Consider the following 50,370-nt stretch of genomic DNA (forward strand, 5'->3'; position numbering starts at 1 on the left):
GATCCGGCCGAGCAGGTCGACAGGCGATCGTTGCGGGCGCGGGGCTTCAGCGACGACGCCAGGGCGCTGCTGGAGCACGTGTGGGCGTTGATGGGCATGCCGTGCGGCAAGTACCTGGTGGTCATGCGTGATCTGTGGCTGCCGTTGCTGGAGAAGGCCGGTGATCTGGACAAGCCGTTCGCCACCGAGGCGGCCATGGCCGGGGTGAAGGCGATGAGCGCGGCCACCGTGGACCGCTACCTCAAACCCGCCCGGGATGCGATGCGCATTAAGGGCATCTCGACAACGAAACCCTCACCGCTGCTGCGGAATTCGATCGCCATCCGCACCTGCGCCGATGAGGCGCCCAAGGTCCCGGGGGTGATCGAGGCCGACACCGTGGCGCACTGCGGCCCGACGCTGATCGGCGAGTTCGCCCGCACCCTGACGATGACCGACGTGGTCATCGGCTGGACCGAGAACGCTTCGATCCGCAACAACGCCTCCAAGTGGATCACCGCTGGCATCGAGGAGTTACAGCGGCGGTTCCCGTTCCCGATGGTGATCTTCGATTCGGACTCGGGGTCTGAGTTCATCAACCACGAGGTCGCTAACTGGCTGCAGGCCCGCGACATCGAACAGACCCGCTCGCGGCCCTACCAGAAAAACGACCAGGCCCATGTGGAATCCAAGAACAACCATGTGGTGCGCAAACACGCCTTCTACTGGCGCTATGACACCCCCGAGGAGCTGGAGCTGCTCAACGAGCTGTGGCCGGTGGTGTCGCTACGGTGCAACTTTTTCACCCCGACCAAAAAGCCCGTCGGCTACACCACCACAACCAACGGTCGCCGCAAGCGCGTCTACGACAAGCCGGCCACCCCGTGGCAGCGCCTACAGGAATCGGGTGTCCTTGATGCGCAACAGCTTTCAAACGTGGCCACCCGAATTGAGGGCATCAACCCCGCCGATCTGACCCGCCAGATCACCACCATCCAGATGCAGCTGCTGGACCTGGCCAAAGCCAAGACCGAGGCCCTCGCCGCCGCCCGCCACATCGACCTGCAAGCATTACAACCGTCAATCAACCGATTGGCCAAGGCGAAGTAATGCAAGCCCCCCACGCGCTCACTATGCGTGAGGCACCAGCCACCGCTTCGCGCTCACTTTTACGTGAGGCACCTCGTTCGGCGAAACGGCTGCTGGAAGGCGTCGCCGCGCGGTGCACGACCGGGGCGGGCCGGCGCGGGTTTGCCGGCACCGGCGCCGCACCGACCGGCGACACCCGGGGCCGCCGCTCGGGCGCGGCGGCCGAGTTTGCACGCCACCGGCGCAAGCCCGGCGGCGGCAGGTGGCCGATACTGGATCGATACTGGTCCGCACCGGCATCCGAGGAGCCCATGAACCAGCGCGACGAATTCCTGCGGGACCGTCTGCAGCCCAAGGCGCCCGGTGATCGCCCCTCGAGTCGGCAGGCGGCTCCGCCCCCTTATGCCCCGCCCGCGCGGCGACGCGCCCCCACGCCCCCCGCCGCCCGGGCGCCCGGGCGCCCGGCGCCTCCCTCACCGCCGCCCGCGCGCGACACAGTCCCGCCGCCGGAGGCTCCGGCCCCTCCCGCCGACGCGCCCGAGCCCGCGCCGCCCGCGGCGCTCCCCGACCGTGGTTGGCGGCGGATGGTCCGGCTGGTCACCTTCGACCGGGTCAGGCCGGGCCCCTCGGCCGCGCAACTCCAGGAGGCCCGGTTCGAGGCGGCGATCCGCGCACCCCTGCGCGGCATCTACAAGGTCGGCGTCCTGGGCAAGGGCGGCGTGGGCAAGACGTCGGTGGCCGCCAGCGTCGGATCGTTGCTGGCCGAATACCGCCAGGACCACGTCGTGGCGATCGACGCCGACACCGCCTTCGGCCGGCTGAGCAGCAGGATCGATCCGAGGACGAGCGGCTCGTTCTGGGAACTCACCGCCGACACCAACCTGCGGTCCTTCGACGACGTGGTCGCCCGCCTCGGCCACAACCCGGTCGGGCTGCACGTCCTGCGCGGCGAACCGGCGTCCGGCCCGCGCCGGGTGCTCGACCCCGCCATCTACCGGGAGGCCGCGCTGCGCCTGGACCGCCATTTCGCGATCTCGGTCATCGACTGCGGTTCGACGATGGACGCGCCGCTCACCCAGGAAGTGCTGCGGGATCTCGACGCGCTGATCGTGGTTTCCTCGCCGTGGGCCGACGGCGCCTCCGCCGCCGCCCGGACCATGGAGTGGCTGTCCGACCAGGGCCTGACCCGGCTGCTGCAGAACAGCGTCGTGGCGCTCAACGACTCCGACGGTCACGCCGACAAACGCACCCGGGCGGCGCTGGCCCGCGAGTTCGTCGAGCACGGCCGTCCCGTCGTGGAAGTTCCCTTCGACCCGCATCTGCGGCCCGGCGGCGTCATCGACGTGCGGGGCGAAATGGCCCCGGCGACCCGGCGCAGGTTCCTGCAGATCACCGCGACGATCACGGAATACTTCGCGGCGCGTCCCGACCGTGCGCGCAACCGGGTGCCCACCGACGGCGACGGCTGACCGTCAGGAGGACCGTCGAGCGGCAGGCGATCGGGCGCGGCCCGTGCTGCGGGCCATGCCCGGCCGCTGACCCCTCAAGCAGCGGCCCGGGCGGGCACGTCAAGGCCGATCTCACCGGTTGACGCGCGGGATACCCGTTTTGTTCGGCCAATGAACGCAATTGCTGCAACGCAAATGTCCGGGGCCGGCCCGATTCGGGGATCACGACCCCCGCCCACAGCCCTTCCGCACCCGGGGACTCTCCACGGCGTCGCGGGCGCACCCCCACCGGCGCGGGCAGGCCCGGCACAGGGCTTTGGCCTCGCCGTCCGGCGTCGTGGTCCAACGGTCGGGATCCAGCCTGTCGGGCAGTCGATTACGGCACCGTCGCAGATCGAGGTCTGACCCGCATTGCTATGCGTTCTGACCGGCTCCGGCCGCCGCATCCCGGGCGAGCCGCCCCATCTCGGCCCCGACCGACTGCCGGAGCGCGTCCTCCGGGTAGTCCTGCAGCCCGGTCGCCGAGCGCAGAAACGGCTCGAACAGCTGCCAGCCGAACAGCAGGGCGAGGGAGTGAGCGGCGGCCAGCCGCGCCTCCTCGTCGCTGTGGTGCCGGGCCCGGACTTCCTCGACGAGCTTGGCCGCGCCGGGGAAGCTGGTCTGCAGCCGCCCCACCGGATACCCGTCCAGTAGCGCCCGGGCGATCACTCGCAGCTGCCGGCTGCCGGCCGCCTCGATCTCGGCCGCCGGGGCGCCGGCGTCCATGAGCTTTGCCAGGTGGGCGGCCAGGTGATCGAGCACGGCCGAGACCAGCCGCTCCTTGCTGCCGAAATGCCGGAAAACCAGGCCGTGGTTCACCCGCGCCCGAGCGGCGATATCGCGGATCGACGCCGCCGCGGGCCCGCGGTCGGCGAACAGCTGCCCCGCGCTGTCCAGGATCGCCGCAATCACCTCGTCGCGGCCCGTCGGCACGAACTCGTCAGGACCCGCGGAACCCGCATCGGGTGTAGTCATGCGTCTACACTACCTACCGCCCCGGGTGCGGCGCCCGCTCAGGAGGCGTCGGTCAAGGCGGCGTCGAGCACACCGGCAAGATGCCACCAGTACAGCCAGTCGGCGACCGCCGCGCGCTGGATGGCGGGATCGACCGCGGTGTGGGCCTGCCGGGCCAGCACCTCCTGAGCGTGGGTCGCATAGGTGTGGAACGCCCGCAGATGTGCACCCTGGCGGCCGGTGGCGCTGCTGGACATGGGCTTCATCACCTCGAACCAGAGCATCGGACGCTGATCGGCCGGCGCATTGCTCGCCGCCGCGACGCCGACGAATCCGTCGGTCAGCGCGGGCCGCCCGGCGATGAGGGAGGCGATCAGCGTGCCGTGGGCGTCGCAGTCGGTCAGCCCGTCGCCGTCGGTGACGACGAAGTCGCCGCCCGGTTCGGCCGGCACCCGCGGCGAGACGTCCACCCCGGTGTCGATCAGGGCCACCGTCACGCCGGCCCCGGTTGCGAACTTGTGTGCCTGCCCGACGCCCATGAACGTGTTGGCCCACGGCGGGTCGTGGAAGTTGGTGCCCGGCAACGTCAGCGGCGCCTTGCACATGCGCTTCTGCTCGACGGGCTGGTCGGGCCCCGTCTCGTCGGGGGGCAACGCGGCCGGGTCGATCGAGGGCGGGGCCACCGCCAGCGCGGGGGGCGCGGCGAGGAACGCGAGCGCGACCGTGATCAGACGGATACGGCGCACCCCGCACCCTCCGTTCACTCGCTATTCACTTGGCCGCACGGCGAATTGGCCGGCTACCAGGAATCTTTCCGCATCGCGGGCGCGCGCGCAGCACCAATTTTTCGGCGCGGCGGCCCGGGGCCGCCGGACCGCCACGGGATCCCTACCAGATGATGGCGGCCATGTCGCGGTTGTCGGAGCACACGCTGCGCACCGCTGCCTCGATGTCGGGGGCGGTGATGATCTGCAGGTCCTGCACCGTCACCGGACGGCCCGCGCGTTTCTGGGCGACGACCCGGGTGTCGCGGAAACCCTCGGCGCGTTCGATGACGTTGCGGGCGAACCGGCCGTTCTGCATGGCGTCGATGCCGTGGCGCCCGCCGGGAGTGGTGTAGTTGCGGATCGTGGTCGCCGCATCCAGGAACGTCTCCCGCGCGGCGTCGTCGAGCAGGCTGGCGCGCGGCTCGGCGTAGCGGCGCCCGATCTCGACGATCTCGGACGGGGAGTAGGACTCGAACCGCAGCTTGCGGTTGAAACGGCCGGCCAGCCCCGGGTTCACGGTCAGGAACGCGTCCACCTGGTCCTCGTAGCCGGCCCCGATGAAACAGAAGTCGAACCGGTGGGCCTCCAGGGCGACCAGCAGTTGGTTGATGGCCTCCATGCCGATCATGTCCGGCGTCCCGTCGTGGTGGCGTTCGACCAGCGAGTAGAATTCATCCATGAAAATGATTCTGCCCAAAGACTTTTCGATCAGGGCGTTGGTCTTGGGCCCGGACTCGCCGATGTAGTGCCCGCAGAAGTCCGACCGGCGGACCTCGCGGATCTCGGGGTGCCGCACGATCCCCATCCCGGCGTAGATCTTGCCCAGCGCCTCGGCGGTGGTCGTCTTGCCCGTGCCGGGCGGGCCGACCAGCAGCATGTGATTGGTCTGCCCCTCGACCGGCAGGCCATGCTCGAGGCGCATCATGCGCACCTCGAGCTGGTCCTCCAAGGCGGTCACCGCCGCCTTGACCGCCGCCAGGCCCACCTGCTTGGCCAGCAGCGCACGGCCTTCGGCCAGCAACTCGGCCCGGCGCCCCGCCGCGTCGTCGTCGTCGAGTTGCTCGCGGCTCTTGGCGGTCGCGGCGTCCCACTTGTCGGTGCGGCTGGCGATGGTCTGCTCGTCGGTCACGACCAGGTGCAGATTCGGGTCGGCCAACGCTTCCTTGGCCACCTCGGTCAGCACCCCGTTGATGGTGGCCTTCGACAGCCAGACCTGGGCCTTGTCCTCCTCGCGCAGCTGGCGGTGCACCATCCCCCGCACGTACGCCAGGTCGGCGACGAGCAGTGGGATGTCGGCCGGGCCGATGGACGCCGTCAGCACGTCGGCATCGAAGCGTGACGAGGACGAGTTGTGTCCGACGACCTCGACACGGTCCAGCCAGTCCAGCGCCACCCGGCCCTGCCCGAGATGGGCGGCGGCGTGGGCGGCCAGCGCGCAGATCGACGCGGTCACCGCCGACATGACGATCGCCTGCGGCGGCAGCTCCTCGGCGGCCGTCGACAACACTTCGGGCCAGCGCTGTGTGGCGTACCTGAGGAATGCCCGCGCCAGCTGGTGCCATTGATAGTTGGCCCACGAATCCAGCAGGTCGCGGTTGGCCAAGAGCCGGTCGGCCTCGGCGTACTCCCCCGCGATGGTCAGCGCCGACGACAGCGCCAGCCCCACCTGGGACGCGTCGGTGACGGTGATCCCGATGTAGGGGCCCAGCTGGATCTCGGCGGCGAGGGTCTGGCCGATCCGGGTGGTCTCGCGGTGCAGCCACTCACTGGTGGCGTTGAGTTGTTTGAGCGAGGCCAGCGTGTGGTCGCCGCAGGCGATGCGTCCCAGCCACGCATCGGCCATCGACGGGTCGGCGTCGGTGGCGGCGACGAATTCCGGCAGGGCCGCCGCCGGCCCCTGTTGCCTCCGGAGCGCCATCGCCCGGTCGAAAAGCCTACGGGCGGTGTGCAAGTCGGATGCGCTCATCGAATCGTGCCTCGAACTCGTGTTGTCGACGTCTCTAGGTGGAGACCGACATGGTGACCGGTTCCAGGCTCACATAGCGGTTCTCCGCGCGGAACATGTCCATCTCGACCAGCCAATTCTGCCCTGCCGCACTGAGGTTCACCGTCGCGGGGCCGACCTGTTCGATGATCACCTCGAAGCCGTGCCTGTCGGCCTCCGGCAGCGCGGTACCCGCCGGGGCGACGGTGATCACGGTCGCCGGCCGTGGCGTCGGTGAGATCGCGGCGCCTCCGGTGTCGGAGTCGGCGCCGCGTGTCCTGCGCCGCGGGGCGTACTCGACGACACTGACGGTGGTGCGCGGCGTGGGCCGGGGCGTGCTGACCACACTCACCTCGGGCATTCTCACGCTGGCCCAGCGGGCCGCGTCGCGGGTGTGCACACACACCCGTTCCCCGGCACCGGCGGTGCGGATCACGATCCGCTTGGCGATCGGGTCGTCGGCGGCCACGAGGACGCGCGACAGTTCCCCCGCATCGGTGACCGGGATCATCAGGCGGTCGCCGTTGCCCAGCTTGCCGACCAGGACACCCGACGGGCCGATCTCGGTGACGAGCTCGGCGGGCAGCGGGCTGCGCCGCAGCCCGCGCAGGTGCGGTCGCGGCCCGCACATGTTCGCCGCCGCCGCGGCGGCCTGCTCGCCGTTGAGACGGCGCAACGTCACGCTGGGCGGGGTGGGGGCCGCCGTCGCGGTGAGCACGCTGATCGTCGCGGTACACGTCGCGTCCGGATACACGGTGACGTTCTGGATGATCTCGTCGGCGCGCAACGTCCAGGCCTGGGCGAGGTCCCGCGACGTGATCGCCGCGGCAGGATAGGCGTAGGTGGTCATCCAACCGGCTTCGCCGCGGATGGCCTTCCAGCGCTGGGTGGGGCCGGCCACCGCGTCCGCGCCGAGCTGGCGGTCAAGTTCGAGCAGATCGGTCGCGGTGGCCACCTTCGCCCGCAGCCCCTGGCAGCGCAGCAGGCCCGCGATGCGCTGGGCAACCGAAACAGCAGCGGCGCCAACCGTTGTGCGCCAGCGCAGGGCCTGGGTGTTGTCGATGACCGGCAGCCGCATGATCAGCCAGGTTTCGCGCCGGCCCGCATACGGCGGGGTGCCGATCTCCGAGTCGTACACCCGCGGGAAATCGCCCGTGCTGCCGTGCCGCGAACCGAACGTGACGACGCTGAGCGACTCGAGTTGCAGGCCGAGCGCCTGCTGCAGCATCGGCACCAGTTCGGCGATGTCGACGACGTTCTCGGTTTCGACGCTCACCGAGCCGGTGATGCGCGTGGCCCGGTGGGCGCGGCCGAGCAGTTGCACGGCGACCACCGCGATTCCGTCGTGCACCCGAATACCGCCCCCGGACCGGTTGTTGGCGACGGTGATCGGCGCCGCCCAGCTGATCGGCCGGCGGCCGCGCAGCCACAACACCGCCCAACTCCACGCCGGCTGACCCAACCACCGCACGAACACCAGCGCGACGCCCACCGCCACGGCGATCGCCGCGCCGAGGTAACCGCCCAAAGCCCAACCCGCCAGCGCGAGCAGGAACACCACACCCACGCCGGCGACCCGCTCGTTGCTGCCCGGGTCGAACCCGGTCAGGACGGGCCTCATCGCGCCCTCCGCAGCCGCGCCGCGACCGCCGCCGCCAGCACCCCCACCGCCACCGCGCCGACGAAACCGATCGCGATGTTGCGGGCCCGGTGATCCGGTGGCGGTGCCGGCGGCGCGGGCCTGATCACCCGGCTCTGCGCACCCGGCGGCAACCGGTCACCGGCGGGGATGTCGAAGGTCAACGCGGCAACCGGGTCCACCAGCCCGTAGCCGACCTTGTTGTCCACCCCGGCGGGCGGGTTGTGCGCCGACTGCACGAGCCTGTTGATCACCTGGTGCGCGCTCAGGTCGGGGAACTTGGCCCGCACCAGCGCGGCGGTCCCGCTGACGTAGGCCGCCGAGAAGCTGGTGCCCCAGAACGGCATGTTCTTCTCGCCCGGCCTGGCCGGCGGGTAGGCGTTGACCGGTCCGCCACCCTGCGGCGAAAGACCCATGATGTGGGTGCCGGGGCCCGCCACGCCGACCCAGGGACCCGACATGCTCTTGTCCAGGGCGGCACCGCCGCCGTCGACGGCGCCCACCGACAACACGTAGTCGGAGAACCAGGACGGCGAGGAGATGACCTTGACCTGATGCCAGTCGCGTGGATCGGACGGGTCCAGCGGGTCGTACATCGGATTGTTCGCGCACCCGGCCTCCCCGACGTTGCCGGCCGCGGCCACGATCACCGCGTCCTTGACCGTCGCCGCGTACCACAGCGCCGCGCCCAGTGCCCGTTGGTCGGCGGGGGCCGCCGCCGGCAGGCACGAGGTCACCGAGATGTTGATGACCTTCGCACCCATGTCCGCGGCGTGAACGACGGCCCGCGCCAACGTGTTCAGCGTTCCGGCTTTGACCCGTTCGTCGGAGTTGGGGTCGGCCGGCGGCGGGTTGACGGGCTCGAACGCCCGCGACGACTGGCGGATCGAGATGACGACGGCGTGCGGGGCCACGCCGACCACCCCGTCGGGCGCTCCCGGCGGGGGCGGCGGCACCGCAGGTTCGTCGTCGGTCTGCGGATCCGGCGGGCCGTTGGAGGGCCCCATGGCACCCGGCTCCTCCGGCGGCGGTGGCGGGGGCGGCGGCGGAACGACCTGGGTGATCGTCACGGGCGGCGGCGGTGGCGGTGGCGCCACCGGGGGCGGGACCTCGACCGGCGGCGGCGCCCCTCCGGTCGCCGGCGGCGGCCCGGCCGGCGCCGGAAACGCCGGTGCCGCCGGCATCGGGCGCGGCATCGGCAAAATCCCTTGGGGCGCAGCGCCGATGATGGAACCGACGATCGTGCCGTGCGCGTCGCAGTCCGAGAGCCCGTCCTCCCCCATGATGTAGTCGCCCCCGGGGACGACCGGCAGCCGAGGATTGGGGGTGATGCCGGTGTCGACCACCGCGACGGCGACACCGTTGCCGGTGCTGTACTGCCATGCCTTCGCGATGTTGAGCAGGTTGAATCCCGGCGCCATCTGCGCCACGTCGGGATTTCGCACGGTGATCGGCGACGAACAACTGTTGGCGCGGCGCATCGGCTGGTCGGGGCGGGGCGGGCCGTCGGGGGGAACCAGCGCCGGATCGACGGCGGGAGGCATAATCGCTTGTGCAGCTGGGACGTTCGAGGAAAGCGCGGCGAGCAGGACGACGCCGGTCACCGCGGCGGCCCGCAGGCACTCCCGCCTCGGTGACCTCAGTGCCGAAGCCACGTGAACAGCCCCCCCAGGGCCGCCGCCGCCGGCAACAAGACGATGAGCGCCAGCACCTCGACCCATTCCACGGTCAGCCTGATGATCGGGCGGAACCTCATCGCCGGCACCAGAAGCGCCGCCGCCAGACCCGAGGCGGCGAAGGCCCCCACCGCCACCGCGGGCCACAACAGCCCGAGCTCGACGTTCCGCACGGCCAACGCGTACTTGACGACGCCGGCGCAGACCGCGGCGCACGCGCCGCACACCAGCGCGATGGCCTGGTACTTGGCCGCGAAGCCGCGGCCCTGGGTGATGAAGATCCCCGCCACCAGGCCGGCCACCAGCACCGCCAGCCACGCCCACGGGCGCCCCGGCGTCAGCACGCCCCACACCGCCGCGGGCAGCACGATCGAAACCCCCACGCACACACCGACTTGCACCGCGTTGACCAGCCGCGCCGAGGCGGCGATCGCGGCACCGCGCGCGGTGATGTCGGTCAGTTCGTTGTCCTCGTCCTCGGTCTCGTCCTCGCTGACCGGGGACACGGTGTCGACGGGCATCCCCTCGCGGCGGGCGAACAAGTCGCGTCCGGTGATCGATCCGAAGTGGGGCGGTCGGACCCGCGCCACCCACAGCGCGATCAGCGGGGCCATTCTGACCAGAATGAGCAGGCCGACCAGCACGCAGATCGCGAGCACCTGAACCGAAGCCGACCGGAACATCCGGACGGCGGCCACGGCGGCCAGGATTCCACAGACCGTGACGACCGCGGTGACCACGGCGGTCTGCCAGCGCTTCTGGGTCAGCACCCCGATGGCGACGGCCCCCAGCAGCGTGATGACGAGCCCGATCAGGCCGTGGGCCGAGCCGAGCGCGCCGGGCGGGGCACAGGCTCCGGCGACCGCCAGCAGCACCACGGTCAGCCAGCCGAATCCGCTGAACAGGTCGCGCCGCTCCCGCCACCCCCGCCACACCACCGTCGTCGCGATCAGCAGCAGCACACCGAATCCGCCGGCCACCGCTGCCGGGGCCACGCTGTCGGTGAAGCTGCGCGCACGCAGGGTCAGGCCCACCACCACGGCGACCGCCATCGCGATGAGCGCGATCGCGGTGTGCGCGGCGGTCAGCGGTGTCACCGGCGCGAACATCCGGTCACCGCCGTCCCGGCCGAGCCACCTGCCCATGGCCGCCAGCCCCGTCGACAGCGATTCGTACTGCGGCTCGAACGAATCCCCGGCGACCCTGGGCACCAGCACCAGGGTGTCGCCGTCCTGGACCCCCAACTCGTCCAAACTCTTGTTGATGTCGAGCCGCACACCGTTGATCTTGTGCAGCTCATAACTGCCGGGCGGAAGCGCGACGCCGTCGAATCCTTTGCGTTTCAAGTCGGCGTCGAACAGCTCCACCATTCCCTCGAAGAAGCCCTCGACCGGAATTGCGGCGGGAAAGACTTGGGAACAAAGGTGTTTGTCGTAGGAAATGTTGACCGCACAACGCGCCGGGAAGGCGACCTTATGCGGCGCAGTCACTGGGGCGCCCGCTCGGCGTCGGGAACGTATTTGTCAGCGAGTCCGGCGGTGATTTCGAAAAGCCGCAGCCGCGATTTCTTCTTCAACTCGTGGACCGTGTCGATGATCCCGCCTTTGGCCAGGTGCGGGTCAAATGGCATCACTTCCACGATTGCGCCCACCTTGGTGAACCGCTCTGTCAGGTAGGACAGCGCTTCCTTGTCGGTGATGGCGTCGGTGTGGTTGATGATGACCGTGCTGCGCGAGACCAGTTCGTGGTAACCCTGGGACCTGAGGTAGTCCACGGCGCGCAGCACCGGACGCGACCGGTCCGCGGTGATGCCCGAGACGAACACCAGGGTGTCGGTGTTCTCCAGCACCGGTTTCATCACCTCGTGCTCGAGGTCGGGCGCGGTGTCGACGATCATGACCGTGTGTGTTCGCCGCAGCCGCGTCAGCACGCCGGAGAACATCGCCGGCACCAGCGGTCTGGGCTGGTCCGATGTGCGATTCCCGGCGAGCACGTCCAGGCCCACCGCGTTTTGCCCCAGGTGTTCCCGGATGTCCGCGTAGCCCTGCACGTCGGTGTCGTTGATGATCGCGGTGTAGTCGCCGGGCGGTGACTCGTCGATGCGGTCGGCCAGGGTGCCGAAACCCGGGTCGGCGTCGATCGCAATCACGTTCTGGGGCCGGCATTCCCGGAACACCCCGCCGATGCACGCCGCCATCGTCGTGACCCCGACGCCGCCCTTGCCGGACACGACGGTGATGACGTACTGGCGCCGGATATGCCGCCGGATCCGATTCTGCAAATCGCGGTAGTGGCGTTCGCCCGGCGATTCGCCGGGATTTATTTTGTGGAAAGTTGCGGTGTAGACGAATTTCCGCCAACCCGAACCCGGGGGAATCTTGCGTGGTGCAGCGAGATCGGTAATGCGCATCGTGTCGGAAACCGAATCACGGAAGTGGCGCCCCGCCGACGGATCCCCCCGTCCGAGCGCACCTTCGTCCGAGATATTCGGCTCATTCCAGGGCGTCGTCACGATCGCGATGCTAACACGTTCTGCGACACCGTGTTTGCGCGATCACAAAACGCTCAAACAGTTAGCAGGAACCCGGGCTTTGCCCCATTCGGTGGCATTTTGTTTCGGCACGGTTGTGGCCATCTGCATCACACGACGCGCCGATACGAATACCACTCCTCGCCGGCGGGAAGGCGGCGGATGAGCCGCTGCACCGCACCGCTGATGTCGGACCGCGATCCGGGCGAGACCACCTGGTACCGACGGAGTCCCGACGTCACGTTCTCGACGCACACGCGGCCCGCGGGGGTGTCGATGAGCGTCACCGCGGTATCGCCGACGTGGGTGCGCGCGTACCGCTCCGGCCCGACGCCGGCCTGTAGCGCCACGATGGACGCGTGCGCGGACTGCGCGGGGTCGGCGGCCATGGTGACGATCTGCAGTTGGTCGACGTCGAGGCGCTGGCTGACCAGGAACGATCGCAGGCCGGCGGCGTCGCGCACCGACTTGAGCAGCTGCTCGGTATCCAGGGTCACCGGCCGAAGCGGCGCCGCCTCGGCGACGCCGCACAATCGCTCGACCTGTCCCACCACCAGGTCGGCGGCGCCGCTCTCGTCGCCGGCGGTGCCGGCAGGGTACAGGCGCACCAGTTCGCCGTGGCGTTCCAGGACCACCCACCAGGTCGCGAATCGGCAGATGGACGCACGTGTCGGCTCGCGACCCGGGACGCCGATGTGCACCAGCAGCGCCAGGTCCCGGCGCAGCAGCACGGTCAGCCATTCGCGGATCATGGAGTCGACGTTGCCGTGCTCGTCGAGCGCGCCGGCGGCCGTCAGGTCGGCGGCCACGGGGTGACGCAACGCGCGCTCGGGGGTGTCCAGCCGCGGCAATAGGGGCCGCAGACCCAGCTCGGGGCAGGTCTGCTCCACGCCCGCCACCGCCTGGAGTACCCACAAACCGTCGAGTGTCGTTGTCAGCATGGGTTTTTCACCTCCACCGTTGAGCCGACGGCGAAGGTGGGGCACACGCGCGCGGGCGCGCCCGCCCCACCTTCGCGTGGGTCCTCGGTGGTGTGTGGCCTCAGAACAGGCCGGCGATGGACTGGTCGGTGCTGATCGCACCGTCCAGCACGTGGGAGGTCGTCTGCCCGTGCTGGCGCACCGTGTCGATGAGCCCCTGCAGCCCCGACAGCATCTGCGCCTGGGCCTCGAAAAATCCCGCGGCACCGTGGCCGGCGAAGAATTCCTGCAGCGCATTGGTCCGGTTCGCGGTGTCGTCGTAAATGGCCTGCAACTGACCGGCGCGGGCACCGACGTCGGAGGCGAAGTCGGCGACAGCTCCCGGGTTGTAAGTGATCGGATTGGTCATGATGAACTCCTTTTTCGAAGAATCGGTTAGTGCGATACGGGTCAGGATCCGGCCTGGCCGAACAGGGCGGTGAATGCGTGGGAGGAGTCCGCTTCGTGCGCTTCCATCAGGGCCGCGGCCTGCGTCAGTCCCTCGGCCAGGCGCGTCCCGCCGGTCAGGACCTTGTTGAGGTCACCCGCGACCTCGGTGGCGGTCACATGGGACGCGGTCACGGCGTCGCCGGACCAGGTCGCCGGGTTCATGACGTTTTCCTGGTTTGCGACATAGCCCTGGGCGATCCCGATGGCATGCTCCATGTTCGCCTGAATGGCGTTTGACGTATCGCGAAGCATTTGTGGCGTTACTTTGATTGTCACGGAATTCTCCTTCTCCGGTTGGCCGCCCCCCATATGGCCTGGGGCATGAAGCGCAGTGTATGGCGGCTATTTCGACCTGTCGATTCACCCTTTCGCCGGGCCGGCTTCACACTCGATCGTCGACAACTCGCACCGTCGCGGGTTGTTCGGATTTGTCGCGGGACCCACGCTGGCCCCCCGCTGCATGGCCGACCGGCATCCCGCCCATGGGGGTGCCGCCGACCGTCGTGGTTTGCGGGCGCAGGGTCTCCGCGCCCAGTGCCCCGCTGGGCCGCAGCCCCACCGGCCGACCGCTGGTGCCGCTCTCGAACGCGCTGACGGGACGGGTGAAACTGGTCGCGGACATGCCCGCGCCGGTCAACGACGCGCTACCGCCCGCGCCGGCCGACGCACCGGCCTCGGCTGCCGAAAGCCCTCCGGTCGCCGAAACCGCCGACGCCGCCGGCCCGGCACCGCTCATGCCCATCGCGCCCGGGTTGGCGAACATGCCCATCATCGACTGCAGCGGCTGCAGCGCGCTCATCGGAGCCTGCATCATCTGCATGGGGGCCTGCAACGCCTGCGGGACCGCGCCCATCATCTGCTGCAGCGGCTCCATGAACGTGCCGGCCTGACTCCCGAAGTCCTTTCCCGCCGAGCCGGATTGGCCGGCGCCGTTGGTGCCCGTCGATACGCCCTGCAGCGCGGCGCGCATGCCGTCGCCCGCTGCGGTGTCCGCCGCCGCCTGGCCGACCGCCGATGCCGCCTGCGCCGGGGCCGCCGGTGAGGCGCCCATGGCCGCGATCGGCGGTGGGATCGCCAGGCTTTCGGCCAGCGCCGCGAGAATCCCGCCGTAGGACGCGCCGACCGAGGAGTTGACGGGCCACATCACGCCGAAGTACTCGACGTCCAGCGAGATGATGCGCGGCGTCAGCGCCCCGAGCACGATGGGGTTGATGCCGTTGTCCACTCCCCATTCGTCCCGATTGGCAATGCATTCGGGAGCCGGGCGCATCGCGGCGTTGGCGGTCTCGTACGCGGTGATGGCGGCCGAGACCACCGCCGGCTTCACGTCGACCCAGCCGGCGAGCCCGTGCAGCGACGCGTTGAGCATGGTGACGGTCGCCGCCGAGGCCACCGACCCGACACCCGTCCAGCTCGCCGAGGTCGCGGCGGTGTTGATCGCCGACGCGATACCCGAGGCGTGGTGCGTCGCCGCCAAGGCGGTCCAGGCGGTCTGGTTGGCCAGATGTGTGCCCACCCCGGTCCCGGCCTTGAGGAGCATGTCGTTTTCCTCGGGTGTGCGCGCGGCCCACCCCGGATCAGGCATGCGTACTACCCCCTGTTACGAGCCAAGGGTCAACGCGCGCGCCGCCTCGGTCGCGACCGCGACCCCCGACGCCATGTTCTGCGCGCCGGAGAACAGGCCGCGCTGAGCCGCGTGCTCGGAAACCACACCCAGGTAGCCCGCGCCGCATGAGTTGAGCGCGGCCGAGAACATCGCCGAGTCGGGGTCTGCGCCCATCGGCGTCGTACCGATCAGGGCGGGCGCGGCCGCGGACGCCGCCGCCTCGGTTTCCGCGCTGATCGCCGATTCGGCACCGGCCGAGGCCAGCACGGCCTCGGGCTGGACAAAAAACGTCATCATTCCCTCCGAATGGTCGTTACACGCTCCCCTGCTGGGCAGTGTAGTGCGGCTCGACCGATCTTGTATTCACGAGTTACAGAGACCGACTCGGCCGCTACCAATTCGTCGAGCAAACGGCGTCATAATTGTCGCCAGCGTCAACGCGGATCTCCCCGGCTGCGACGGAATCGCCAGGCTATCACGCCTCACGCCCGCCGGCACCCGGAATCGTATATTTGCCCCTCAACGAGCGCCGGGTGTCTCGAACAACGTGCAATTGCTTTGCTGACCAGCGGATTTGAATTGCCGATAGACCTTGAATCCGATTTGGCCGTCGCCAATTCGCGCGAGGAATCGTTCGAGGCCATCGAGAAGGTCGTCGTACTGCTCCTCGAGCACGGCGAGCCGCAAACCGTGCGATTCCGTTGTACTCGTGTGCAATATCCGCAAAGTGAGCGCCGAGAGCCGGTCGACGATCATGGCGGGGGTCTCGGTGTGCAGCGGTGCGTTGTTGTCCGGGTCGAGCCGCTCGAGCAGCGTCGCGTCGATGTTCTCGATGGCGCCGTTGCGGCGGGCGTTGAGGTCGTCGATCGCGCGCTTTGTGCGAGCCACCTCACGGTCGCCGACACCGGGGCGACGAACGGCATCTTCGTGATGCCACAGCTGAAAGTTCGTCGCGTGCAGATGTAGCGCCTTCGCCGCGATCCCGCCGTGTGTGCAGGAGGTCGCGGGCGGTGTGCGATGCCACTCCACCGCGGCCGTCGCCGACGGTGCGGCCCGCGACGGTGCACTGTCGCTCAACCGACCACCCTTCACCCGAGCATTCGATTCGGACGCTAACTAACGATGCCATGCCTCGTCGCCGGCGAGGCGACCAGAATCGCCTCAGTCGTAACCGAAGCGCCGCGCCAGGGCCTCAACCTGCGCCCAGGCCGCGTCGTCGGCGTCCACCCTGTCCCGCCCCGGGATCACCTGGCGCAAGGCACAGAGGTTGCCCTCCTTCCACGGCAGCAGGGCACCACCCCGGCAGAACTGGCTGTCGCTGGCAGCGTCAGGATCGAGTCGCCGATCTTGGCGCCGAAAAACACTGCGGGACTGCGGGCCTCGAGCAAACCGCTCAGCGCGGCATCCGGGCTCACTGGGGCGCGACGGCCGTCGACGGCATCCCCACCAGGACGCCCTCGACGTCCCCGTCGGCGCTGAGCAGCAGCCCCCGTCCGGGTGGCAGCGCCTGGGCGCGGACGACGCGGTTGATCCTGTTCTGCGGGTCGTTGTCCATGTAGAGCTGCGACACCTTGGCCGAGTTCTGGAACCGCATCCACGGATCCATCTGCAGCGTCGCCCAGTTCGAGCTGTTTCGAGTTGTGAACACGTGCAACCCGATCTGGCGGGCCCGTTCGATCAGCTTCCACAGCGCCGCCCCCACCGGCGGCTTGGGCGGGTAGCTCTGATCCGGCCGCAGATCCTGGACGTCGTCGATGAGCACGAAGTGCCGTGGGCCTTCCCACGGCTTGAGGGCACGTAACTCCTCCTGGCTCAACCCTTTCGGCGGTAGCCGGGGCAACAACACCTGCTGGGCGAGCTCGGTGATCACCTCGTCGATCTCGTCCTGGTCGTAGGCGTACGCGCGCACATACCCCGGGCCGTTCAGGTCCCGCAGGCCGTGCGGGGCCGTCTTGGGGTCGATGAGCGTCAGTTGGGCCTCGTCGGGGCTGAACCGGCTCATGATGGCCTCACCGATGGCCACCAACGACAACGTCTTTCCGCAGCCCTGCCTGCCCAGGATCATCAGACCGGGGCTTTCCCGCAGCCTCAGCGGGACCGGACCCAACTCGTGGCGCTCGCCGATGGCGAAGGCGATCGACAGGTCGTCACCGCTCGCATGGGCGGCCTCGTAGTCGAGGATCGCCCTGAGCTCCACCCGCTGCGGCAGCCGCTGCAGCGTCGCATGCTTGGTCACTCCGGCGACCTCGGCGATGCGGCCGCCGACCTCGGTGATGCCGACCAGCGCGCCGGTGGCCGGGTCGGCGAGCGCCGGCACACCGACGCGCAGCTCGTGCAAGCTGTCCGTCAAACCGAAACCGGGCCGGTTCAGCGTGCGCCGCGCTGCTTCCCGAGACTCGATCGACGAGTGCCCCATCTGGCTCTCGCTGGGGTCCGCCAACCGCAACTGGATTCGGGCCGTGGCGTTTTGCAGCAGGCTCTGGCGCTGCCCGTGAATCCAGCCGCCGGCGCTGCAGATCACGTGCACACCGTACTCGGGGCCGCGGCTGCTCAGCGAGATGATGCGGTCCCCCAACAGGGTGTCCTTCGAGTACAGGTCGTCGTAGTCGTCGAGGACCACGAACACGTCGCCGAAAGGATCGGTGGGGTCGGTGCCGCCCAGGCCGTCGCTGCCAGGACCGAACCGGCGCTCGCGGAAGCCGTCGAGGTCGATCTTGAGGTGGCGGAACGAGTTCTCGCGCGCGTCGATGAGCGCGTCCATGCTGCTCAGGATGCGTTCGATGCCCTCGTTGTCCTTCGGCGACACGATGTCGGTGACGTGCGGCAGCGACGCCACCTGCGCCATGGTGGCCCCGCCGATGCAGAAGAACGTCACCCGTGCCGGGCTGTACATCGTTGCGGCCGAACACATCAGCGTCATCAAGGTAGTGGTCTTGCCGCGCTGCTTGGCCCCGACCACGACGATGTTGCTGCGCAGCGCGTCGACCGCGTACACGACCTGTCGGGACTCCTCGGGGATGTCCATCACGCCCACCGGGAACATCAGCCCGGCGTTGCGGCCGTGATCGACGTGCCAGGGCTTGCCCCGGTACCCCGCCACCAGCACGTCGACGGGCGCGGGGTCCTCCAGCGGCTCCAGCCATGGCCGGCGCGGCGCACGGTGCGGCACGCCCCGCAGCGACTCGCGCAGCACGTCCACGATCTTCTTGCGCTTGAAACCATCCTCGTAGTAGAGGAATTCGTCGGGTTCGGAATCCACGGCCGCGGCGGCCTCCAATGCCGCGGCGTCGCCCGCGTCCAACGGCTGGTACTGCCAGTTGTACAGCCGGGGCTTGGTCAGTGTCATATCGACGGTCGTGGCCACCTGCGCCGTCTTGGGCACCACGAACGGCGCCGAGAGGTAGAAGCAGCGGAACGGTTCCAGATCGCGCGGTCCCACCTTCAGCAGGGCGAAACCGTTCTCCTTCGACGGCAGGTGGTAGGCGGCGTCCGAGCCGATCACCTCGCGGCTGTCGTCGCCGGACTCGGCGCGCAGTGCGATGCGGAACGCGATGTTGGACTTGACCTTTTGCAGCGACGACAGGTCGAGCCGCTGACCGCCGAGCATGAAGAAGACGTTGGCGCCGCGGCCTTCCTGGCCGATGTGGATGATCAGGTTGATCCATTTTTCGTGGTTGGCGAACAGCTCCAGGTACTCGTCGACGATCACCAGCAAGACCGGCACCGGGGGCAGGTCGCGCCCGGCGAGCCGGATCTCTTCGTAGTCGTTGGCGTCGCGCGCACCCACCGACGTGAAAAGCTCATAGCGCTGCTTGATCTCACCGTCGATGACCCGGCGCATCCGTTCGGCCAGGTGCCGCTCGTCCTTGCCCAAGTTCGACAGCGCGGCCACCACATGCGGGATGCCCAGGATGTCTTGTGCCGCCGACTCGAACTTCATGTCGACGAAGATGACGTTGAACGCCTCCGGCGAGTGCGTCAGCGCGATCCCGTAGACCAGCGAAAGAAAGAACTCCGACTTGCCCGAGCCGCTGGTCCCGATCACCACGGAGTGAAAACCGAAGCCGCCGAAGTCTTTCGCGCGGAAGATGATGTTCTGCAGCTCGCCGTTGGGTTTGGCGCCCACGGGGATCTCACACCACCGCTCGTCGCCGCGCCCGCGCCGCTCGGCCCACAACCGGTCGACGTCCAGCTCCCGGGGGTCGCCGATGCTCAGCGCCCGCAGCAACTCCGCGGCGCCGCTGGTGGAGTCGGCGGTGTCGCTGCGGCTGGTCGGCGACCAACGTGCCATCGCGCGCGCATAGCGGTACGCCCGGTGAAGCGACAACTGGTCGGCATGCGCGAAGAACTTGCCCCGCAGCCGCAGTAGCGGCGCCGGGCGCTCGTCGTCATCGTCGGGATCAAACCCGTTCTTGGCGGCCTTCCCCTGGCCGTTCACCGAAACCTTTGACGCGCCGGGCCGTTCGCTCATCTCGAAGACCTGGTCGTCGGCGAAGCCCACGCCGGTGCCCACCCGGGATGCGATACGCAGCACGGAGATGCCGGTCTTGCCGACCTGCCCGACCACGCTCTCCCACGCGTCGGGGCTGCCGGTGTTGTCGTCGACGATCACCAGGTGCGGGCCCAAGTCTGCCGCGTCGGTGCCCTGTCCGGTTTCCAGTGCCGAGCCCATCGCGGTCGGGCTCGCCGCCACCGGCGGCGTCCAGGCGCCCCGCTTCCCCTTCATGTGCAGCTCGGTCCCCAGCGCCGCGTCCAGTTCCTCCGGCGTGGCGAAAACCAGGCGTCGCCAACCACATGCGTCGAACAGCTCGTCGTGCAGGTTGTGCGGCAGCCACACCATCCACGACCACACCTCCGGATTGCGGGTCACCACCATCAGTTTCACGTCGTGGGGGTTGTGGAACACCGCCAGCGAACACAACACCGAGCGCATCAGCGACCGCAGCCGGTCCAGATCCTCGCCCACGAAGCTGAAGCCCGGCGCCGACCGCAGGTTCACCACCTTGGCGATGTCTCGAATCTTGCGCTGCTCCAGAATGAAATCGCGCAGCGCCTGCCCGGTGACGGGTTCGAGCTCCTCGTCGGAGGAGATGTCGGGCCAGGTCACCGACAGCACCGAGTCCGGGGCATGCTGCACCCCGGTGCCCAGCCGCACCTCCAGGAAGTCGGCATCCCCGCGGCCACGCTCCCACATCCGTGGGCCGCCGATGATCGCCCCGAGTCCCTGCGGGTCGGAGTGCAGAGCGTGCTGCCATTCGCGCTGCGCGCACACCGCGTTCTGGATCTCTTCCCGGTTGCCGTCGAGGTCGCGCAGGTAGCGGCGGCGTCCGCGTTCCATTTCGCCCCAGGTGATCTTGCGCGCCCGCCCGAACCGCCCGGAGAAGGCCAGCATGCTGAAGGCGCCGATGCCCATCAGCGGAAAGAAGCCGGTGGTCAAGCTGCGCACACCCGAGACGTAGAGCATGACCACCGTGCCGATCAGCGCCACGATCAGCGCCGGCACGCCGATCATCACCCAGATGTTGCGCGGTTCGCGTTCCGGGAGCGCGATCGGCGCGCTGGGCGCCACCCGAACCGGTTTTGGTGGCTCGATCTTCACCCGGTTGATGGCAAACGCCCTCTTCGACATCGCTAGCCTCCGGCTCTCGCTGTTGTCGTCACCACGGCCACCTTTCCGAGCGCGGGCACGGTGTCCCGAGCGACCAGCGCCGCCTGCTGCGACAGGGCAGGTCCCGCAGCGAAAGTCCGCAACAGCGGCCACGGCGCCTGGACGGCAGCGGCCGGGTCGAGGCCCAGCGCACGCAGCGTCGTGTCGTCGGCAGCGATCCCGAACCGCACCCCGTTGGGGGAAACCCAGAACAGCGATTCGCGGGAGTCGGAGGTGATCACCTCGCTGGTCGACGTCACGAAGTTCGCCGCCCCGGGTAACACGAGCACCTGGTCGGCCACCACCGACGCCGGGCCGCGGTCATCACGGACCAGGTGCACGATCCGGTCGTCCATCGAGGCCGGGACGGGAAGTCCCCGCCCGTTGTAGACGCCCACCCGGGCCTGCGGGTCCGTCGAAGCCTTCTCCCAGCCCACGCACGTGGTCGGATTCGCTGCGGTGTCAACGAAATTCAGCAGCCCGCTCGGGTAATAGTCCACCGGTAGGGTGTTGACCTCGGGGGTGTTGACGAGCACGTCGGGAGTCACCACTCGCGGCGCCGTCGACCCGTAGGAGTTCGCACTGCGCAGCAGATCGGCCACGAAGCTGTTGATCTTCTGCACCCCGTCGGGCAGCAGCACGTAGAACTGGCGGCCCCCGCCCGCGGTTTGGGCCTGCAGCACCGCACCGACCTGGGACCCCGGCACCCATTTCGACGGCGTGCCCGCGTCGGGAACCTGCGGCACGCTCAGCGGCTCGGTCGCCGGCAGCGCGTCGAACAGCGCCCGGGAGATCTCGACCGGTGACGTGACGCCGGGATCGAGCCCCAGGCTCAGGGTGACCGCCCGGTTGGTGGTATCGATCCGTGAGCGCTTGTCGCCCCAGATCACATAGGTGTTGCTCTGGAAGGTGACCAGCAGTCCGGCGTCGCGGCGCAGCGGCGTCGCGCGGCCACCACCGTTGAGCCGGCCCGCGATCGAGGTCACCACCGGTTTGTCCCCACTGCGCGGCCGGCCGGCCGTGTCGCACACGGCCCACGCCGAAATGGCGCCGCGGTTCACCGGCATGGCCGCCGGCGCTCCCGGGATGCCGATCAGCGGTCCCGACGGATATTTCGCGATCTCGGCGGGTTTGACCCACGTCGGCTGCGCCGCCGATCCCGTCGCCAGGCGCGCCGATGTCAGATTCAGTGCCGGATAGAGCCGGCCGTCGATGCGGGCGTAGACCGCCCCAGAGTCACGGTCACCGATGATCGCCGAATCCCCCACCACGCCGGTCGGTTTGAGCACGTTCAGCAGCACCATCCAGCCCCCGGCGATGGCCACCAACACCATCGACAGCACCAGCGCGGCGGTCTGCTTGCGGTCGTCGTGCTTCATCCGCACCGAGAAGCGGGTCGTGGCGGCCCGCAGCCGGCGGTTGTAGAAGAGGTGTCCGGAATTCTGGTCGCGGTTGGACAAACTCAGCGGCATCAGTACCCCCTGGGCGATCGGCGAGGATCGGCCTGCTGGATCCGATCGGCCAGATTCGACGCGTCGGCGGCGACCCCGTAGCGGCCCCGCGCATAGTTGATGAACGCGCAGGCCTGCGCAACCAGGTCGTGGATGTTGGTCGATGTTCCGGGTTCGTGATAAGCCGCGAATGTCGGTGCGATGAACTGCCACGCCCCGCGGCTCGGAGTGCCGTTGGCCGCGTTGGCATCCCAGCTGTTGACCGCGCCGGCGTCATAACCGGATTCGCGCCGCGCGACCAGATCCATGCCGCGCCGCCAGCGGGCCCGCGCGATGGGATGGTGAATGCCCTTGATGTCCAAGGCTTTACCGATGGCTGCCTGCACGGCGGTGTGGCCGCTGGGGTGATGGTGTCGGTGCTGGTGCAGGTAGCGCAACCGGCGCAGCCGATGCGCCAGTAGCCGTGACCGCTGCCGCGACCGAGTGATGTGCCGGTGCTGTGCCCGTAGGCGAGCCGCCATCCGGGTGATCGCCTCGCGCCGGCCCACCGGGGTGTCGGCGCCCGAGGCCGCGTCGGCCCTGGCGGCGTCCAGGATCATTCGGGTCGCCGCTCTGGTGTGCGCGTAATCGGCCCGCGCCGCCGCCACCACCCGTTTCAGCGCCCCGTCATCGTCCGCGATGCGGCGCAGCGCTTGCGTTGACCTGTTCGATCGGTGCGCCGCTGCCGGGATTTTGGGCGCCGCCGATATCGCATCGGCGTGGGCTTGAATTCGCGCGGGCACGTCACCGACATCGCCGCCGGTGACCTGTCCGGCGAAAAGGGAATGGCCGCGGGATAAGGCCGTCACGGCTTCTGTGATAAACGGCTCGGTCAACGACGTGCCCGCTCATGCCGTGTTGTCGTCGCGCCCCCGCGCACCCTATCCATAATGGACAACTCCCACATTTTCCCGCCCGCGCCGTCAACTAACAGCATGCATGAGAAGGCGGCGCTGTTGTCTACAACGGGCAATCCCAGCCCAGCCGATCCGGTCTGGTTTCCGTGGCGAGACTACTGCCGTTTGGGGCGGCTGACCACTCACCGTCAGTGCTATCGATTGCGCTCGTCAGGGCGCTAAATCGACTATTCTTTCGCCTCATCTTCGCTCGGCATGATCACGATCCGGCGATTGGGCCTGTTGGTCACCACGGTCGGTTTCCCATCAGCGGGCTTGGCGACGGGCGCGCTGGGCGGCGGTACCGTCAGGCGGCCCTTGACCGGCTGGCCGTTGGGCACCCCGGGGGCCGAGACCCGCTTTTCAGCCGGCTTGTCTTTTGCGCCCTCGCCGCCGGCACCCGCCGCACCCGGCATCATCGGCATGCCGGTCATCCCCGTGGGACCCCTGACCGGGGTGGCACCGTCGCTCGCCGGAATCGCGACCGGCTTCGCCGGCGCCCCCGCGGGGGTCGTCGGCGGCGACGAACCCGGCACGGGCGGGGGACCCAGCGAAGCAGCCGGGGTGGTGCCGCCGAGACCGCCGATTCCGCCGCCACCACCACCGGCACCCAGCTCCGAGCCGGGACCGACGCTGTCCACCAGCGTCGGATCCCCGGCGGCCAGCGCCTCGGCGCCGTGAGAGGCCTGTTGGACCGCGCTCATCAGCGGCTGCATCGCGCTTTGGCCGGCCTGCATGGCCTGCTGCGGAAGCTGCGTCAGCGGGCCCATGATGCCGCCGAGGGCGCCGGTGAGCGCGCCGGTGACGCTCGAAACCATCTGCTGGACCATTTGCATGCCCTGTTGACCGCCCGCCTGCGCACCGACAGCTTGCATCTGCTGCGCCGAATTCGCTTCATTGGCAGGGAATTTCGCCAGCGCATCCGCCGCGTGCGCCCGGCGGTCGGCGTCCGCTTCGGTGCTGGACGCCACGTCACCGGGCACGCCGGCGTTGCTTGCGGCGACCAGAGCACCGGATGCCGCATCGGCGGGTGAGGTTCCGGTCGGAGGCGCCGGGGTCGGTGCGATCGGGGGCGGCAGCGGTACCCCGTACAGGGCCTGCGACAAGGTGTCCGGCGTGACCTTGATCGTGGTGCCGGGCGGAAGGTTGGGGCCTGGGGTGGGGGGCAGAAGCGGCGGGATCGGGCCTCCCGGCGCTCCGGGTGCGGGGACCGGCGCGGAACTGTCTCCGGTCATGTCTTCACCTCATCCCTGCCGTTCAGAGCCTCGGGCCCGCCTCGCGCATAGTCGGCCGTCTACGCCATTTTGGCACAGCACGCGTCTCACGGTATTCACGTCGACCGAGGCAGGTGGCCTACGAGACGCCGCGGCGGGTAACTGCGTTGAACCAGGCCAGGTGGTAGTTCGCCAGGTATTCGTGGTCGTCGATGAGCGCCTCGATTGCGGCCAGCAGCATCCAGTCCGCCGCGGCGGCTGGGTCGTGACGGGGGTATGCGCTGACCACCGTGCGCCGAATATCGGCTAGGCATGCGCGCAAGAGTTTGGCTTCGTTGTCCAGCACACCCGTCTTTCGCACCGCCGGGGTCGCGACTGCTTGAGCTATCCGCGGCAGGCCGTCGCGGCGCCGCACGGCGTCCACGAGGCTGGGCCCGAGTTCGTCGACCTTGGGTGCGGCGGAGCGGGCCGCCCGGTCACCGCTGAGCACCGGTGCGTCCGGGCCGGGTTCAGCGACGTAGGCGTCGGGCCCATGTGCGGCCGCGGTCACTACGGCTCCCAACAGATCGACGACGCTGGCATCGCCGCGCCGCGCCGCCGGTTCGAGCAGCGTCACGTGGGCGGGCAGGCGGACGTGCGGCGGAATCCACCCGCCGGCCAGATCGGTGACCAGCAGGCTGGCCGTGCCGTCATCGCGCAGCCCCGCCGCCCATGACAGACGCGATTCCTGGCGCGCCACCGCGTCGACAATGCGCTGTAGGCGTTGTTGTTCGGCGGCCCGGCTCGACGCCGCGCCGGTAGTCGCCCCAGTCGCGGCCGAGGCCGCCGATGCACCGGCCAGCGCGGAGGAGCTCGTGCCAGCCTGGCCCGCTGCCGTTTGGGAGGCGGCCCGTTCCACCGGAGGAACCATTGGCCCGCCCGCCGACGGGGACGACGGTGCGGAAGGCGCGACCGCGGCCCCCGACACCGGTGCGGTCGGGGCCGAAGCCACGGCGGGAGGCGCAACCACCGGCGGCCGCAGATCCGACCCGTAAGCGGGCAGCGGGCCTGCGGGGGCGACGGGGCCGCCGGCTACCGGCGCCGCGGGCGCCGACCACGAGCCGCCCGTCATCACCGCGGGCGCTACCGGCACACCGCCGCCGGTCGTCGGTGCCATCGGAGGTGAAGTGGTTGGGGCGTCTACGGGAGTGCTTGCGGGCGTGAACGATTCACCACCGGCCATCGGGATGGATGGCGCGACGGGCGGCGCCAGCGGTGGCGAGGCCTGCGGCGAGGGCGCCGTTCCTGTTCCCATCGCCTGCACCGCGCCCGAGGACAACGATTGCGCGCTGGCTCCCGCTGGTTGACCTGTCGCCATTCCGGACATGAACGACTGGCTTAAAGAGTTGGGCGACAAGCCTTGGCCTAGGGATGCTGGGGATACGCCCATCCCCGGTAGCGGCGGACCAGTTAGCGAACCGCTGGGTACGTGTACACCCCCAGACGGAACAGCCGTAACCTGTCCGCTTGCGCCGACACCACCAAACCCAGAGCCGTTCCCTTGGCTACCTAAGCTCGGCCCGCCGAGAGTAGGCCCGTTACCGGCATGCGGGCTGCTTGCCCTTCCGCCCGAGTCGGATCCTTGAGCGGTGCCACCCAACGCACTACTCGTTTCGAGCTGTCCGCTGCGAGCGTTAGGACCGTTTCCTTGGCTTCCAAGCGCTGCTCCGCCATTATTATTCTCAACCGCCTGGCTGGAATTCGGGGCCGTCGGCATGGCGGTCCTTAACTCGTGGTGGTTACCGTATTGCTGCGCTGATGCCGCAATGCCTTCGGCGTTGAGTACCTTCTGAGTTGCGTCCGCGATTGATGCAACCGCGACACCTGATTTATGCGCCGCGAATCCGTTAGCTTCAGTAACAAGGGCCGATATTTCCGCCGCTTTCACAGGCTCGGGCTGCTTCGAATTTTCGACCTCAGCAATTCGTCGATTATATTCATCGGCAACCCCACGCAGGCCTTCTCGAAGGCCATCGACAGCATCAGCGCCCTTGGAAAAGGCGTCGGCTTTTGCTTTATATTTTTCGGCTAAGTCAAGATGGCTTTTTTCGCCCCGTTGGAAACGGGATACCAGATCATCTATGGTCTGTCCCTGGTTCCTTGACGCCAGCTGGGACCACTGCATATGCAGTTCCTGTGCATAATGCTCTTGCTCCTGCTGCTGCATCCGCCAATGCTCAGCGGCGGTGTGCAACGCTGACGACGGCTGCGGGTACCATGTGCCGATAAGCAGCGCTGTGTATTTTCCCGAAGGCAAGTCCCCCGTCATGAGCCCTCCTCGCAAGCCGCCGGTTTCGAGACAACTCAGAGCACCGGTTAACGTTGCGGTTTCTATGTTGAACCATCCCAAGATGAGAAGCAAATCACGCAACGCGTGTGTGCAGGCAGATCAACTTATGGCCGTGTGGTCCGACGAATTCACGCGCACGCTTCACGAAGTGCCGATGTCGCTGACTCCACATCACCTCCATCGGCTTTTTCTTCTGCAAACGCGGTAATTACGTAGTTCAAGTAGGCATCAGCCAATTTTCTAGCCAATGTGGTTAGAGTTGTCGGCGTTGCTGGTTCTATCGAGGTAGTCAGTGCGAGCGCACCACCAACCAGAGCCGCACGCGCATTCGCGGCGGCTGCTACCGGTTCCGCCCCGTCTGGCGCAGACGTCGCTACCTTGACCGCCTTGCTTACACTCTGGAACGTCGAACACAACCGCTTATTGGCCGCCGCTACGTCCGCCGCACTGAAGCTCGAGGGCATCGAGGAGGTTGTCGGGGGGATGCTGCGCCCTGTTGCCCCCGGACTCGGCTGAGTCAGAGAAATGATGCCGACGGCAAGCGCAGCCAACGAAATCAGCGCAATAGCGGCGATGACGCTTATTAGACCGTTCCCTAAAGTACGCCGGGGGCGCCCTGGTGTCCCATCTTGTCCAGCGGCGGGAGTTTGAGGATTCGTCACGACACCAGGCTAATCGCAGCTTTGCGTCGTTATCATCCGAATCTCTGCGTTAGCAACGATCGCTTGTTGCAGCGCGAGGCGGCATCTCAGCTTGAATCTCCTGTCGCACGTAGCCGATCAACTCGACCCGCCAACGGCTCGATTTGGACCCAGCCCTTCATCCCCCAACCAATTGGTCCTTCACGCTGAACCCGCTGTCACGGCGGTGGTCATTCATATTGCGGCACTGGCCCAGAAGCTTTACGGACCCATCGGCGTCGGGGTAGGGACTGATGCCGATCGTGGCCATCACGTCGTCTTGGTGGATCACCGTGCCGGTCGCGTGCTGCCCATGGGGCGGACCCGCAGACCAGCCGTTGGACTCCATCGTGTTGGCGATCCGCTGGAAGTACGCACTGTGGTCGGAGCCCTGCGGCACGACGAACGTCATGTCGAGCCGGCCTCGATAAGGCTTCTCCCCCTGGTCATTACACGACTCCCAGCGAAAGCTGCCCGAAACATCCTGCAACCGAGACACATCGGCGATCTGCTTGGCCGCAGCGACCACCTGGGCGACGGATTGGCCGTCCGACAGCGGCTGCTCGGGCTTATCGGCCTGGTGTCGGGACGGGAACCGCACCGAACACCCCCCGAGCATCAAGGCGCTTGCGATCAGCACCGCGACCCCGACCGCGAGCCGCGCGGGCCATCGCCGAAGACGCTTACCCAACACCGTGGTCACTTAGCACAGCAATCACCCTAGCGGCCCGGTTATTCCATTCCGGGTAGCCGTTCGCCGAATCGGCGCAGCAGTGCGATGGCCCGGAAACCTAGCTAGCTCACGGACTTGTCCCGCACCGCGCGCAGCTGCTCGGCGCCGCGTTCGTCCATCCCGGTGAACTCCGCGGCGGCGTAGGCCGCCTTGGAGCCCACCGCGGAAAGCGCCTCGTAGTGGACCTGCAGGCTCCTCAACTGCTCGGCGTGGGCCGCGCTGAGGGCCTCGTGAAAGGTCTCGGCGGCGGCGAAGTCGCCGAACATGCCCGCGGCGAGCGGCCCCCGGGCAAGGTGATCGGCCCCGTCGCGGGCGTGCCCTCCGGCGCGGTGGGACTCGTTGGCTCCCAGCCGCAGCAATCCCGGGTCGACGAACATCGTGGCCCCCTTTCCGCGCCGTGCCGACCAGGCTAACCACGACGCCAGCGCCGATCAATTCACCGAAGCGGTCCTCACAACGGGCTGGCGCCGTCGGCCAGGCCGTCGCCGTCGCTGTCGGTCAGCCGCACGTTCCACTTGCCGTCGCCGTCGGTGTCGACGTAACCGGTCACCCCGTTCTCCCCCGGGCACAACACCCGGTCGGCCACGCCGTCGCCGTCGGTGTCGAGCAGCCGGTCGTCGGCGCCGCCATGCCCGTCGAAGTCCACCAGGGGGCCGCCGGTGTGCTCCACGCCGTCCAGCCCGTACCAGCGCAGCTGCCCGCTTCGGTCCACGGCGACCGACCACATGCCCGTCCCGTCGTCGGTGAACGACGCCTCGCGCGTGCCGTCGTTGTCGACATCGAGCCATGCGTGGTCGGCCACCCCGTCACCGTCGAGGTCGGCCAGGGCGTCGTCGCGCAGCCCGTCGCCGTCGAGATCCACGCCTACCGCGTCGAAGTGGCCGTCGCCGTCCAGATCCACGTCAGGCGTGCCGTGCAGCATCGACGCTGTGCCGTCGTCTCCACCGATGCAGTAGTCCACGACTACTCCGACGCCGGCCCGCCGCTAGGGGTTCCCGCGGGACTGCCACCACGACAGCAGCTCGGCGGTGGCCTCCTCGGTGCTCAGCGGCCCGCGCTCGAGCCGCAGCTCCTTGAGAAAGCGCCACGCCTCGCCCACCTGCGGGCCGGCCGGGATGCCGAGCAGCTCCATGATCTGGTTGCCGTCGAGGTCGGGGCGCACCCGCGCCAGATCCTCCTGCGCGGCCAACTCGGCGATCCGCGCTTCCAGCCGGTCATAGCTGGCCTGCAGCCGCGCCGCCCGGCGCTTGTTGCGGGTGGTGCAGTCCGCGCGCACCAGCTTGTGCAGGCGCGGCAGCAGCGGACCGGCGTCGGTGACGTAGCGGCGCACCGCCGAATCGGTCCACGTGCCGTCGCCATACCCGTGGAAACGCAGATGCAGATACACCAGGTGCGCGACGTCCTCGACCATCTGTTTGGAAAACTTCAACGCCCGCAAGCGCTTTCGCACCATCTTCGCCCCGACCACCTCGTGGTGGTGAAAGCTGACGCCGCCGTTGGGTTCGTGGCGCCGCGTCGCCGGCTTGCCGATGTCGTGCAGCAGCGCCGCCCAGCGCAGCACCAGATCCGGGCCCTCATCCTCCAGTGCGATCGCCTGGCGCAGCACCGTCAGCGAATGCTGGTAGACGTCCTTGTGCTGGTGGTGCTCGTCGATGGCCATCTGCATGCCGCCGACCTCGGGCAGCACCACCTCACCCATCCCGGTCTGCACCAGCAGGTCGATGCCGGCCACCGGGTCGGCGCCGAGTAGCAGCTTGTCCAGTTCGGTCGCGACCCGTTCGGCGCTGACCCGGCCCAGCTGCGGGGCCATCTCGGCGATCGCCTCGGCTACCCGCGGGGCCAGGGTGAATCCCAGCTGCGACACGAAACGCGCGGCCCGCAGCATCCGCAGCGGGTCGTCGCCGAAAGACACCGACGGGGCCGCCGGGGTATCGAGCGCCTGCTCGCGCAGGGCCGCCAAACCGCCGAGCGGGTCGAGGAATTCGCCCGGCCCGCCGGGCGTCACCCGCACCGCCATCGCGTTGACGGTGAAGTCGCGGCGCACCAGGTCGTCCTCGAGGCGATCCCCGTAGCGCACCTCGGGGTGACGCGACACCTGGTCGTAGCTGTCGGCGCGGAAGGTGGTGATCTCCAGGCGGTGTTCGCCCTTGCCGACGCCTACGGTGCCGAACTCGATGCCGGTATCCCACACCGCGTCAGCCCATCCGCGCATGATCTGCTGCACCTGCTCGGGGCGGGCGTCGGTGGTGAAGTCCAGGTCGGGACTCAGCCTGCCCAGCAGCGCGTCGCGGACGGACCCGCCGACCAGGTACAGCTCGCGGCCCGCGGCGTCGAACGCCGTGCCCAGCTCGCGCAGCATGGGGGCGTGCCGATTGAGGGCCACCGCCGCGGCGGTCAACAGGTCGGTATCGGTTTCAGGCACGTTCGATCAGCCTAGTGGGAATCGCTCCGCGAGTCTTTGACGGGTGATCGGGGTCCGCGCGCCAAGTGAGACCGGTCACGCCCGCGACGCAGACAGCGCCGGCCCGGCCGGCATCCCGCTCGGCCCCCCGGCCGTGACCGCTCGGGCATTCCCGCCGCGCGCAGGGCCGCCACCACGGCAAAACCGTTGAGCGCCAATAAAATCGCCACAGGCCACACGGCCTCGGTGTCCTGGGCGATCGCGCCCAGCACCACCCCCGGCCAGCGATGCCGCCGGCGAGACCGCGGCCATGCTGAACCCCACCAGCACCGGGCGGTCGTACTCCTCGGCGAACATCCCGATCCACTCGATGGCGGCCGCGTAGATCGCCTGGTCGGCGGCCGCGGCGAGCAGGAGGATCAGCCCGTGCACCCACACCTGCGACCACACGCCGGCCGCGTGGACCAGCATGCACACCGCGGCGGCGGTCACGGCCATGAGAGAGGCGCCGACGAGCATCCCCCGCATGCCGGCGATCCGATGCACTGCCCGCCACAGATACGAGCCGATCAGCAGCCCCACGCTGGCCGACGCCACCACGGCGGGCAGCGCACCGCGCGCGTCGACGCTTTCGACGGGAATGTGCAGCGCGTAGAACGTCGCGCCCAGGGTGATGGGCACGAACAGCAACTGCGCGACGGCGTAGCGGCGAAACCACGGCTCGGACCTGATGGCGCCCAGGCCGCGGCGCACGGTGCCCGCCAGGCGCGGGACGTCCCAGCCGCCGAGCCGGCGCAGGATGTCGGTGCGGAAATGGTTGCTGGTGCCGCCGAGTGGAAACGCCGCCCCCATGGCCGCCAGGCCCGGCACCGTCAACCGGTAGCGCAGCGCGTACGCCAGCTCGTTGCAGGCGGTGAAGGCATTGGTCGCCCCGTTGGCCTCAGCAGCGTCGCCTGCACGCACGCCGGGTCGTCGCCGTGGGCGGCGAAAGTCTCGGCGGCCCGGCGCAGCTGGTCGGGTTCGGGGCGGTCCTCGGCGTCGAAGATCACCAGCAATTCCCCGCGCGCCAACAACAGTCCCGCATCGCACGAGCGCGGCTTGGTCTGCGGTGAACCCGGCGGCAGCTGCACGGTCCGCATGTGCGGTGGCGGGTCGACGGCCTCGATGGCCCGCTGGGTGGCGGTGTCGCGTCGCTCCACCAGCAGCAGCACCTCGAGCCGGTCGGCGGGGTAGTCCAACTCGGCCAAGGCAGCGCACCAGGACCCCGATCACCTCCTGCTCCTCGTAGGCCGGCACCAGCACGGTGTAGCTGGGCAGTTGCTCGCCGGACAACCGCGATCGCCGCGTCCGCCGGCGCGACGCCGCCGCCCTTCTGCCACGGCGGAAACCCGTGCCGGGCGGCCAGATCGGGCTCGCGATCGGCGAAGCCGTTTGCTATCTCGTGGGCGACATCAGCCGCCGACTCGAGAAACACCCGGTCCTGAACGGCGGTCGGACGGGAGGGCAGTTCGGTCAGAGAGGCGGAGTCGGCACGGGCTGATGCGGATGCGTCGAGAGTGGCGGGGGGCTGCACCACGTATGGAAGGCTGATGAGGGCGCAGGTTCGACACTATCCGGCGAGAACCCTCGGCCGACGGTGCGCGCGTCCCACGACCCGGGCGGTCGCCCGCGCGGGAATCCGGCGCCGGCGAGGCGTGACGACAACCGGCGAGTATGTCAAGGATGCCGGCCCGTGCCAGCTACTATCGCTTGGGTGTCGGACGGCGAACAAGCCAAACCGCGTCGGCGCCGGGGTCGGCGCCGACGTCGTGGTGCCGCGGCATCGTCGGAGAACCAGGCCGACGGCCAACCGGACGAGGACGCGGCCGCCTCGAAACCGCGCCGTTCCCGCTCGGCCCGCCGCGGGGCGGAGCGGTTGCGCACGGTCCACGAGACCTCGGCCGGGGGGCTGGTCGTCGACGGTCTCGACGGGCCACGCGACTCTCAGGTGGCGGCGCTGATCGGGCGCGTCGATCGGCGCGGACGAATGCTGTGGTCGCTGCCCAAGGGACACATCGAAATGGGCGAAACCGCCGAACAGACGGCCATGCGTGAGGTCGCCGAGGAGACCGGGGTCCGGGGCAGCGTGCTGGCCGCGCTCGGGCGCATCGACTACTGGTTCGTCACCGACGGCCGCCGGGTGCACAAGACGGTGCACCACTATTTGATGCGCTTCTCCGGCGGCGAACTGTCCGACGAGGACCTCGAAGTCGCCGAGGTGGCCTGGGTGCCGGTCGAGGAGCTGCCGTCGCGCCTCGCCTACGCCGACGAACGGCGACTGGCGCAGGTGGCCGACGAGCTGATCGACAAGCTGCAGAACGACGGCCCGTCCTCGCTGCCGCCGCTGCCGCCCAGCTCGCCGCGCCGGCGGCCGCAGACCCATTCACGGGCCCGCCACGTCGACAAGCCCGCCACGGGCCGGAAGAACGGCCACGGGCCGGGCCCGTGACCGCGCCGCGACTCTGCTGGGCCGGCTCGATGCGCCTTGCCGTGGTGGTCGCCATCGTCGCCGGCTTCACCGTGCTCACCGGCGCCGCGCCGCCCCGCGCGGCGGCCGGCGAACCCGGGGCCACACCGTTCGTGCGGGTCCGCATCGACCAGGTCACCCCGGACGTGGTCACCACGACCAGCCCGCCCGTGATCACCGTCAGCGGCATGGTCACCAACATCGGGGACCGCCCGGTACGCGATGTGATGGTCCGGCTCGAGCACGCCGCGGCGGTCACCGCCTCTGCGGGCCTGCGCACCGCGCTGGACGGCGGCACCGAGCAGTACCAGCCGGTGTCGGAGTTCCTGACCGTGGCCCCGGAGTTGCAGCGCGGGCAGGGGGCGGGCTTCACGTTGTCGGCGCCCCTGCGCTCGCTGACCAAGTCGTCGTTCGGCATCGACGCACCCGGGATCTACCCGGTGCTGGTCAACGTCAACGGGACGCCGGACTACGGCGCGCCCGCTCGCCTGGACAACGCGCGGTTCCTGCTGCCGGTGGTCGGGGTGCCGCCCGACCGCGCCGACGACCTGGACTCCACCGTCGCCCCCGACACGTCCAAACCCGTGTGGATCACCATGCTGTGGCCGCTGGCCGACCGGCCCCGGCTGGCCCCCGGGTTCCCCGGCGGCAGCATCCCGGTCCGGCTGGTCGACGACGACCTGGCCACCTCGTTGGCCACCGGCGGCCGGCTGGACGTCCTGCTGTCCGCGGCCGAGGTCGCCACCAGCCACGACGTCGACCCCGACGGCGCCGTCGGGCGGGCGTTGTGCCTGGCCGTCGACCCGGACCTGCTGGTCACCGTCAACGCGATGACGGTCGGCTACGTGGTGTCCGACTCGCCCGACGGTCCCGCGCAACGGCCGGGCACCCCGACGCATCCGGGCACCGGCCAGGCGGCGGCGATCGCCTGGCTGAACCGGCTGCGCGCGCTGGCCCACCGGCTCTGCGTCGCGCCGCTGCCCTACGCCCAGGCCGACCTGGACGCGCTGCAACGCGTCAACGACCCCGGGCTGAGCGCGATCGCCACCACCGGCGTCGGGGGCATCGTCGACCGCATCCTGGACGTGACCGCCACCCGCGGCGCCACGCTGCTGCCCGACGGGCCGCTGACCGGCGGCGCGGTGAACCTGCTCAGCGCCGTCGAGAGCGGCGTCAACGGCAACACCGTCGCCATCGCCGCCGCCGACCTGGCCGCGCACGACGCGCAGGACGCGCCGGGAAATCCGCTTCCCGACGCCGCCGACACGGCGCCCCGGCGGGTGTCGCCGCAAGTGGTGGTCGCACCGTTCGACCCGGCGGTCGGGGCCGCGCTGGCCGGGGCGGGAACCAATCCCGCCGTCCCCACCTATGTGGACTCGTCGCTGGCGGTGCGGCTCGCACACGACTCGGCGACCGCGCGCCGTCAGGACGCCCTGGGTTCGATCTTCTGGCACGCGCTGCAGCACGACGCCGCGCCGCGCACCCAGCTGCTCGTCCCGCCGCCGTCGTGGAACCTGCAGGCCGACGACGCGCAGGTGATCCTGACCGCCCTGGCCACCACCATCCGCTCCGGTCTCGGGGTGCCGCGGCCGCTGCCGGCGGTGATCGCCGACGCCACGGCACACACCGAGCCGCCGGAACAGCTGGGCCCGCATCCCGCCGCGCGCGGCCGGTTCACCAAGGACGTCACCGGCGCCATCGCCGGGCAGGTCAGCCGCCTGTGGGGGCTGACCGCCGCGCTGAGCACCGACGAACGCACCGGGCTGACCGGCATCGGCTACACCGCGCCGCTGCGGGAGGACATGCTGCGCGCGCTGAGCCAGTCCGAACCCCCGGACACCCGCAACGGGTTGGCCGAGCAGCGCCTCGGCATCGTCGGCACCACGATCAACGACCTGTTCGGCGCCGTGACGATCGTCAACCCCGGTGGCTCCTACACCCTGGCCACCGAGCACAGCCCGCTGCCGCTGGCCCTGCACAACGGCCTGGCCGTTCCGATCCGGGTGCGCCTGCAGGTCGACGCTCCCCCCGGCATGACCGTCACCGACGTCGGGCAGATCGAACTGCCGCCCGGCTACCTGCCGCTGCACGTGCCCATCGAGGTCAACTTCACCAAGCGCGTCGCCGTCGACGTGACCCTGCGCACCCCCGACGGAATGCGCCTGGGTGACCCGGTGCGGTTGTCGGTGCACTCCAACGCCTACGGCCAGGTGCTGTTCACGATCACGCTGAGCGCCGCGGCCGTGCTGGTGCTGCTGGCCGGGCGCCGGCTGTGGCACCGTTTCCGCGGCCAGCCCGACCCGGCCGACCTGGACCGGCCGGATCCGCCGCACCCGCGACCGGCCGAGTTGCACGACGAGATCGCCCCCCGGGTCGACCAAGAGCACCGCGTATGAGATCCGCCTCGCGGCGGGCCTACCCACAGCCGCAACCGAACCGGCGGCACCGGCCCGCACATCCCGCACCACCGGCGGCGCCGGGGGCTCCCCGGCGGCCCGAACTGTCGGACTCCGCGGTGGTGTCGCGGTCGTGGGCGATCGCCTTCGCCACCCTGGTCAGCCGATTGACCGGCTTCGCCCGGATCGTGTTGCTGGCCGCCATCCTGGGGGCGGCGCTGTCGAGTGCGTTCTCGGTGGCCAATCAGCTGCCGAACCTCGTCGCCGCCCTGGTCCTCGAGGCGACGTTCACCGCGATCTTCGTGCCGGTGCTCGCCCGCGCCGAGCAGTCCGACCCCGACAGCGGCGCGGCGTTCGTGCGCCGCCTGGTCACCGTGACGACCGCGCTGCTGGTGGTGGCGACGGCGTTGTCGGTGGCGGCCGCGCCGCTGCTGGTGCGGCTGATGCTGGGCCGCATCCCGCAGGTCAACGAGCCGCTGACCACCGCCTTCGCCTACCTGCTGCTGCCGCAGGTGCTCGCCTACGGGCTCACGTCGGTGTTCATGGCGATCCTGAACACCCGCAACGTGTTCGGGCCGACGGCCTGGGCGCCCGTCGTCAACAACGTCGTCGCGCTCGTGACCCTGGCGGTCTACGTCGCGGTCCCCGGCGAGCTGTCGGTCGACCCCGTGCGGATGGGCAACACCAAGCTGCTGGTGCTGGGCATCGGTACGACGCTGGGCGTGTTCGCCCAGGTCGTGGTGCTGCTGGTGGCGCTGCGGCGCGAGCGCGTCAGCCTGCGGCCGCTGTGGGGGATCGACGAACGGCTCAAGCGCTTCGGCACGATGGCCGCCGCCATGGTGCTCTACGTGCTGATCAGCCAGCTCGGCCTCGTCGTCGGCAACGAGATCGCCAGCACCGCGGCGGCTTCCGGGCCCGCGATCTACAACTACACCTGGCTCGTCCTGATGCTGCCCTACGGCATGATCGGGGTGACGGTGCTGACCGTGGTGATGCCGCGGCTGAGCCGCAACGCCGCCGCCGACGACGTCAAAGCCGTGCTCGGCGACCTGTCGCTGGCGACCCGGCTCACCCTGGTCACGCTGATCCCGATCGTGGCGTTCATGACCGTCGGCGGCCCGGCCATCGGCAGCGCCCTGTTCGCCTACGGCCGGTTCGGCCAGGTCGACGCCGGCTATCTGGGCGCCGCCATCGCGCTGTCGGCCTTCACGCTGGTCCCCTACGGCCTGGTGCTGCTGCAGCTGCGCGTGTTCTACGCGCGCGAGCAGCCGTGGACCCCGATCGTGGTCATCGTCGTCATCACGGCCGTGAAGATCGCCGGCTCGCTGCTGGTGCCGCACCTGACCGGCGACCCCAAGCTGGTGGCCGGCCTGCTGGGCCTGGCCAACGGCATCGGTTTCCTGGCCGGGGCGATCGCGGGCTACGTGCTGCTGCGCCTGGCGCTGCTGCCCCGCGGCGGCCATCTGGTCGACGTGTCCACGGTGCGGACCATCCTGGTGACGACGGCCGCGTCGCTGCTGGCCGGGCTGCTCGCCCACGTCGCCGACCGCCTGCTGGGCCTGGGCCGGCTCACCGCGCACGGTGGGGGCGCCGGTTCACTGCTGCGCCTGTTGATCCTGGCGACGATCATGCTGCCGATCACGGCGACGTTCATGCTGCGCGCTCGGGTCCCCGAGGCGCAGGCGGCACTGGAGGCGGTCCGGCACCGCGTCGGGCGCCGGACCGCACACCCGGCGGGCACCGTGCCGGCCAGCAAAGAGGCCGGGCGGGAGGCATCGTCCGGGGCGGGCCCCGTCACGTACCCTGAGCAGAGGTATTCGTCCCCGCCGCGGGCGAATGCGGTCAACGAGCCGCGCAGGCCGCCGGAGCGGGAAGGCCCAGGCCGGATAACAGGCCGGACAGCGGGCCGGATAGCGAAAGGACCGGAGGTGACCGACCGCCCTATGGAAGGCGCCGCACCGGGCGCTGTGTCAGGCAGCGAGCTGCCGCGGCCGGCCGCAGACGACTTCCAGCCCGACATCCCCCCAGAGCGCGACGCGGACGTGTCGGCACCGCGCCGGCGCGACCCGGCCAACGGCGACCAGCCGGCCGAGTCGCGCCGGGGGCCGATGCCGGTGGACGCGCCCCGCGAGCGTGGCGGGGAGTCCCCGGCGTCCGAGGACGTGCACCTGGTTCCCGGCGCCCGGATCGCCGGTGGGCGCTACCGCCTGCTGGTGTCCCACGGCGGCGCACCCCCGCTGCAGTTCTGGCAGGCCCTGGACACCGCGCTGGACCGGCAGGTTGCGCTGACCTTCGTCGATCCGGACGGCACCCTGCCCGACGACATGGTGCAGGAGATCTTGTCCCGCACGCTGCGGCTGAGCCGGATCGACAAGCCCGGCGTCGCCCGGGTGCTCGACGTGGTGCACAGCGGTTCCGGCGGCCTGGTGGTCTCGGAATGGATTCGCGGTGGCTCACTGCGGGAGGTCGCCGACACCGCGCCCTCGCCCGTCGGCGCCGTCCGGGCGATGCAGTCGCTGGCCGCCGCCGCCGAGGCGGCGCACCGCGCCGGTGTCGCCCTGTCGATCGACCACCCGAGCCGGGTGCGCGTCAGCATCGACGGCGACGTCGTGCTGGCCTATCCGGCGACCATGCCCGACGCCGGCCCGCAGGACGACATCCGCGGCATCGGCGCCGCGCTGTACGCCCTGCTGGTCAACCGCTGGCCGCTGCCGGAGTCCGGCGTGCGCAGCGGGCTCGCCCCGGCCGAACGGGATTCCAACGGCGCGCCCGTCGAGCCGACCGTCATCGACCGCGCCATCCCGTTCCAGATCTCGGCGGTCGCCGTGCGGGCGGTTCAGGACGACGGCGGGATACGCAGCGCCTCGACGCTGCTGAACCTGCTGCAACAAGCGACCGCGGTGGCCGACCGCACCGAGGTGCTCGGTCCGATCGACGACAGCCCGGCGTCGACGCACCGCCCGCCCGCCGGTGACCCCGCCGCCTTCGCGCGCCGGCGCCGCAACCTGCTGATCGGCATCGGCGCGGGCCTGGCGATCCTCGTGGTCGCCCTGCTGGTGCTCGCGTCAGTGGTCAGCAAGATCTTCGGCAATGTCGGCGGCGGTCTGAACAAGGACGAACTCGGGCTGAACGGGCCCACGTCGTCGACGTCGGCGTCGGCGGTCAGCACCGCCCCCGCCGGCAGCGTGGTCAAGCCCACCAAGGCCACCGTCTTCTCCCCCGACGGGGAAGCCGACAACCCGGGCCAGGCCGGGCTGGCCATCGACGGCGACCCCTCCACCTCGTGGGAAACCGACACCTACACCGACGCCGCCCCGTTCCCCTCCTTCAAGAACGGGGTCGGGTTGATGCTGCAGCTGCCGCGCCCCACGGTGGTCGGAGCCGTCTCCATCGACATTTCCAGCACCGGGACGCAGGTCGAGCTTCGCTCGTCGGCCACGCCGGACCCGGCGAAGCTGGACGACACCAAGCTGCTGATGCCCGCCGCGGCGCTCAAGCCCGGTCACAACGTCATCGCGGTCAAGTCCGCCGCACCGACGTCGAATCTGCTGGTGTGGATCTCGACGCTGGGCAGCACCGACGGCAAGAGCCGCGCGGCGATCTCGGAGATCAAGGTTCAGGCCGCATCCTGACCGTGCCGTGCACAGCCCGCGCATCCGGGTGAAGTGCCGCCGGGTGGGCGATTGGATACTGTCCGGGCCGTGGGGTGCGGGGGTCAAGACCAGCAGGAACGCACCGATGCCGAGCTGCTGGCAGCGCACGTCGCCGGCGACCGTCACGCCTTCGGGGAGCTGTTCCTGCGTCATCGGCGCCAATTGCACCGGCTGGCACGGCTCACCACCCGCAACCCCGAGGACGCCGAGGACGCGCTGCAGGACGCGATGCTCTCGGCGCACCGGGCGGCGAGCGCCTTCCGTCACGACGCCGCCGTCGGAAGCTGGTTGCACCGCATCGTCGTCAACGCCTGCCTGGACCGGCTGCGCCGCGCCAAATCGCGCCCCCCGACCGCCCCGCTCGAAGACGTGCACCCGGTCGCGGACCGGACCGCCCAGGTCGATACGGCGATCGTGGTGCAGCGGGCCCTGATGCGGCTTCCGGTCGAGCAGCGGGCGGCGGTGGTTGCCGTCGACATGCAGGGCTACTCGATCGCCGACACCGCCCGGCTGCTGGGCGTCGCCGAGGGCACGGTCAAGAGCCGGTGCGCCCGCGCGCGGGTCCGCCTCGCCGAGCTGCTCGGATACCTCGGCGCGGGTGCCCACGCGATCCCCGACCAGGCCTGAAACGTGGCCGTCGGGCCGTCCATGACGGACACTGGGGCGGATGGACGAAACGGACAGCGATCCGGCGCGCCGCGGCGACGCTGGAGCCGACCCGCCGTTGCCGGTCGAGGTGCTCGCCGATCTGCAGGCAGGCCTGCTGAGCGACGAGGAAGCGGCGCGGCTGCGCCGGCGGATCCGCGCCGATCCCTCCGCCCAGGGGGTGCTGCAGGCGCTCAACCGGGTGCGCCGCGACGTCGCCGCCGTGGGCGCGGATCCGGCGTCGGCGCCCGAACCCCCATCCGAGGTCACCGCGCGGGTCTCCGCCGCGCTGCGCTCGGCCGGCCCGACGTCGGGCCGCTCCCCCGGCCCCGCGCATTCCGCCCGCCCGCGCATCCGGCCCGCGCGCGTCGTGGCGGCCGCCGCCGGCCTCTGCGCGGCTCTGGCGGGGATCGGGCTGGGTACGGCGGCGCTGATCCACGCGCCGACACCCATGCCGAGCGCCGAGGTCACCGCCGAGCACATCACGGTGTCGACGCCCCCCATGGCGATCCCCCTGTCCCGGCCGGAGATTCTGGGCCTGCTCCACCGAGACCCCGACTACGGCCCGCTCGGAGATCCACAACGGCGGGCCTCCTGCCTCGCCGGCCTCGGGTATCCGGCGTCCACACAGGTGCTCGGCGCGCGAACCGTCGACATCAACGCCCGCCCCGGCGTACTGCTGGTGCTGCCCGGCGACGCGCCCGGAATCCTCGCCGTCTTCGCCGTCGCCCCGAACTGCAGCGCCGCCGACACCGGGCTGTTGGCCGACACCCGCGTCCCGCGCGCCTAGTGTTGTGCCATGTGCTGTGCGACACGCCCGGGAACAGGGCTGCCCGCCGGGGTGTTGAGACGAATCCATAGAGCATCCGTTCTCCGAGAGGTTCGTATGAGCGCCGACACAGTTCACGACGTGATCGTCATTGGTTCGGGTCCCGCGGGTTATACCGCGGCGCTTTACACCGCGCGGGCGGAGTTGGCGCCGCTGGTGTTCGAGGGGACGTCGTTTGGTGGGGCGTTGATGACGACCACCGAGGTGGAGAATTTTCCGGGGTTTCGTGAGGGGATCATGGGCCCGGCGTTGATGGATGAGATGCGCGAGCAGACGTTGCGGTTCGGGGCCGATCTGCGCATGGAGGACGTCGAGGCGGTGTGGTTGCAGGGTCCGGTCAAGACGGTGACTGCCGAGGGGGTCACGCATCGGGCGCGGGCGGTGATCTTGGCGATGGGGGCTGCGGCGCGATATCTGGGGGTGCCCGGGGAGCAGGAGTTGCTGGGCCGGGGTGTGAGTGCGTGTGCGACCTGTGACGGGTTCTTTTTCAAGGAGCAGGACATCGCGGTGGTCGGGGGTGGGGACTCGGCGATGGAGGAGGCGACGTTTTTGACCAAGTTCGCCCGCAGTGTGACGTTGGTGCATCGGCGGGAGGAGTTTCGGGCGTCGCGGATCATGTTGGATCGGGCGCGGGCCAACGACAAGATCCGGTTTTTGACCAACCACACCGTGGAGGCGGTCGAGGGCGTGGACACGATGACGGGTTTGCGGGTGCGTGATGTGGTCAGCGGGGTCGAGTCGACGTTGCCGGTGACGGGGATGTTCGTGGCGATCGGGCATGATCCGCGCTCGGAGTTGGTGCGCGACGTGCTTGAGGTCGACCCGGAGGGGTATGTGCTGGTGCAGGGGCGTTCCACGGCGACTTCGATCGAGGGGGTGTTCGCCTGTGGGGATCTGGTGGACCGCACCTACCGGCAGGCCATCACCGCGGCCGGCAGCGGCTGCGCGGCGGCCATCGACGCCGAACGCTGGCTCGCCGAGCAGAAAGAGCCGTCCACGGCCGCGGCTGACAACTCAACAGGAGCCGAAAAAGCCGGCAGCACCGACACATTGATTGGAGTGGCACGATGACCGACACCGAAAAAGCAGGCGGCACAAAGGAAGTCTCCGATGCGTCGTTCGCCACGGAGGTGCTTTCCAGCGACAAGCCTGTGCTGGTTGACTTTTGGGCGACCTGGTGCGGCCCGTGCAAGATGGTGGCCCCGGTGCTCGAGCAGATCGCTTCCGAGCAGGGCGAGCAGCTGACCGTCGCCAAGCTCGACGTCGACGCCAACCCGCAGACCGCCTCCCAGTTCCAGGTGGTGTCGATCCCCACCATGATCCTGTTCAAGGACGGCGAACCGGTGAAGCGGATCGTCGGTGCGAAAGGCAAGGCCGCGTTGCTGCGTGAACTTTCCGACGCGGTTCCCGGCCTCGGCTGACCGGATCTTCCCGCCGCTCCGCGCCTCGCGCTTCGCCTGGGGTTTTCCGGAAATTGAGAAGTATCTGCGACAATAACCGTTAGCTGTCACCCGAAATCGAGCCTGTCACCTTGCCACGAAGGGCCCTTTGGTATGTCGAGTCCGCGCCGCGAAGACGGCGACGCGCTGCGCCGTGGTGACCGCAGCGCCGTCGTGACCGAGATCCGGGCGACGCTGGCTTCGCTGGGCTTGCTCGAGGATTCCGAGGACGAGCCGACGACGGGCCGGCACGTGCCCCTCGAGCTGTTCGACGCCGAGCTCGACCACGCCGTGCGTGCATTCCAGCAGCATCGCGGACTGCTGGTCGACGGCATCGTCGGCGAAGCCACCTACCGCGCCTTGAAGGAAGCCTCCTACCGGCTCGGCGCACGCACCCTCTATCACCAATTCGGGGCCCCTCTCTACGGTGACGACGTCGCCACGCTGCAGGCCCGGCTGCAAGACCTCGGCTTCTACACCGGCCTGGTGGACGGCCACTTCGGGTTGCAGACCCACAACGCGCTGATGTCGTATCAGCGGGAGTACGGCCTTGCCTCCGACGGCATTTGCGGACCGGAAACGTTGCGCTCCTTGTACTTTCTGAGTTCACGGGTCACGGGGGGTTCGCTGCACGCGATCCGCGAGGAGGAAACGGTCCGCCGCTCGGGCCCCAAGCTGTCGGGCAAGCGGATCATCATCGACCCGGGCCGCGGGGATGGCGACCACGGGCTGATCTCACAGGGCCCGTCCGGCCCCATCAGCGAAGCAGATGTGCTGTGGGACTTGGCAAGCCGACTCGAAGGCCGGATGACCGCGATCGGCATGGAGACCTTCCTGTCGCGTCCGACGAACCGCAGCCCGTCGGACGCCGAACGCGCCGCGACCGCCAACAACGTCGGTGCGGACCTGATGATCAGCCTGCGCTGCGAAAGCCAGCCCAACCCGGCCGCCAACGGTGTGGCCTCGTTCCACTTCGGGAACTCACACGGGTCGGTGTCCACCATCGGACGTAATCTCGCCGACTTCATCCAACGAGAAGTGGTGGCCCGCACGGGTTTACGCGATTGCCGCACCCATGGCAGGACATGGGACCTGTTGCGGCTGACCAGGATGCCGACCGTGCAGGTCGACGTCGGTTACATCACCAACCCGCGCGACCGCGCCATGCTGGTGTCGACCCAGACCCGCGACGCCATCGCCGAAGGTATCCTCGCCGCGGTCAAGCGGCTCTATCTGCTCGGCAAGAACGACCGGCCCACCGGCACATTCACCTTCGCGGAGCTGCTGGCCCACGAGTTGGCCGTGGAGCGCGCGAGCCGGCTCGGTGGCTCCTGACCGCTTGCGCCGCCGCGCACCGAATTGGTGATCGTCGCGCCCGCCCCGACCGGCTGCTGGAGCTGAGCGCTCGCCAGCAGGCGTTCCAGCGCCGCCTCGACCTCGGCTTTCCACCCGAGGTCCTTGTCCAGTTCGAGCCGCAGCCGCGGGAAGTACCGATGCGGAGCGACAACCACGAAGCCCGCGTCTTTCAAGAAGTCCGCGTCGATGACGCAGTGCTCGACCGAGCAGTCCCCGAGGGCTTCCAGCACCGGGCGCACGTCCGCGTCGACCATTCGCGGATCCTGTAACTCCGCGGCCGCCTGCGTCCGGCCGAACGCCTCCAGCGCCCGGACACCACGCCGGACCAACTCGTCGATCACCCCGGCGATGAGCCCGCGCGGCAGGTCGTCGGCCGCCTGTCCCGGCTCGACGCCCATCGAGGTCAACAACACCGCGTCGGCCGACACCGGTGCGGTGGGAAACCGCTGCGCGCGCGGCACCGCCCGCGGCGGGGCATAGAGGACATACCCGATGCATGGCGGCTCGGCGTCGCTGTGCTCGGCCGCGATCGGCGTCGCGATCTGACCGCAGGAGCCCCACTCCAGCATCACCATCGACAGCCAGGCTTCCTTCTCGAATTCCGGGTCGGCGAGATGCACTTGGTCACCGAGCGTCCCGGGATCGACCTCCCAGAAGACGCAGCGGCGCGCATGCTTGGGAAGCTGCTCGAAACCCTCGAGCCGCAGTGGCGTGATTCGAGCAGACACAAGCCTCCTGGCTTCCGTGCGTTACTGCAGTCATCTGCGGTCGCATGCACCGGCAACCCCTCCAGAATAGGAGAGTCGGTCGCCATCGGGCCAGTATTGCGGCCACCGCCCGAGTGGCATTGGCAACACCACCGCCTGCCACCCGGACCGGGCGCAGCCCAGTCCGAAATCGGTTGGTGCTCAAGATGTTCGGTAGGCACTCGGCCCCCGGATGCGGTCGCCCCGCCTCCGGGCGCCCCTCGGCGTCACAGTGACGTAATTACACCGTGTGCCCGGTCATGCCTCGGCGGTGGTCATCGTGTCGACGATGCGCTGCAGATCCTCCACCGAACCGAACTCCACGACGATTTTGCCCTTGCGTTTGCCGAGGCTGACCGTGACCCGGGTGTCGAAGGCGTTCGACAGCCGCTCGGCGACGTCCTGCAGCCCCGGCATCTGGATCGGCTTCCGGCGCTGCGGTGCCGGCGTGGGAGTGGCGCCCCGGTTGGCCAGGGTGACGGCCTCCTCGGTCGCCCGGACCGACAACCCCTCGGCGACGATGCGTCCGGCCAGTTCCTCCTGCGCCTCGGCCCCGGCTTCCAGCGACAGCAACGCCCGGGCATGTCCGGCCGACAGCACCCCGGCCGCGACTCGGCGCTGCACCGCGATCGGCAGTTTGAGCAACCGGATCATGTTGGTGATCAGGGGGCGGGAGCGTCCGATCCGCGATGCCAGTTCGTCGTGGGTGACGTCGAACTCGTCGAGCAGTTGCTGGTAGGCGGCCGCCTCTTCCAACGGATTCAACTGCACCCGATGAATGTTTTCCAGTAGGGCGTCGCGCAGCAGGTTGTCGTCGCCGGTCTCCCGCACGATGGCCGGGAGGGTGGCCAGTCCCGCCTCCTGCGCCGCGCGCCACCGGCGCTCCCCCATCACGATCTGGTAGCGCGCTCCGCTCTGCGCCTCGGTCACCGCGCGCACCACGATCGGCTGGAGCAGGCCGAACTCCCGGATCGAGTGCACCAGTTCGGCCAGCGCCTCGTCGTCGAACACCTGCCGCGGTTGGCGCGGGTTCGGCTCGATGTCGGCCGGTGAGATCTCGCGGTATACCGCGCCCATCGGGGCTGCGCCCTGGGCCGTACCCCCGATCAGGACGTCGGCGGCGGCATCGCCCATCCGCGGTCCGAGGGTCGCGCGCCCGGTGTCGCCGTCCGCGGGACCGGTCGGGATCAGGGAGGCCAGGCCTCGGCCGAGTCCGCCCTTTTTACGTACTGGCTGCGTCATGGTCGTCCCTTCACGGATGGTGCCTTCACGAATGATGGGTGTCGCGCTGCGCCAGTTCGCGGCTGGCATCGAGATAGCTCATCGCCCCTCGGGAACCCGGGTCGTAATCGATGATCGTCATGCTGTACCCGGGCGCCTCGGAGACCTTCACACTGCGCGGGATCACCGTGCGCAACACCTTGGCACCGAAGTAGCGGCGCACCTCGGCGGCCACCTGGTCGGCCAGCTTGGTCCGTCCGTCGTACATGGTCAGCACCACGGTGGTGACGTCGAGCGCGGGATTGAGGTGGGCCTTCACCATTTCGATGTTGCGCATGAGCTGTGACACGCCCTCCAAAGCGTAGTACTCGCACTGGATCGGGATCATCACCTCCGGCGCGGCGACGAGCGCGTTGATCGTCAACAACCCGAGCGACGGCGGGCAGTCGATGAAGACGTAGTCGAAGTCGAAGTCGTCGAGCGCGCCGAGCGCGGTCCGCAGCCGGTTCTCGCGCGCCACCATGCTGACCAACTCGATCTCGGCGCCCGCCAGGTCGATCGTGGCCGGAACACAAAAAAGCCGCTCGCTGTGGGGGCTCTGTTGCAGGGCCTCCCCCAGGGTGACGTCGCCGAGCAGGACCTCGTACGACGACGGCGTGCCCGACTGCCGATCGGCGATACCCAGGGCCGTGCTGGCATTGCCCTGCGGGTCGAGGTCGATCACGAGCGTCTTGAGCCCCTGCACCGCGAGCGCGGCCGCGAGGTTCACCGCGGTCGTGGTCTTGCCCACCCCGCCCTTCTGGTTGGCGACGGTGAAGAGCCGGCGGCCGTCGGGGCGGCGCAGCGGTTCGTAGCTCGTGTGCAGCACCCGCATGGCGCGCTCCGCCGCCGCGCCGATCGGGGTGTCGAAGTCGTCGGATGTTTCACGTGAAACCATCGCACTGCCCGCCGTTTCCTCTGCAGGAGTCACCGCCTCCTGAACCGACTCCTGCGGGGCGACCGAACCGGCGCCCCGCGACTCCGCCGCAGCCACCGCCTGGCGCGCCGCACCACCCGCCACCCGATCCCGCGGAGAACTCATCGCGTGCTCCCGCTGTCCATCCGCGCCGGCCGCGTGCGCGGCCGCGCCCCGCGTCGCGCCACCACCACGGTTGCGGGCTGACGCAAGAAGTCCGCGCCACATGTGACCACCTTGGCATCGAGCGCCCCGGACGCCTCCATCACACGCCGGTGCTGTCGAGCTTCCTCGGGCGCGCGCTCCCCCTTGATCGCGATCATTCGTCCACCCGGCCGTAGCAACGGCATGCTCCACTTCGTCAGCTTGTCCAACGGCGCCACGGCGCGTGACACCGCCGCATCCCGCTCACCACACCGCTCGCGCACCCACGCCTCCTCCGCGCGACCGCGCACCACCTCGACGGCCAACCCTAGTTCGGCGACCGCCTCGGCGAGAAATTCGCTGCGGCGAAGCAGCGGCTCGAGTAGCACGACGTCCAGATCGGGACGCGCGATGAACAACGGTATCCCCGGCAACCCCGCCCCGCTCCCGATGTCCACCACCCGCGCGCCAGGATCCAGTAATTCGCCTACGACAGCACAGTTGATGAGGTGGCGCTCCCAGAGCCGATCGACTTCGCGCGGGCCCAGGAGCCCGCGCTCGACACCAGCGGTCGCCAAGATGTCGGCGTAGCGCCGGGCCAGCTCGAGACGCGGTCCGAATACGCGGGCAGCCGCCCCGGCGTCCGCCTCGGAATCCTCCCGTTTCACGGGAAACATCCTCGGCTCGGTTTCACGTGAAACATCCCTCTGCTCGCCGCGCCCCGTCCACCCCCGCGAACTACACCGCTGTAACTCAGTCGCGCAGTACCACCACGCGCCGCGACGGCTCCACACCCTCGCTCTCGCTGTGCACACCCTGCACGGCAGCGACGGCGTCGTGGACGATCTTGCGCTCGAACGGGGTCATCGGGGACAGCTCTTCGCGTTCCCCGCTGTCGCGCACCCGCCGCGCCACCTTGTCGCCCAACGCGGCCAATTCCTCCCGCCGCCGCCGTCGCCAGCTCGCGATGTCGAGCATCAACCGGCTCCGTACCCCGGTCTTCTGGTGCACCGCCAGGCGGGTGAGCTCCTGCAGCGCGTCGAGCACCTCGCCGCCGCGCCCCACCAACTTCGTCAGGTCGTCGCTGCCGTCGATGCTCACCACCGCGCGGTCGCCCTCGACGTCCAGGTCGATGTCGCCGTCGAAGTCCAACAGGTCCAACAGCTCTTCCAGGTAGTCGCCGGCGATCTCACCCTCGGCGACCAACCGCTCCTCTACTTCGTCGGCTCCATCGGCACCGCCCTCCGGCGCCGCCGCGTCCCCGGCGACCTCCTCGGTCGACCCTTGCACGTCTGCACCGCGTTCCGTGGTTTCGGCGTCTGTCATGTGTTTCCCTCTTCCTCGTTCATGGGTGCCGGGCTCGTCCGGGGCGGCCCTCCGAGGCGGTCCCTCATAGCCGTGGCACCCTCGTCAACGTTTGCGCCTCTTTGGCCGTGCTCCGGGCCGGGGCGTTCGATTGGTCGGGCCGTCAATCCCCCCGGCCCCGCTCGGCTTCCCTGTCGCGTCGTCGCCGGGTTTCGAGTCGGCTTCGCGTCGGCCGTCCTCGTCGCCGCCCGTCACCGTTGCCGAATCCGCACCGTCCTCGCCGAGCGCCGCCGAACCGTTGGCGCTCGCCGCCTTGGGGTTGCGCTTCGGTTTGGCACCCGGGGCCGGCGCGTTAGCCGCCCGCCGCTGGATGACTTCCTGCTTCTTGGCCTCTTCTTCTTTTTCGATCATCCCGAACACGATGTGCTGCTGACCGAAGGTCCAGATGTTGTTGGAGAACCAGTACAGGATGATCGCGAGTGGCAGGAAGGGCCCGCCGACGACCACGCCCAGCGGGAACACATACAGCGCCAGTTTGTTCATCATCGCGGTCTGCGGGTTGGCCGCCGCCTCGGCACTCTGCCTCGCGATCGACGCCCGGCTGTTGAAGAACGTGGCGACGCCGGCGAGGATCATCACCGGCGCACCGACCAGAATCACCGCCGGGCGGCTGAAATCGATGAAGGCGTCCAACCCCGACCGCTGCGTCATGGTGGCACCGATCGGCGCACCGAACAGGTTCGCGTCCAGGAAGTGGCCGACGTCCGCGGCGTTGAACATGTAGTTGCCGGTCATCCGGTTCTGCATCACCGACAGGTGCGGTTGGCCGAATCCGCCCGTGGTGCGGTTGAACGACCGCAGCACGTGATACAGGCCGAGGAACACCGGGATCTGCGCCAGCATCGGCAAGCACCCCAGGATCGGGTTGAACCCGTGCTCGCGTTGCAGCTTTTGCATCTCGAGCGCCATCCGCTGGCGGTCCTTGCCGTACTTCTTCTGCAGCGCCTTGATCTGTGGTTGCAGCTCCTGCATCTGGCGGGTGGTGCGGATCTGGCGCACGAAGGGCTTGTAGAGCAGCGCACGCAACGTGAACACCAGGAACATCACGGACAGGGCCCACGCGAAGAAGTTCGACGGTCCCAGTGCGGCCGCGAACAACTTGTACCAGACCCACATGATCCACGACACCGGGTAGTAGACGAAGTCGAGACTGAAGAAATCAAACAAAACTGTCACTCTCCCGTTGCATCACCGCGACATCCGAGACGGCGTCGGCCGCGGTTCGGTGCTCGCATCGCTCCGGTATCGGATCCCAACCTCCCCGATGCCATGGTCCACATTTGGCGAGCCTGGCCACCGCCAGCCAACTCCCCCGAATCAACCCGTACTCGGTGAGGGCGTCGACCGCGTACTGGCTGCACGTCGGTACGAACCGGCACGTCGCCGGGCGCAGCGGGGACACCATATGCCGGTACAGCTGGATCAGGAAGACCAGTGCGCGCACGGCTACATTGCCTGCACCGCCAGCGGTCCCGCGCGAACGCGCCCACAGGCTCACCGGTCTGTGCCCGCCCGTCGCGCCGCGCGCCGCAACCCCCGGCGCAGCTGCTGCTCCAACCGCGCCGAGGACACCTGCCGACTGCTTGGCAGCGCGCGGATCACCAGCCGGTCCGACGGATCGAGGTCCTGCAGCACCGTGCGCGCGACGTGCCGTAGCCGGCGCGCAACCCGATGCCGTTCGACGGCCGAACCCACCGACTTGGCCACGATCAATCCCACCTGCGGCCCGGCGCCATTCCGCTCGGCTGACCGCCGCACGTGCACGACCACGTCGGGCTGTGCGGTGCGCGTTCCGTGCTTCACCGTCGCACCGAACTCCGATGACCGCCTCATACGGTTGCGTGCGGGAAGCACCGCCAGAAAACCTGTCCCTGAAGATCAGGCAGAGAGCGCGCGGCGCCCCTTACGGCGCCGGTTGGCCACGATCCCGCGTCCTGCGCGGGTACGCATCCGCAACCGGAAGCCGTGCACGCGGGCGCGGCGGCGGTTATTCGGCTGAAAGGTCCGCTTGCCCTTGGCCACGGCGTTCTCCTCGTTGTATCTCGGTCCAAGTGACCCGGGCCGTCCGCCCGTGGAAGCGTCGTCACGACCACGGTCGGCGGTGGGTCTTGCTACTGGCCGGCGCGGTCCCCATCGCAACTTGGGTCGCAGCCGTATCGCCGACTTCCGGGCGACTGTTTGAGGGTACTGACGAGCCCTCCCCGGGTCAAACCTGGCCTGCGCCAACCCCCGCGGGTGAATCGGCGGTTGCGCGTCGCCCAACCTTTCCCGAGGCGACGTCCGTACAGCGCGAATGGACCGCCCGAGCCTAAACCAGGCACCTGGAATGCAACAGAACGGTTGGCAGCCGCACAGAAAACTGTTAGCTTCTTGCAATGCCGTGCCAGACTCGGACGGCGGCCGACAACGAAGCGAGGATGGCGGATCGACTGGCTGCCCAGGCGGCCTCCAGGTTGTCTCCAGCACGAACATTGTGAGCCGTCGCCGGTAGGCTGCGGCCCGCACTACGATCATCCTGTACACAACTGTGCATAACTATGTGGATAGTTGCTTCGTCGCCAGTGCCCCTCGACCCGGGATACGCGAGGACCAGGGAGATACGTCG

The 50,370-nt window shown here is 69.5% G+C and carries 39 protein-coding genes and 6 pseudogenes (1 of these 45 only partly in view); 11 read left to right on the plus strand and 34 right to left on the minus strand.

Going from position 1 to position 50,370, the window contains the following annotated elements; genetic code table 11:
* The 3 genes and pseudogenes from ACJ512_RS29485 to ACJ512_RS29495 form a co-directional block, all read left to right on the plus strand.
* Window positions 1-237: pseudogene (locus ACJ512_RS29485) on the plus strand (integrase catalytic domain-containing protein); its annotated part reaches 48 nt to the left of the window's first position; the annotation flags it as partial.
* Between the two features lie 24 nt (window positions 238-261).
* Window positions 262-1,089: an integrase catalytic domain-containing protein gene (locus ACJ512_RS29490; RefSeq protein ID WP_461480167.1), complete on the plus strand. Its 828-nt coding sequence runs from the start codon at window positions 262-264 to the stop codon at window positions 1,087-1,089.
* Window positions 1,090-1,379: 290 nt separating this feature from the next.
* Window positions 1,380-2,537, plus strand: coding sequence for a MinD/ParA family ATP-binding protein (locus ACJ512_RS29495; protein WP_461479924.1), 1,158 nt, complete (start codon window positions 1,380-1,382; stop codon window positions 2,535-2,537).
* A gap of 121 nt (window positions 2,538-2,658) precedes the next feature.
* On the opposite strand, the pseudogene ACJ512_RS29500 reads toward ACJ512_RS29495, so the two are convergent.
* The 25 genes and pseudogenes from ACJ512_RS29500 to ACJ512_RS29620 form a co-directional block, all read right to left on the minus strand.
* Window positions 2,659-2,909: pseudogene (locus tag ACJ512_RS29500) on the minus strand (WhiB family transcriptional regulator); the annotation flags it as partial.
* Window positions 2,910-2,930: 21 nt separating this feature from the next.
* Window positions 2,931-3,530, minus strand: a complete 600-nt coding sequence (locus ACJ512_RS29505; RefSeq protein ID WP_407687392.1) for a TetR/AcrR family transcriptional regulator — start codon at window positions 3,528-3,530, stop codon at window positions 2,931-2,933.
* A 296-nt stretch (window positions 3,531-3,826) separates the two neighbouring features.
* Window positions 3,827-4,255: pseudogene (locus ACJ512_RS29510) on the minus strand (S8 family serine peptidase); the annotation flags it as partial.
* A 142-nt stretch (window positions 4,256-4,397) separates the two neighbouring features.
* Window positions 4,398-6,242: a type VII secretion AAA-ATPase EccA gene (gene eccA, locus ACJ512_RS29515; protein ID WP_407687391.1), complete on the minus strand. Its 1,845-nt coding sequence runs from the start codon at window positions 6,240-6,242 to the stop codon at window positions 4,398-4,400.
* A 34-nt stretch (window positions 6,243-6,276) separates the two neighbouring features.
* Window positions 6,277-7,881 carry a type VII secretion protein EccE gene (gene eccE, locus ACJ512_RS29520; RefSeq protein WP_407687390.1) on the minus strand — a complete coding sequence of 535 codons (1,605 nt, stop codon included), beginning with the start codon at window positions 7,879-7,881 and terminating at the stop codon, window positions 6,277-6,279.
* A complete protein-coding gene (mycP, locus tag ACJ512_RS29525) occupies window positions 7,878-9,542 on the minus strand; it encodes a type VII secretion-associated serine protease mycosin (protein ID WP_407687395.1) in 1,665 nt (554 codons plus the stop codon). The genes eccE and mycP overlap by 4 nt, the downstream gene beginning before the upstream one ends.
* Window positions 9,539-11,065 carry a type VII secretion integral membrane protein EccD gene (eccD, locus tag ACJ512_RS29530; protein ID WP_407687389.1) on the minus strand — a complete coding sequence of 509 codons (1,527 nt, stop codon included), beginning with the start codon at window positions 11,063-11,065 and terminating at the stop codon, window positions 9,539-9,541. Before eccD ends, mycP begins: the two co-directional genes overlap by 4 nt.
* Complete coding sequence (locus ACJ512_RS29535; protein WP_407687388.1) at window positions 11,062-12,087, minus strand: MinD/ParA family ATP-binding protein; 1,026 nt, start codon at window positions 12,085-12,087, stop codon at window positions 11,062-11,064. Before ACJ512_RS29535 ends, eccD begins: the two co-directional genes overlap by 4 nt.
* 128 nt (window positions 12,088-12,215) lie before the next feature.
* Window positions 12,216-13,046 (minus strand): ESX secretion-associated protein EspG, encoded by an 831-nt coding sequence (locus ACJ512_RS29540; RefSeq protein WP_407687387.1) that lies wholly within the window; start codon window positions 13,044-13,046, stop codon window positions 12,216-12,218.
* 100 nt (window positions 13,047-13,146) lie between these two features.
* The gene (locus tag ACJ512_RS29545) at window positions 13,147-13,434 is read right to left on the minus strand and encodes a WXG100 family type VII secretion target (protein WP_144956457.1); all 288 of its coding nucleotides are present in this window, start codon (window positions 13,432-13,434) and stop codon (window positions 13,147-13,149) included.
* Window positions 13,435-13,475: 41 nt separating this feature from the next.
* Entirely contained in the window at window positions 13,476-13,766 is a 291-nt protein-coding gene (locus ACJ512_RS29550) for a WXG100 family type VII secretion target (protein WP_461480168.1), read from the minus strand.
* Window positions 13,767-13,896: 130 nt separating this feature from the next.
* Complete coding sequence (locus ACJ512_RS29555) at window positions 13,897-15,099, minus strand: PPE family protein (RefSeq protein WP_407687385.1); 1,203 nt, start codon at window positions 15,097-15,099, stop codon at window positions 13,897-13,899.
* 84 nt (window positions 15,100-15,183) lie between these two features.
* Window positions 15,184-15,414 (minus strand): annotated as a pseudogene (locus tag ACJ512_RS29560) (PE domain-containing protein); the annotation flags it as partial.
* 225 nt (window positions 15,415-15,639) lie between these two features.
* Window positions 15,640-16,149 (minus strand): DUF4254 domain-containing protein, encoded by a 510-nt coding sequence (locus ACJ512_RS29565; RefSeq protein WP_407687383.1) that lies wholly within the window; start codon window positions 16,147-16,149, stop codon window positions 15,640-15,642.
* A gap of 382 nt (window positions 16,150-16,531) precedes the next feature.
* On the minus strand, window positions 16,532-20,749 hold the full coding sequence (gene eccCa, locus ACJ512_RS29570; protein WP_407687382.1) for a type VII secretion protein EccCa: 4,218 nt from the start codon (window positions 20,747-20,749) through the stop codon (window positions 16,532-16,534).
* 2 nt (window positions 20,750-20,751) lie between these two features.
* The gene (gene eccB, locus ACJ512_RS29575; protein WP_407687381.1) at window positions 20,752-22,239 is read right to left on the minus strand and encodes a type VII secretion protein EccB; all 1,488 of its coding nucleotides are present in this window, start codon (window positions 22,237-22,239) and stop codon (window positions 20,752-20,754) included.
* Window positions 22,239-23,093, minus strand: coding sequence for a transglycosylase (locus ACJ512_RS29580; RefSeq protein ID WP_407687380.1), 855 nt, complete (start codon window positions 23,091-23,093; stop codon window positions 22,239-22,241). The genes eccB and ACJ512_RS29580 overlap by 1 nt, the downstream gene beginning before the upstream one ends.
* Before the next feature lie 248 nt (window positions 23,094-23,341).
* Entirely contained in the window at window positions 23,342-24,388 is a 1,047-nt protein-coding gene (locus ACJ512_RS29585) for a hypothetical protein (RefSeq protein WP_407687379.1), read from the minus strand.
* A 118-nt stretch (window positions 24,389-24,506) separates the two neighbouring features.
* Entirely contained in the window at window positions 24,507-25,106 is a 600-nt protein-coding gene (locus tag ACJ512_RS29590; RefSeq protein WP_407687378.1) for a DUF5631 domain-containing protein, read from the minus strand.
* 2,409 nt (window positions 25,107-27,515) lie between these two features.
* The gene (locus ACJ512_RS29595) at window positions 27,516-28,079 is read right to left on the minus strand and encodes a hypothetical protein (RefSeq protein ID WP_369741338.1); all 564 of its coding nucleotides are present in this window, start codon (window positions 28,077-28,079) and stop codon (window positions 27,516-27,518) included.
* A 92-nt stretch (window positions 28,080-28,171) separates the two neighbouring features.
* Window positions 28,172-28,486: a DUF2563 family protein gene (locus ACJ512_RS29600; RefSeq protein ID WP_369741339.1), complete on the minus strand. Its 315-nt coding sequence runs from the start codon at window positions 28,484-28,486 to the stop codon at window positions 28,172-28,174.
* Between the two features lie 74 nt (window positions 28,487-28,560).
* Window positions 28,561-29,070 (minus strand): pullulanase, encoded by a 510-nt coding sequence (locus tag ACJ512_RS29605; protein ID WP_369741340.1) that lies wholly within the window; start codon window positions 29,068-29,070, stop codon window positions 28,561-28,563.
* 24 nt (window positions 29,071-29,094) lie between these two features.
* The gene (locus tag ACJ512_RS29610; protein WP_369741341.1) at window positions 29,095-30,531 is read right to left on the minus strand and encodes a CCA tRNA nucleotidyltransferase; all 1,437 of its coding nucleotides are present in this window, start codon (window positions 30,529-30,531) and stop codon (window positions 29,095-29,097) included.
* 75 nt (window positions 30,532-30,606) lie between these two features.
* Window positions 30,607-31,473 carry a glycosyltransferase family protein gene (locus tag ACJ512_RS29615; RefSeq protein WP_407687377.1) on the minus strand — a complete coding sequence of 289 codons (867 nt, stop codon included), beginning with the start codon at window positions 31,471-31,473 and terminating at the stop codon, window positions 30,607-30,609.
* Window positions 31,383-31,757 carry a glycosyltransferase family protein gene (locus tag ACJ512_RS29620; protein WP_407687376.1) on the minus strand — a complete coding sequence of 125 codons (375 nt, stop codon included), beginning with the start codon at window positions 31,755-31,757 and terminating at the stop codon, window positions 31,383-31,385. Before ACJ512_RS29620 ends, ACJ512_RS29615 begins: the two co-directional genes overlap by 91 nt.
* Window positions 31,758-32,263: 506 nt before the next feature.
* Between ACJ512_RS29620 and ACJ512_RS29625 the strand changes: the two genes are divergently transcribed.
* The 8 genes from ACJ512_RS29625 to ACJ512_RS29660 all read left to right on the plus strand — a co-directional run bounded on the left by ACJ512_RS29625 (window position 32,264) and on the right by ACJ512_RS29660 (window position 43,313).
* A complete protein-coding gene (locus tag ACJ512_RS29625) occupies window positions 32,264-32,998 on the plus strand; it encodes an NUDIX hydrolase (protein WP_407687375.1) in 735 nt (244 codons plus the stop codon).
* A 29-nt stretch (window positions 32,999-33,027) separates the two neighbouring features.
* Window positions 33,028-35,412 carry a hypothetical protein gene (locus ACJ512_RS29630; protein ID WP_407687394.1) on the plus strand — a complete coding sequence of 795 codons (2,385 nt, stop codon included), beginning with the start codon at window positions 33,028-33,030 and terminating at the stop codon, window positions 35,410-35,412.
* Window positions 35,409-39,044 (plus strand): lipid II flippase MurJ, encoded by a 3,636-nt coding sequence (locus ACJ512_RS29635; protein WP_407687374.1) that lies wholly within the window; start codon window positions 35,409-35,411, stop codon window positions 39,042-39,044. The genes ACJ512_RS29630 and ACJ512_RS29635 overlap by 4 nt, the downstream gene beginning before the upstream one ends.
* A gap of 69 nt (window positions 39,045-39,113) precedes the next feature.
* Window positions 39,114-39,692: an RNA polymerase sigma factor SigM gene (sigM, locus tag ACJ512_RS29640; protein WP_407687373.1), complete on the plus strand. Its 579-nt coding sequence runs from the start codon at window positions 39,114-39,116 to the stop codon at window positions 39,690-39,692.
* 40 nt (window positions 39,693-39,732) lie between these two features.
* Window positions 39,733-40,500, plus strand: a complete 768-nt coding sequence (locus ACJ512_RS29645; RefSeq protein ID WP_461479925.1) for a hypothetical protein — start codon at window positions 39,733-39,735, stop codon at window positions 40,498-40,500.
* Between the two features lie 96 nt (window positions 40,501-40,596).
* Window positions 40,597-41,610, plus strand: coding sequence for a thioredoxin-disulfide reductase (gene trxB / locus ACJ512_RS29650; RefSeq protein WP_461479926.1), 1,014 nt, complete (start codon window positions 40,597-40,599; stop codon window positions 41,608-41,610).
* A complete protein-coding gene (trxA, locus tag ACJ512_RS29655; RefSeq protein ID WP_461479927.1) occupies window positions 41,607-41,960 on the plus strand; it encodes a thioredoxin in 354 nt (117 codons plus the stop codon). Before trxB ends, trxA begins: the two co-directional genes overlap by 4 nt.
* Before the next feature lie 132 nt (window positions 41,961-42,092).
* Window positions 42,093-43,313, plus strand: coding sequence for an N-acetylmuramoyl-L-alanine amidase (locus tag ACJ512_RS29660; RefSeq protein ID WP_407687964.1), 1,221 nt, complete (start codon window positions 42,093-42,095; stop codon window positions 43,311-43,313).
* Window positions 43,314-43,333: 20 nt separating this feature from the next.
* Here ACJ512_RS29660 and ACJ512_RS29665 read toward each other — a convergent pair.
* The 9 genes and pseudogenes from ACJ512_RS29665 to rpmH form a co-directional block, all read right to left on the minus strand.
* Window positions 43,334-44,062: pseudogene (locus tag ACJ512_RS29665) on the minus strand (acetyltransferase); the annotation flags it as partial.
* A gap of 276 nt (window positions 44,063-44,338) precedes the next feature.
* Window positions 44,339-45,322: a ParB/RepB/Spo0J family partition protein gene (locus tag ACJ512_RS29670; protein WP_407687963.1), complete on the minus strand. Its 984-nt coding sequence runs from the start codon at window positions 45,320-45,322 to the stop codon at window positions 44,339-44,341.
* Window positions 45,319-46,238: pseudogene (locus tag ACJ512_RS29675) on the minus strand (ParA family protein). Before ACJ512_RS29675 ends, ACJ512_RS29670 begins: the two are co-directional and overlap by 4 nt.
* Window positions 46,239-46,378: 140 nt before the next feature.
* A complete protein-coding gene (rsmG, locus tag ACJ512_RS29680; RefSeq protein ID WP_407687962.1) occupies window positions 46,379-47,077 on the minus strand; it encodes a 16S rRNA (guanine(527)-N(7))-methyltransferase RsmG in 699 nt (232 codons plus the stop codon).
* A 76-nt stretch (window positions 47,078-47,153) separates the two neighbouring features.
* Complete coding sequence (locus ACJ512_RS29685) at window positions 47,154-47,726, minus strand: Jag family protein (RefSeq protein WP_407687961.1); 573 nt, start codon at window positions 47,724-47,726, stop codon at window positions 47,154-47,156.
* An 84-nt stretch (window positions 47,727-47,810) separates the two neighbouring features.
* The gene (yidC, locus tag ACJ512_RS29690) at window positions 47,811-48,941 is read right to left on the minus strand and encodes a membrane protein insertase YidC (RefSeq protein ID WP_407687960.1); all 1,131 of its coding nucleotides are present in this window, start codon (window positions 48,939-48,941) and stop codon (window positions 47,811-47,813) included.
* Entirely contained in the window at window positions 48,925-49,263 is a 339-nt protein-coding gene (gene yidD / locus ACJ512_RS29695; protein WP_407687959.1) for a membrane protein insertion efficiency factor YidD, read from the minus strand. Before yidD ends, yidC begins: the two co-directional genes overlap by 17 nt.
* Entirely contained in the window at window positions 49,260-49,619 is a 360-nt protein-coding gene (gene rnpA, locus ACJ512_RS29700; protein ID WP_407687958.1) for a ribonuclease P protein component, read from the minus strand. The genes yidD and rnpA overlap by 4 nt, the downstream gene beginning before the upstream one ends.
* Before the next feature lie 24 nt (window positions 49,620-49,643).
* A complete protein-coding gene (gene rpmH, locus ACJ512_RS29705) occupies window positions 49,644-49,787 on the minus strand; it encodes a 50S ribosomal protein L34 (protein WP_369741357.1) in 144 nt (47 codons plus the stop codon).
* Window positions 49,788-50,370 lie beyond the last annotated feature (583 nt).

This window comes from Mycobacterium cajalii (assembly GCF_045809005.2).
In the GTDB taxonomy this organism is placed as follows: domain Bacteria; phylum Actinomycetota; class Actinomycetes; order Mycobacteriales; family Mycobacteriaceae; genus Mycobacterium.

Excerpts from the sequence above, each read along its gene's own strand:
- ACJ512_RS29660 (WP_407687964.1), top strand. The coding sequence starts at position 42,093 with ATGTCGAGTCCGCGCCGCGAAGACGGCGACGCGCTGCGCCGTGGTGAC.
- ACJ512_RS29545 (WP_144956457.1), bottom strand. The coding sequence starts at position 13,434 with ATGACCAATCCGATCACTTACAACCCGGGAGCTGTCGCCGACTTCGCC.
- ACJ512_RS29645 (WP_461479925.1), top strand. The coding sequence starts at position 39,733 with ATGGACGAAACGGACAGCGATCCGGCGCGCCGCGGCGACGCTGGAGCC.
- trxB (WP_461479926.1), top strand. The coding sequence starts at position 40,597 with ATGAGCGCCGACACAGTTCACGACGTGATCGTCATTGGTTCGGGTCCC.
- trxA (WP_461479927.1), top strand. The coding sequence starts at position 41,607 with ATGACCGACACCGAAAAAGCAGGCGGCACAAAGGAAGTCTCCGATGCG.
- eccA (WP_407687391.1), bottom strand. The coding sequence starts at position 6,242 with ATGAGCGCATCCGACTTGCACACCGCCCGTAGGCTTTTCGACCGGGCG.
- ACJ512_RS29635 (WP_407687374.1), top strand. The coding sequence starts at position 35,409 with ATGAGATCCGCCTCGCGGCGGGCCTACCCACAGCCGCAACCGAACCGG.
- ACJ512_RS29685 (WP_407687961.1), bottom strand. The coding sequence starts at position 47,726 with ATGACAGACGCCGAAACCACGGAACGCGGTGCAGACGTGCAAGGGTCG.
- ACJ512_RS29630 (WP_407687394.1), top strand. The coding sequence starts at position 33,028 with ATGCGCCTTGCCGTGGTGGTCGCCATCGTCGCCGGCTTCACCGTGCTC.
- eccCa (WP_407687382.1), bottom strand. The coding sequence starts at position 20,749 with ATGTCGAAGAGGGCGTTTGCCATCAACCGGGTGAAGATCGAGCCACCA.
- eccB (WP_407687381.1), bottom strand. The coding sequence starts at position 22,239 with ATGCCGCTGAGTTTGTCCAACCGCGACCAGAATTCCGGACACCTCTTC.
- ACJ512_RS29490 (WP_461480167.1), top strand. The coding sequence starts at position 262 with ATGCGCATTAAGGGCATCTCGACAACGAAACCCTCACCGCTGCTGCGG.
- ACJ512_RS29505 (WP_407687392.1), bottom strand. The coding sequence starts at position 3,530 with ATGACTACACCCGATGCGGGTTCCGCGGGTCCTGACGAGTTCGTGCCG.
- ACJ512_RS29540 (WP_407687387.1), bottom strand. The coding sequence starts at position 13,046 with ATGCTGACAACGACACTCGACGGTTTGTGGGTACTCCAGGCGGTGGCG.
- rsmG (WP_407687962.1), bottom strand. The coding sequence starts at position 47,077 with ATGTTTCCCGTGAAACGGGAGGATTCCGAGGCGGACGCCGGGGCGGCT.
- ACJ512_RS29495 (WP_461479924.1), top strand. The coding sequence starts at position 1,380 with ATGAACCAGCGCGACGAATTCCTGCGGGACCGTCTGCAGCCCAAGGCG.
- ACJ512_RS29670 (WP_407687963.1), bottom strand. The coding sequence starts at position 45,322 with ATGACGCAGCCAGTACGTAAAAAGGGCGGACTCGGCCGAGGCCTGGCC.
- ACJ512_RS29585 (WP_407687379.1), bottom strand. The coding sequence starts at position 24,388 with ATGACCGGAGACAGTTCCGCGCCGGTCCCCGCACCCGGAGCGCCGGGA.
- eccE (WP_407687390.1), bottom strand. The coding sequence starts at position 7,881 with ATGAGGCCCGTCCTGACCGGGTTCGACCCGGGCAGCAACGAGCGGGTC.
- ACJ512_RS29600 (WP_369741339.1), bottom strand. The coding sequence starts at position 28,486 with ATGTTCGTCGACCCGGGATTGCTGCGGCTGGGAGCCAACGAGTCCCAC.
- ACJ512_RS29550 (WP_461480168.1), bottom strand. The coding sequence starts at position 13,766 with ATGCTTCGCGATACGTCAAACGCCATTCAGGCGAACATGGAGCATGCC.
- ACJ512_RS29555 (WP_407687385.1), bottom strand. The coding sequence starts at position 15,099 with ATGCCTGATCCGGGGTGGGCCGCGCGCACACCCGAGGAAAACGACATG.